The sequence below is a fragment of the Streptomyces sp. NPDC107500 genome (assembly GCF_055582785.1).
In genome coordinates, this window is sequence record NZ_JBVJPF010000012.1 from 1 (window position 1) to 57,671 (window position 57,671).

Sequence of the window (57,671 nt, forward strand, 5' to 3'; positions counted from 1 at the left end):
CACCGGCCGGGCTTCGCCCGGCCGGTGACGCTCCGTCCGCTGCGCTCCCGGAGCAGCGGGGCCTACGGCCCCGCACGGGCGCCCTGCGCTGCGCTCCGGGCCCCCGGCGGTGCTCCGCACCGCACAGGCCGGCCCCGCTGCGCGGTGCGGCCAACGGGCCTACGGCCTGAGCAGCAACAGGAAGGTGGTGGGTGGGGGTAGTGACCCTGCATCAGGTGACACCCCATGTACCGTTGGCAGAACCAGGGCATCCCCTGTGCTTCAAAGTGAAGCACCAGACCAACTCTGGAACCAGACCCCACCCCCGTCCCTACTGCGGAATTCACTTGCGCTCGATGTGGGCCACCCATGTGACGGCTTGTACTTTGCTCGGTACGTCTCCGATCTTCTGAGCGGCATTCCTGTTACACGCCAAAATCTAGCTCCTGCTATTTCGGCGCGCTACAAAAATGATAGACATCACGATAGCGGCCACGAGAGCAATTATTACGACGACTACCAGAAGTTCCACGGTTCCCATATTTCCCACGACGGCAATACCCTTCCATATCTATGACGATTGCGACCTTGATGGGGAGTCGGCAGCCGAGGCTCTACCCTCGAACTACCGGCTCCCCATCAACATCCACCTACGGTCAGTCTGATTTTTCACTGCGTCGACGGAACCACAGAACGATGTACGCCACGAGGGCTAGGCCGAAGAGGATCGAAACCGCGATACGCAGGATCAGCCACGGCTGCCCATCCGGATCCCACACCGCCTCTACCAGATTGAGAAGCAGCGCAATGGCGAATGTAACGGCCAGCACGTTCTTCGCAGTTACGGTCTTCTGTGTGGTTTCCATCAGAGATCTCTCATTCTGTAACCCATGCATATGGGTTGAAGCAGCTGTTTAGATCGCTCGCTTCGTCGCTCCAGCTGTTATCCGTGTCTTCCCACGCCTTATCTACGTAGCAGCCGAGCGGGGCTACGCTGCTTGCACGACCCAAGAACTTGGGCCCCTTGGTCTTCACGAAATCCACCACGCCTGAGTACCAAGCGAGTCCGGCTGGATCGATTCCGTTTACCGGGTCGCCGCCCGCGTAGAGGTAAGCGTTGGTTTCCTGGCCGGAGGGGTCGGGTTGAGTGAAGCGGCCGAGGGTGGGGTCGTAGTAGCGGTGGCCCATCTTGTACAGGCCGGTCGGGTCGGCGTAGGCGCCCGCGTAGCGGTAGGGCTGGGGGACGGACTCCGTGGGTGTGGTGCGTGGGAGGCCGGTGGGGCCGTAGGCGTAGGTGTGGGTGCGCTTGCCGGTGCTGTCGGCGAGGCCGAGGACGTTGCCGGTGGCGTCGGTGAGGTAGTAGTAGGACTTCCCCCCAGTCGTCATGGAGTTCAGCGTGCCCGCCGGTTCGCGGATGAATCCGGTGTCGACGCCGTTTGTGGTCGTGGACGCCAGTCCGAGCGCGGTGTGGTGGAACCAGGTCGAGCCCAGTTTGGTGCGCTCGGCGTTGCTGGTGCCGGCGTGGACCAGGTCGTAGGTCTTGCCGTCGGCGGTGATGCCGGCGAGCTGGCTGTAGTCGGTCCAGGACTCGCCCGTGCGGGGGGTGTTGTCGGCCGCTGACGTCTCGTTGCCGAGCTTGTCGTAGGACCAGCCGGCCGTGGTGCCGTTCTTGGCAGTCAGCTGCGAGGCGTCGTTGTAGGTGTACGTGCTGCCGCCGGGGCAGGTGGTTTTGCTGCCGTCGCGGCTGGTGAGGTTGCCGGCCTTGTCGAAGCAGTACAGCCACGAAGCCTTGGGGGTGCCGGCGGAATCGGCTTCCAGGGCGTAGGAGAGGCGGTCCTGGGAGTCGTAGGTGTACGTAGTCGTGTACTTGGTGGTGTTGTCGGTGCGGGTGCGGATCTTGGTGGTGTCCTTGCCCGCGGTGTTCTTGTAGCTGTAGGTGAGGTCGATGAAGGTCTGGGTGCCCGAGGTGGTCTTGATGTTCTCGGGGCGGCCGTTCTTGTCGATCGTCACCGACTGGGTGGTGCCGCCGGGGTAGACGGTCTTGGTGCGCTTGTCGTTGTTGTTGTAGTCGAAGTCGGTCTTCTTGCCGTCCGGCGCCGTCAGGTAGTCGAGGCGGCCGGCCGTGTCCCAGGTGTAGTCCGTGGTGCCGGTTGGGTCGGTGTAGTAGTCGACGTCACCGCCCGGGGTGTAGGCCAGGACGGTCTGCGCGCCGTTCTGCAGGGTGCGGCGCTTCTCCCGGTTGAGTTTGTCGTACTCCCACGTGGTGATGCCCGAGGCGTCGGTGCGGGTCTTCACGTTGCCGTCGCCGTCGTAGGTGTAGGTGACGGTGGAATTGGTGGAGGAGATCTCGCGGACGCGGTCGCGGTTGTCGTAGGCGTAGACGGTGGTGATGTTCCGACCGTCCTTGACCGTCTCCACCCGGCCCAGCGCGTCGTAGGTGTTGATCGTCTCCCCCAGCGGCGCCGGCGGCTTCACTTTCCACAGGTTGCCCTGGTCGTCGTAGGTGAAGGAGGTGACCTTGCCGCCCGCGTCCTTCGCCGTGCAGCGCTGGCCCTCGAACCCTCCGCACTCGGGGGTGGCCTTGTTGTACGTGTACTCCCTCACCCCGCCCGCGGTGCCGGACGTCGTCACCGACATCGTGTTGCCGTTGGCGTCGTACGTGAAGGAGTCCTTGCGGCCGTCCGCAGTGGTGAAGTCGTTGGGCAGGTCGGTGCCCGCGACCGTCTGGTACGCCGACACGGAGGCCGTCGCGCCGAGCGGCAGCTTCTGGGACAGGGCGTTGTTGCGGCCGTCCCAGCCGTAGGTGGTGGTGTTGCCGCCGGTGCCGTCCGCGCCGGTGCCCATGGCGTCGATCGCCGTCTGGGTGAGACGGTTCTTGTACGTCGAGTGGCGGGCGTGGCCGAGCGGGTCGGTGACCGTGGTGACCTCGCCGTCAGCGTTGTGGACGTACTTCGTCGCGTCGCCGTCCGGGTCCGTGACCGTCGTGGTGCCCGCGTCCGAGGGAGTGGCGGCCGTGTAGTCGTAACGCCAGGTCGGCCCCGTGTGGCCGCCGGACGTCGACTCGGTGGCGCGCTGCATGGACCTGACGCGGTTGTGGCCGTCGTAGGTGAACAGGGTGACCGTGCCTTCGGCGGTGGTCACCTTCGTCACGCGGCGAGAGCCGTCGTACTCGTAGGCGGTGGCCTTGCCGTTCGTGTCGGTGACCTTGGCCAGGTTCCCGGCGCCGTCGAGGTCGAGGACGGCGGTGCGGCCCGTGTGGTCCTTGGCCTGCCACTGATTCGGGTACGTCTTGACCAGGTCGATCCAGCGGCCCGAGCGGGCCTCGGTGAGCTTGAAGCCCTTGTGCTCGCCGCCCTCGTCGTGCTGCTCGACGGTGATCGTGCCCTTGTTCTTGTCCGTCACCTTCAGCAGGGTGCCGTGCTCGCTGTACGTGTCCTTCGAGCCGGACTTGCGGTCGGTCAGGGTGTAGGTGCCGTCCGCGTTCTTCTTGAGGTCCTTGGAGTAGCCGGCCGGGGTGGTGTAGGTGCCGTCGGCCTTGGCGGTGAAGCGGAGCAGGTTGCCGGTGGCGTCGAAGACGTCCACCTCACCGTCGCCCACCTGGAGGTACCGTTCGTACGCCTGCCACCAGCGCTGCGACACCTTCCCCCACGGGGCTTCCAGGGAGTTGTACGTGCGGGCCAGCTGGAGTTTCCGGCCGACGCCCGCGATGTCGAAGTCCGTGGCCGCCAGCATCAGGTTGCCGTCGGAAAGGTTCACCCGCGCCACCAGGGCGTCGTTCAGGCGGGTGTCGACGATCCGGTGCCAGGGCACCTCGCCCTGGCCCTCGGGCAGGTAATCGGTGGATGCCGCGGCAGACCGGGCTCCGGAAGCCTTGGCGGTGTGCCCGCCGGTCGTGCGGGTTTTCTCGTCTGCCGTACGGGCCTGCTGCGCCGCTCGCCAGGCGGCCACCTCGGCCGACGGCTTGGCCTCCGCCTGCGAGGCCGGCGCCTTGGTCGTGCCGGCGGGCGTCGCGGGAGCAGCCACCTTCGTCGGCTTCGTCCACGGGCTCTCCGGTTCCGGCAGCTGCGGCTTGGGCGTCGCCGCCAGGCCGGGTGCCGCCGCGATCACCACGGCAGCCGTGGTGATCGCCGAGACGAGAGCGGTTCTGTGCGTTCTGCGGGCACGCCGAAACGGCGTGCACGTGGCACGCGAGTGCATCAACTTCCCCCACAGGAAGACAGACACGGCAACCCCAACGGTCACCGCGGACTCACAACCTGTCACAAGAAGCACACAAAACAGCCCGCCCTCCCCTCGAAACGCATATGCATTCCGGCCGGAATAAGCCCCACCGCTTCCATGGGTCATACATGCACGAAGGGGCCTGAAGCGGACGCAGATCGGAGCAACGAAGCGGTTCCGTTATCGATCTACGCGGGAAACCTGGCTTGAATCTAACGAAACGACCTTTTCCCGGAAGTAGGCCGTCAACTATGGGCGCTTTCAGGACAGGTTCAGACCTGACTTGATCTTCTCGCCGAGCCCGGCCACCAAGGGTTCGGTAGTTGTCACGTCACGCCACCGAGGCCGGGAAGTTGTCTTAGAGCAATGGTTGAGTCCGAGGCCGTGCTGCGAACCCGGCCTCACCCCATGCACACTTGCCGCGCCCTGCATGCGTGGTCCCCCCAGCCCGCGGCAACCGCCCCTGCTGCAAAGGACCCCCTGACATGAGCGTGCCCGGAAGACGCAGAGCCTGCCCGCACCTCACCCCCGGGTGGTTTCGTCAGTGGAAGCGGGCAACGTTTGTCGACGGTTTCGGGTAGCAGTTGGCGATCAGACAGCTCGGAAATGTCGATGAGAACTGACAACGCTGCGAGCTCTTCCCGGTGTCAGCGGGAAGCGCATACTGTGCGGTGTGGCGACTTACAACCGCATCGGTGCGACCTACGCTGACACCCGGCGACCGGACCCCCGAATCGCCGCCAGGATCCATCAAGCCCTCGATGGTGCCACCACTGTGATCAACGTAGGCGCCGGCACCGGCTCCTACGAACCGTCACACACGGTGTTAGCTGTTGAACCCAGCTCAGTGATGATCGCCCAGCGCCCAGCCGGATCCGCACCGGCCCTGGAAGCATCCGCGGAGTCGATCCCTCTCGCCGACGACTCGGCCGATGCGGCGATGGCCCTCCTGACCGTGCACCACTGGAGCGACCTGGAAGCCGGCATCGGCGAACTCCTCCGCATCGCCCGGCAACGGATCGTCGTCCTCACCTTCGACCCCGACATCAACCACAGGTTCTGGCTGCTGGAGGAGTACTTGCCCGAAGCAGCCGCGTTCGATGACACACGAGCCGTCGCGGTCGACCGTTTGTCCAGGTTGCTGGGAGGCGCGCGCATCGAAACCGTCCCCGTCCCGCACGACTGCACCGACGGATTCCTCGCCGCCTTCTGGCGCCGACCGGAGGCATACCTCGACCCGGAAGTGCGGGCCGGTATCTCGCTGTTAGCTCAGACCAGCGACGAAGTTCTCCAGCCGGGCTTGGCCCGGCTGTCAGACGACCTTTCCTCCGGCCGGTGGCACGAACGCCATGCCGACCTGCTCGATCGCGAAGCCCTCGATGCCGGCTACCGGCTTCTCGTGGCCGACCTGTAGAACCAGGCGAGCTGTCTGACTGCACACTCAGACCTGTGAGAAAGGGCCGGTCACGGCGGAGCGCCAGAGGTGATCAGTTCGCGGCGACGTCCTGCCCTTGGGCCGCCCTGGTGCTGGCGAGCCGGTAGGATTCGGTGCCGGTCTCGATGATGTTTCCGCCGAAGGTGAGACGGTCGACAATGGCCGCGCAGAGCCGCGGATCCGTGAACGTCCTGGTCCAGCCGCCGAATGACTCGTTGGAGGCGATGGCAACGCTGTTCTTCTCCTCGCGTTCGGTGAGCACCTGGAACAGCAGCTCAGCGCCCCTGCGGTCCAGCTCCATGTAGCCGAGTTCGTCTAGGCAGAGGAGATCGACGCGTCCGTAGCGGGCGATGGTCTTGGTCAGGACCTTCTCGTCCGCCGCCTCGACCAACTCGTTGACCAGCTTGGTGGCAAGTGTGTAGCGGACCCGGAAGCCGGCCAGGGCGGCCTCGGTCCCGAGCGCGATCAACAGGTGGGACTTGCCGGTGCCGGAGTCGCCGATCAGGCAGAGCGGCAGGCCCTTCTTGACCCACTCGCAGGTCGCCAGAGTGTGAATGACGGCTGCGTCGACGTTCCCGTTGGCCTCGAAGTCGAAGGCCCTCAGCGACTTCTCCCGCGGGAACTGCGCCGCCTTGATGCGCCGTTCGGAGCGTCGGCGGGCCCGGTCGTCGCACTCGGCCATCAGCAGTTCGGCGAGGAAGCCGCGATAGGACATCTGGTCGCGGGCGGCGGCTTCGGCCAGGTCGGGGAACTGGGCCCGGATAGTGGGCAGCCGGAGCATGCGGCATGCCTGGTCGACGGCGGCGGTCGCGGCCTGTTCGGTCAGCCCGCGGTGGCCTTTGAGTGTCACGGCATCTCTCCCTGGATGGCGGGGCGGTCAGCCGGCTGCCGGGCTCGCAGCAGCTGGTCGTAGGCCGCGACCGAGGGCAGCGGCCGGGTGTCGGGCGGAAGCTGGGCCAGCCGCCGCTCGGTCAGCGAAGTCACGTTCGTCCGTTCCGGCTCCGCAGGGACAACCGGAGCCGCGACCTCGTCAGCTTCGGCAGCCTTCCGGGCCTCCAGGGCGACGGCGTCCGCGGTCAGGGCGCCGGCCCTGAGCGCGGAGGCGAGCCCAGCGACCAGGTGCTCGTGGGGGACGTGGCGGCCCATCAGCAGGACCTCGATCAGGGCCCGAGTGCCGTCCCGCTCGCCGTGGGAAGCCTTCGCCGCCTCCCACCAGGCGTCATGGACGGGCGTGAACTTCCCTGCGGAACGTGCCTGTTCGAGGGCGGTGGCCCCGGGAAACGCTCCGGGCTTGCGAACCAGGGCTTCCAGGTAGTGGTCCAGATCCAGCCGGGCCTTCCCCTTGGCGATCAGCCGTTCATGACGGGCGACCTCCTGCTGGCCGTCGTAGACCACCAGCTCGGACGCGTGCAGTATCGCCCTCACCGTCCGCCCGATCAGCCGCACCGGCACCGAGTAGCGATTGGTGCGGACACTGACCTGGCTGAAGCGGTCCACCCGCAGGCTGAACAGCCGTCCCGTTTCGAAGGGTTCGTCCGGTAACGGCTGCAGCAGCGGCCGTTCGAGAGCGAAGTACTCGCTCACCGGCCGTGGCCGAGAGCCAATCCGGCGCCGTTCGTCGTCCTCGTCCCACTGCTCGATCATTGCGTTGAGCTCGGCGAGGGAGGCGACCTGGGGGACGGGGACCATGTGATTGCGGCGGAACCAGCCGATCTGCCCCTCCACCCCACCCTTCTCATGAGCGCCCTCGATGCCGGGCAGGCAATACGCAGCATCGATGCCGAAGTGCGACCGGAACGCGGTCCACCGCTCGTTCTCCACGCGGGAGCGTGAGCTCAGCACCCGGGAAACCGCAGAGCGGAGGTTGTCGTAGCGGACCTTGCCGGTCGGGACGCCGCCCAGCACGCTGAGAGCGTGGACGTGACCCTCAAGGAACGCCTCCTGGCCGCAGGAGGCGAAGACGCGGTGGACGGCCTTGCCCGAATACGACAAGCGCATCGCGAACACGAAGCAGGTGACCTGCTCACCGGCCAGGCGTACCTTCACGTCACCGAAGTCCACCTCCGCCTCGGCCCCCGGCCGGTGGGACTGCGGAATGAACGCGTGTACCACCCCGCGGCTGGCCTCAACAGCGATCTGGGGCCGCCGGTCGGCGACATAGGCCCGCACCATCGGATAGGTCACCGCCTCCGCCCCATGCTCGTCCAGGAGCCGGTCGAAGATCCGCTTGACCGTGTGACGCTGCTTGCGCGGAGCATCCAGATCCGCTCGGAGCATCGCGTCGATCAACGGCTTATAGGCATCCAAGCGGGTCCCGCGCGGCCGCGGCTTCTTCCGGGGCTCCGGCCAGACCGACTCCAACGCGGCCTTCACCGTGCGAAATCCGACTCCGTACTCACGCATCAAGGCCCGGTACGACATCCCTGTCCGAGCGTCACGGCGGATCGCCGCGTACAAGTCGACCTTGGATTTCGGTGGCGCCATCGCAGCCTCATCCCGCAGAGCACGTCAATGCTCCCACCGAAACCCCTCAAGCGTTGCCAGAACTCACAAACATCGCCCTCCGGCGAAACACGGCGTTCTCGGCCCTGAGCGACAAGTGGTGTCGGATTCCGTCAACAGAACCACCACCAGGTCGGCACCGTCTACAGCGATCTCGACCTGGTGGCCGGCGGACCGGTGTCCGTTACGCCCATCGCATCCCGATGGCGGAGAGCTGCTCGACCGCTGCGGAGTCAGCGTCGCGGCCCGGCTGCGCTGGTTGCCGATCCACGCCCCGAGCTTCAGCTCCCGCGCTGTTCCTCCTGGTCGTCGCCGCCGGTCCGCGGCCTCGCACCAGATAGGTGGCCGCCGTCATCTCCAGGCCGGAGACGACCTTATCCGTTGAGTGACCCATCGCAGTAAGACGGTCAGGCGGGTGATGGAGAAGTAGGGTTGCCCGGACTGACCATCAGCACCAGCGGTCCGCCGGCTCCCATGATGCGAGCGCAGTTGCTACTGCAGCTCGACCTCGACCGACTCTTCTCTCACCCGCTACTTCACCCCTTCGTTCACCAAGGCCGGTGAGTTGCCGGCAGACGGAGCGTGCACCGTAACCCTCAGCAGGGTCGTCGCGGAGAAGACACGGCGCGGCAGCCTGGGCGTTTCCGCTGGTCAGAGCGCTCGTGATGGTGGAGTGTGCGCTTTTTGGCCGTCAGTCGTGCACGCCTGGACCGTGATTTCTCGTCTGCGCGGTCCGGGACGGGACAGCAAGGCTCGCCGAGTCGCCGTGCACAGGGCCTCGGTATCCGATCGTCCTCCAGGGGCTGTTGCTCAGCCGCGCCCGCTTCCTGCCGCGAGGTGGTTCACATAGAGGCAGTGGGGTGGAGTCCTGTGTGGTGGCCGAGGAAGGTCACGATGTCGGTGAGGGCTTGGAGTGCGGTGGCGTTGTCGGTGGGGCCGTGTCCGGCGTCGCTCTGTCGGCGGAGCAGGACCGGCCGGTCGCTGGTGGTGGCGTGTTGCAGTGCGGCGCACATTTTGCGGGGGTGGGCGTCACCGGTGCGTTCGTCGGTGACGGCTCCGGCGAGGAGGACGGCGGGGTAGGGGGTTCCGGGTCGGACGTGGTGGTAGGGGGAGTAGCCGAGGAGCCAGGTGAGCTGCTCGGGGTCGGTGGCGGTGCCGAATTCCTCGGTCCAGGTGTGGCCGATGCCGAAGTGTTCGTAGCGGACCATGTCGCACAGGGGGCCGCTGGCGACGGCGGCGGCGTAGAGGTCGGGCCGCTGGGTGAGGGCCGCGGTGACGACAAGTCCGCCGTGTGATCCGCCGTGGGCGGCGAGCTGGCCGGGGGTGGTGCGGCCGGTGTCGATGAGCCAGGCCGCGGCGGCGTTGAAGTCGTCGATCGCGGTCTTCTTGCGGCCGCGGCGTCCGGCTTCGTGCCACGGGGTGCCGTGGTCGCCGCCTCCGCGCACGGCGGCGATGGCGTAGATGCCGCCGGCTTCCACCCAAGCGCGGGCCAGGGGCGAGTAGGCGGGGCGGACGAAGGCGCCGAAGCCGCCGTAGGCGGTGAGCAGCACCGGCCTGGAGCCGTCGGGCGGGCCGCTCGGCAGCAGGAGTTGGAGTCCGATGCGGGTTCCGTCTTCGGCTTCGTATGTTTCCTGCCGGGTGACCGGATGCGGTTCGTGTGCGGGGGTGGCGGCGGTCGGGGTGGTGGGTGTGCTGCGGAGGGTGTGTGCGCTGAGGTGGTGGACGGTGGGGGGTGTGACGTGGTCGGTGTAGAGGTACCAGGCGTCGGTGCCTCCTTCGGGCCGTGTGCGCAGGTGGCTTGCGGCGCCGGGGCCGGGCAGGTCGATGGTGTGCAGAGTGCGGCCATGGCGGTCGTGCACGGTGAGTTCGGACGTGGGGCCGCGGGAGCTGAGGACGAGCAGGGTGCCGTCGCCGGGTCCGGCGGGCTCCCACCACGCGCAGTCGTCCAGGAGGGTGCCTTCGCGGTGGGGCAGGCGTTCGGGCCAGCCGTCGGGGTCGGCGGGGGCGCCGGGGCCGGGGAAGGTGAGGATCCTGCCGCCGGGCGCGTGGTGGTCGGTGATGAGGTGGAGGGTGCCGTCGGGGGCGAAAACGGGGCGCCACTGGGCGTCGGTGTCGGCTTGGTCGGTGATGTTCGTGAACTGCCAGGCCCGGTCCGGAGCGGGGACGTCGGCCAGGTGGACGTCGTTGCGGGAGCTGGAGCCCTCGGCGGCGGTGACGGCCAGGCGGCGGCCGGCCCGGTCGGTGCTCACGGCGTAGTAGGTCGCGGCCGTCCCGTCGCCGAAGACATGCTCGTCGGTCTCGACGGGCTGTCCGATGCGATGGCGCATGACGCGCATGCCGTATCCGGCGGGAGCGGCGCCGGCGCTGTGGAGTCCGCGTACGTAGTAGAAGTCCTGGCCGCCGGGGCACCAGGCCAGTGAGGGGGAGCGCATCCCGGTGATGGGTCCGTCCAGGATGCTGCCGTCTTCGACGGACATGACCCACAGCTGGGTGATGTCGGAGCCGGCGGTGGACAGCAGGCAAGTCAGACGCTCGCCTTCCCAAGAGGGCCGCCATGCCACGATCCGGGTGCGGCCCGAGGGATCGAGACGGGTGAGGTCCACGAGCGGTCGGGCCGCGTCTTCGCCCTGCTGGACCCACAGGGCCGGTTGCAGGGCTCCCGCGGTGAGGCGTTCGAAGAACCGGTGGGAGCCGCGGGAGAGGGGGGTCTGTGTCCACTGGTGGGGTGTCGCCTCGCGCAGCAGCCGCTCCCACTGCGGCCGTTCATGCCACTGCTCGCGGTGGTGGGCGAACCACTCGTCCTGTCGGCCGGCCCAGTCCTTGACCGCTGGGTCGTCGCCGGCCTCAAGCCACCGGTAGGGGTCGGCGACCGGGTGGCCGTGCAGGTGCTCCACCTCTGCGGATCGTGCGGCTGCGGGGGCTGTGAGTGGTGCGGTCACTCGGGTTCCTTCCACGGGCTTAACGGGGACCGCCCCGGCCCCGAGGAAGCCGGGGCCAGGGCGGGTTCGCGGTCATGTGCCGCCAGCGCCGGTGTTGGCGCTGGGGCAATGCCGGGGTGTCGTCAGTGCTCGTCGCCGACGAACACCGCGGCGCGCCAGCTGGCGACGACGACGTCGTCACCGGCCGGGTTGTACTGGTATCCCTGGGCGGGGTTGTACTGGTAACCACCAGCGGGAAGGAACATGATTTCTCCTCTTGCTCGGCGACCCCATTTCGGGTCGCTCTGACCGCCATGGTGTCCGCGATCACTTTCCGGAAACTCGCGTGGCACCTGCATTCATTCGTTCGAGGGAGCGCCCGAGGGGAGCGAGATTGATGCAGTATTGAACGCCGGGCGCACACCCCTTCTTTCCGGTCACATGTTCATTCTTTTGAATGTTTTCGACTCTCTTTTCCGTTTCAGGGATAGCGTTCACGTCCGAGGGCATCTGCACCGTGCACCGCACACCGCGCGGGAAGCGTCACCGTCCTGGCGGTGGCGGCCGTTGGCATCCACTCAGCACATAATTGCTGGTGAGAGGTTCACCTGACGTCGCGGGCAAGGTGCCGCCGCAGTCTGGCCGCTCGACTGGAGCGGCCATGAGTGAAAGGAAAAAACATGTTCCCTGTTGCCCCTTTTCTGGTGGGTCTTGCCCTGGCTCCGCTGGCGAAGCGACTTGCCAAACCGGTCGTCCGCGGAGCCGTCAAAACGTCCGTGAGCCTGGCCATGGAGGCGAAAAGGGCGGCCCAGGATGTCACCGAGGGAATCAACGACATTTCTGCTGAAGTAACGGCAGAAGTCATCGCCCAGGAAAGCCGGAAGAGCAGTTCTAAAAGCCCGGCGGCTGTGACGCCCGGCGCGGCGAAGAAGCAGACGGCGAGCTGAACGGCATGGCCCCGCGCCGCCCACCCCTCTGCCGGGGCGGCGTGCGGGGCCCCGCCTGGCGCGCACAGGCCGCCCGGACATCCACGGCGCGGCCACCGACGAAAGGACCGGGGTGAGGATGCGGGACGTCCCGCTGGACAAGACAGACCTTGGGCAACGGGATGAAGGCATGCGGCTACGGTCCTGTATCGCGGGGCGGCAGAGCTGGGACGTCCCCGCTTTGGTGAGCCGTCCCCGTCTCGGCAAGCTGCTGACATCCGTGCTGCGCGAGGCGCCGGAGATCACTGCAGTGCATGCGAATCCGGTCACCGGCCGGGTCCTGCTGCACCACGATCCGGCCGTTCTCCCCAATGTCGTCGGCGAGCAGCTCGCCAGGGTCGTGAGCGCTCTGCAGGAGCAAGTGCAGCAGGCACCCACAGCAGGGGGAGACGCCCGGGCCGGCCTGGGTCCGGCCGGCAGCATCGGGCGTCCGGGCCCTTCCCGTACAGCTGCCTCCGGTTCACGTGGTGCTGTCCGTGAGCCGGAGGCCATGGTGCTCGCCGCGTGCGGCGTGGCCGGCGCCGCGGTGCTGGTGGGCGGCACACGACGCCGGCCGGTCGTGGCCCTGGGCGCGGCTGCCACGCTCACCGCAGCCCTGCTCCGGCATGCCTGGCGCCGGTCACGGCCGGCGCCGGTGTCCACACCGCACCAGCAGCCGCAGCAGCAGCCACCGCAACAGCGGCCTGCTCTCCTGCAGGGCCAGCGGCGCCCGGCGATGCGCGCCGGCGCTCTGTCAGCGGCCGGGCAAGCCGCCGACACCGGCCTGCATCTGCTGTTCGGCTGGATGTCCGTGATCGTTTTCAAGGGGGAGAACCAGAGGCTCGCCACGTTCGGTCTGAAGGGCTCCTCCCGTCAGCTGGCCGCGCTCGTCGCTGTGGCGGCCGCCACCCGTGCGGCGGCCTCGGCCCTGTCCTACAAGGCCGATGTCGCCTGGCGAGACCTGGGCCAGGACGTGCAGCACGAGTGGCGCAGCGATCTGTTCCCGCATGTGCAGCGCCTGCCGCTGGACCGGCTGGAGGATGAGCGGGTCGCGCCGCTCTCGCAGGTGCTCACCGACGACATCGACCAGATCGGCCTCTTCGTGGCCACCGCGCCGAACGAGGTCGTCCAGCTCGCCACCTGCGTCGCCATGCTGAGCGCCGGCTATCTGATCTGGGCCCCGCAGCTCGCCTGGATCGCGTTCCTGCCGCTGCCGCTCATCGTGTGGATCTCTCTGCGCCACCAGCAGCGCTCCGCCTCCGTCTACGCGAAGGCCGCTGAGGACCGCACCCGGCTGACCGGTCGGCTGCTGAACTCGCTGCAGGCCAACGCCACCGTCAAGAGCTTCTGCGGCGAGGACCACGAGAGCGACCGCGTGCGTGATCTCAGTCTCGCCCACCGCCGTACCAGCGCCGCCACCGACCGCTACACCGCGCGCTATGCCCAGACAGTCCTGTCGGTGACCGCCGCTTCCTTCCTCGCGAACCAGCTCGGCGGCGGGCGGGCGACCATGGCAGGGCGACTGTCCCCCGACGTCTTCAGCATGCTGAACGTGCTGCCGATGCAGACCATCTTCAAGCTCACCGCCCTGGGCAACACCCTCGACCAGTACCAGCGGACCCTGGGCGCCCTTGAGCGAGTGGGCCGGCTGCGCGCCCTGTCCCCCGAAACATCGGCGCAGGGCCAGCTGCTGACGGGCGAGCAGGCCAGGGGCGAGGTACGGCTGGAGAATGTCACCTTCTCCTACTCCTCGCGTCCCCCCGCGGTACGCGACCTGTCCCTACGGTTCGCTGCCGGCAAAACCACCGCACTTGTGGGCGCGACCGGCGCAGGCAAGTCCACCATCGCCAAATTCCTCACCCGCTTCCACAGCCCCCAGGCAGGCAAGGCCACCATCGGCGGCCAGGATCTCGAACACCTGGACCTCGGCAGGCTCAGGCGGAACGTCGGCTTCGTCGCCCAGGAGGCCTATCTCTTCGACGGCACCATCGCCGACAACATCCGCTACGGCAGCTTCGACGCCGACGACGCCTCCGTCGTCCACGCTGCGCGCCTGGCCCAAGCCCACTCCTTCATCGCAGCACTCCCCCGCCAGTACGACACCCCGGTCGGCGAACGCGGCAGCACCCTGTCCGGAGGACAGCGGCAACGTATCGCCCTAGCCCGCACCTTCCTCAAGAACCCACCCGTGCTCATCCTCGATGAGGCCACCTCCGCCGTCGACAACGAAACCGAGGCAGCCATCCAGCAGGCCCTCGCCCGATTCGCCACCGACAGAACCGTCATCGTCATCGCTCACCGGCTCACCACCGTCCGCCACGCCCACCAAATCCACGTCCTGGACGAAGGCGGCATCCTCGCCGAGAGCGGAACACACGACGACCTGCTGCAAAGCGGCGGCCTCTACGCACGCCTGTGGGCGCTCCAGACCCACGAAACCCCCTGAAGGCCAGCCACTGCCCCGGACCACACCACGAAAAAGTCCGGGCCCGCCCTCGACGACCTGCGAAGGAGCCCTGATGACCACACTCGACACCGAAGCGTCATGCCCCCACCCGGCGCCCGCTGACACAGAGCCGCTCTACACCGCCGAACTGATCCACACCGCAGGCGCCTACCAGCTGACCGTTCGAAATCACACCTGCGGCGAAACCCAGACCCTCCACGTCCCCGCAAAGACCGTCCGGCTGCTGCCACTCGTCCTGGCCAAGCTCGCGCGCGAAATCTGAACACCTCGCAAGGGGACCTTGGTGTTGCCGCCGGAGCACTTGGTGGAGTCACGGCCCGGCGCGTCGTACTGCACGCCCTTGATCTTCAAGACCGAGGAGTACTCGCCGGCTTGGGCCAGAACGGCAGCTGCCAGGCCGAGCGCGGCGACGGCCACCGTGGTCGCGGCAGCGGTCACAGTGCGGTGGATGCGCATGAGGAATCCCCCCTCAGTGGTGCGAATGAAGCGCCCGGAGCCTACCGGACGTGATCACCAAGTGGCGGTGAAGTGGAGAAAGTGTGACCTCTCGCCGCGATGGCGGGCCGCTCTTCCCCAGGTGAGGCGTGCGCCGGAGGAGAAGTGACCGGTGGCCTCGCAGGGGTGAATACGAAGCGGAACGAGAACTGCCGTCCCGAGCACGGGCGTCGTGCCGGCCATGGAAGCGATCAACGATGTGCACGTGTCCGAACTCGGCCTGATCGTGGTCGACGTCGCCGCAGCCGACGACGAAACCGCCTTCGCCTTCCGCACAGCACTGGCCACCCGGTGGGCGACGACGTCCGTGGAACGCACGACACGGGAGGCCGGACGAGCAGGCGTGCGGCTGCGCTGCTACCTCGATCTGCGCCAGCCCCTCACCCCGCTGGACCACCCCGGCGACCCTTCGTAGACAGCCTCTGGGCCAGCACCCGAACATGCAGCCCCACATGTTTTGGGTACCCAAAATTGCAGAACCGTGTATTATGGGTACCCAAAATAGTCGGAGGTCTCATGAGCGCTGCCCTGCCCGGCCGTCCCGCCATCGGCCCGAAGGTCCCCATCAACTTCCCCGCCGACCTCCTGGCGGACATCGAGGCCAGCGCGCGCCTCGCCGGGCTCAGCCGCGCCGCATGGGTCCGGCGCGCTGCCGCGCGCGCCCTGCCCGAGACTTTCGACGGCGTCCTGACGCCCGACGACATGTTCCGGTTCCTGACCACCGCGGCCAAGGGTGCCGAACCCGCTCACGAGATCGACGACGCCACCGTCCGCCGCCTGCTGAGCGCGGCCGACGACGGCACCCTCGTCATCCAGCCGTTCACCACCAAGACGCTGACCTCCCAGACGGCCCGACTGAGCTTCCTTACCCGCACCTTCCTCGCCGACGGCACAACGATCACCCTCTACCAGGTCGCCCACGCAACGACCTACCGGCAGCCCGACGACGACCCTGCCCACCACGGCCAGCACACCCTGTACCTCGACCGGACGGCTGCCCGCGCGTGGCACGAGCAGATGCGCGAGAACCTCTCCCTCCCCGAAGGATCCCGCTCATGACGCGACTCCGCCCCCACCAGCGCGAGGCCGTGGACGCTGTCCTCGCCGCGCTTCAGGTTCCCGCGGCCGGCACCGTCCCCGAGCGCGGGCTGCGCACCCAGGTCGTCATGGCGACCGGCTCGGGCAAAACCCTCGTCGCCGCGCAGAGCGCACGCGAACTCCAGGCCGGACGCGTCCTGGTGCTCGTGCCCTCGCTGGACCTGCTCGCCCAGACGGAGGCCGCATGGCGCGAGGCCGGACGCACCGGCCCGATGATCGGCGTCTCCTCCCTGCGGGGAGAGGGCGTGGGCTTCCCCAGCACCACGGACGTGGGCGAGCTGGTCGACTGGGTGCGGCCGTCCGACACGGTCACCGTCTTCGCCACCTACGCCTCGCTCGGACTCGGCACGCTGGAGCGCGCACACCAGGCCGGCCTTCCGGGGTGGTCGCTGATCGTCGTGGACGAGGCACACCGCGTTTCGGGCCGCAGCGCGAAGCCGTGGGCGGTCGTCCACGACAACCAGCGCATCCCGGCGCTGCGGCGCCTGTACATGACTGCCACACCGCGGCTGTGGCAGCTCGGGGACGAGGATGGCGACCAGGGCGCGCCGGGCGAGCTGGTCGCGAGCATGGACGACGACCCCGACAGTCCCTTCGGCGCCAGGGCGTACACCCTGACCCTGTCGGAGGCGATCGACCGGGGGATCTGCGCGCCGTACCAGGTGGTGTGCGTGGACATCACCGACACCCACCTCCAGGCCGCGCAGCTCCTGGGCGTTCAGGCCCGCTCGGACGAGGTGCGCGGGGCCCGCCTCGCCGCTCTGCAGACCGCGCTGCTCAAGGCGTCGTCCGAGGAAGCCTTCCGGCGCACCCTGGCCTTCCACCACCTGGTGAAGGAGGCCGAGGCGTTCGCGGCCGGCCTGCCCGACGTGGCCGCCAAGCTGCACGCCGAAGACCCCGCGCTGTACCCGCGCACCATCTGGGCGAACTGGCTGTGCGGCGACCACAAGCCTGCCCACCGGCGCCGGATCCTGGACGAGTTCGCGACCGGGACCGCCGCCGACGGCACGGTCGTGGAGAAGGGCTTCCTGGGGTCCGTGAAGGTTCTGGGCGAGGGGGTCGATACCCGGGAATGCGACTCCGTGTACTTCGCAGACGTACGCGGCTCCATGCCCGACCTGGTCCAGGCCGTAGGCCGCGCCCTGCGCATCCAGCCCGACGAGGGCAAGGTGGCCTCCCTCGTCGTACCCGTCCTGCTCGGCCCCGGCGAGACGACCGACAACATGCTCACCAGCCGGGCGTTCGGCGGACTCGCGAAGCTGCTGATGGCACTCCGGGCGCACGACGCCCGCGTGGTGGAGCAACTCGCCGAGCAGCAAGCCCCGAGCGCCCCCGCGGCCGCTCAGGGCCCCCAGCAGGGCCCGGACAGCGAGGGCGAGGCAGACGGCGGGCCGTCGGTGCCCGCGCGGAGCCTGCTGAAGTTCTCCACGCCGCGCGACCCCGCGCAGCTGGCCGCCTTCATCAACCTGCGCGTCCTCAACCCCGAGCACGCACACTGGCGGCGCGGCATCGAGGCCGCCACCCTCTACGCCCGCACGCACGGCAACCTCAGGGTGCCCTTCACCTACCGGGTGCCCTCCGGCGACGACAAGGAGGTGGCGTCCGAGGGGTGGCCGGCCTCGCTCGCCGCGTTTCCGCTCGGGCAGTGGATCGCCGACAGCCGGCGCACCTACGCCCGCGGGGCCATGGACGCCGACCGCGCCCGGCAGCTGGAGAAACTGGGCATGGTCTGGTCGCACTTCGACGTCGCCTGGGAGGAAGGCCTCGCCGCCGCCCGCGGGTGGGCCGCCGAACACGGCCACCTCCTGGCGCCGCTGGACGCCACCTTCCAGGGCTACCGGGTGGGAATCTGGCTGAAGAACGCCCGGGCCGCCGCCCGCAAGGCCGCCGAGATCGAGCAGCGGCGGGCCGAGAGCCTGCCGGTGGAGTCGTCGGCTGGGGCGCTGTCCGAGTTGCGGCGCGAGCAGCTGGACGACATCGACCCATCGTGGTGTCCGGCCTGGCCAGTGGAGTGGCAGCGTGCTTTCCACCTCGTGCGGCTCCACTTGGACGCCGGCCGCCCGCTGCCCATGTCGCCGGGAGACGTCGTGCACCAGGGCGAAGACCTCGGGCGGTGGGTCCGCTCAGTCCGGTTCGGCTGGGACAGCCTCACCACCGTGCAGCAGTGGATGTGCGAACAGGTCCTCGGCATCGAGCCCGCCGGCGAAGACGAGAAGCCGCAACGGCGGCGTACGCAGGCCGACAAGTGGACGCTCAACTATCAGGCAGCCAAGCAGTTCTACGACCGCGAGGGCCACCTCCAGGTCCCACGCAAGCACGTCGAGCGGACCGTCGTCGGCGAGGACCAGGAGGAACGGGAGCACAAGCTCGGAGCGTGGATCGGCAACCAGCGCAGCCGGGCCGCGACACTGGCCCCGGAGCGGGTGGAGCAGCTGTCCGCAATCGGGATGCGGTGGGCGTAGCGGACGCCAATCCGGGCGGGGACACCGCCAGGTTGTGATCGCTGTAGGCCGTGGCGACCTGGTGGTGTCGGTGCCCATTCCCCCTGCTCCTGGTGCTTCCGCCCGGGCGTTGGGTGGCGTAGAAGGGATGTCCGGACAACCGGACGGCCCCACCACGCACCTCGCCGTGCGACAGCATCGTCCAGCGGAACCCGGACAGCGCAACCTCTACCGCAACCCCTTGCGCAACCTTGGCGCAACACCTCCCGCACCCCGGCCACGCGCCCGCTACGCGCCGAACACGGCACGGATTCGGCGGACAGGTCGGGGCGTGTCCGGTGGAGGCGTGCAGGGTGACGCCATCGGCCGGCGGAATCGCGGGCGACGTCCACGGCGACTTCAACCACCAGCTGCGGGTCGACGAGCGTGACGTCCAGTGCCTCGCGGCTGCCCCACGAGGCCGTGAACGTGCAGCCCGTCCACGGATGCCCGCCCGCCGCCGGCAGCAGCACTCCCTGAAGGGAACGCGTCACGGCGCGGGCGAGGGGCGTGGTGCGGCCGGTGTAGCGGAGCGCGCCCGCGCCGTCGTAGCGGCCGAGCAACAGGGTGTGGGGCGCGGTGGGCGGGCCGGTGACCGCGCCGACGATGGCGTCCTCGGTGGCGCGGACCTTGTACTTGCCCCACGCTTTCGCGCCGGGGCGGTAGGGCTCGGTCAGCTTCTTGAAGCAGAGGCCTTCGAGGCCGGCCGTCGTCCACTCCAGCCATGCGCGGGCGGTGGCGAGGTCGGTGGTCGACGGGCACAGCGTGAACAGCGCGGACAGGCCCCGGCCAGCGAACAGGGCTTCCAGGGCCGCGCGGCGCTCGCTGTAGGAGCGTGGCGTGAGGTCGGCGCCCTCCAGGCGCATCAGGTCGAAGACGAAAGCGAGCAGGTTCGTGGATTCCGGGCGTCGAACAGAGAGGAACCCGACGCCGCGTCCGGGAGGGAGCCAGGCGGGCAGGCAGGTTCCTCGGGGCGGCGCCGGTTCGAGCTGAGTCGAGCCGCTTCCGGTGCGCCCAGAACCACGAAACGAAAGAGGGCCGACGACAAGCCGTCGGCCCTCTGATCAGCTACCCCACGAGAGGTCGCTTTCGTCGTGTGGGCTTCTCGGTAGGCCGGTGGCCGTACTGGTCTGCCGGGGGACTTCCGGTCAGGCGAGGTTCTTGGTGAAGAAGTCGTCGAGCTTGTCGAAGGGGATGAGGTCCTTGCGGTCGTACAGGTCGACGTGGTCCGCGCCCGGCACGATCACGAGGTCGACGGTCTCGGGGGCCATCTTCTGGACGTCCTGGGAGTAGTAGAGGGAGTGCGCGTCGGCGCCGGCCACCAGGAGGGCCTTGCGGGGGGCCAGCATGTCAATGTTCGTCATCTGCCGGAAGGCGAAGAACGACATGGGCGTGGTCGCGGTCCACGCGGTGGTGGAGTTGATCGAGCGCGGGTGGTAGCCGCGCTCGGTGCGGTAGTAGTCGAAGAAGCTCTTTGTGACTGGGTCGGCGTCCGCCGGCAAGGTCTTGGGCAGGACGCGGTTCGAAGGGGCGACGTCGCCGTTCTCATCGAAGGGGACCTCGTGGGACGCCCGCGCGAAGGTGCCCTTCTCGGCGTCGATCCAGCGCTGCCGGCTGACGTAGTCCACGACCTTCTGACGCTGCTCACGCGTGTAGAAGTCCTCATGGCCGCGGGACATGCTGCGCGACATGTCGTACATCGAGGCCGTGGCGACCGCCTTGATACGGCTGTCCGCAGCAGCAGCGGTGAGCGCCATACCGCTCAGGCCGCAGACGGCCTGCACGCCGATCCGCTCGCGGTCGACGATCTTTTGCAGGCCGAGGAAGTCGATGGCGGCGCTGAAGTCCTCGGTGTAGATCTCGGGCGAGCCCACGTCGCGCACGGTGCCGCCGCTCTCCCCGGTGAAGGAGGGGTCGAAGGCGAGGGTGACGTAGCCGCGGCGGGCGAACTCGTTGGCGTAGAGCCCCGAGGACTGTTCCTTGACCGCGCCGAACGGGCCGCTCAGCACCAGGGCGGGCAGCCTGCCCCGCGGGTTCTTCGGCACGTAGAGGTCTGCGGCGACCTTGATGCCGTAGCGGTTGTTGAACCGTACAGAGGTCCGCTTGACGTTCTTGTCCAGCGCGAAGGTGTAGCCGCCCCTGGCCTTGTCCTGTCCAGTGGCGCCCGCGGCGCGGCTGCTCTCCTCACCGAAGGCGGGCAGAGCCGTGAAGGACGCGGCGGCGGCAGCGCCGCCACCGGCGATCAGTCCGAGCGCTTTGCGACGTTCCATGGAATGGACCTCATATTCGATCGGTGGAGGGGAGGGCGCGACGGTCGGTGGTGTCGTGACCGAGGCACAGTTCCAGGAGACCGTTTCTGCGCCAGGCGTGACAGGTCGGGTTTGTGGGGGGTACAAGCTCAACCCCCCAACTCCGCAGGGTGGTCCGCCGCAACCGAGGCGAGGCAAGGGCTCCGTCCCACGGCCGAAGCGGTGGGTGACCGGGCAGGTCAATGGCACCTGCACGCTGCGGCGGCGCCTCGCCCGTGACCACGACGACTAGCCGCGGCCGCCCGCGTGTACTGGGCGTCCGCGGCCCTCCGCCTCCCTCTCGGGAAGGTATGCCTGCACCCCACCCACCCGACGTGTCTGGAACGTCGGGTGGGGTGGGGTGCGTGTGTTCCTGGAGCTTGTCGAACGGGACCGGGCTCGGAAGCCCGCCTCTCCGGGCAAGCGGCGCCGGGTCAGGGCTTGACGAGGACCTTGAGGCTCTTGCGGTCGGCCATGTCCTGGTATCCGACCGGGACGCCGTCGAGGTCGGTGGTGGTGTCGAAGACCTTGCCGGGCTCGATGGTGCCGTCGAGGATGTCGGGCATCAGTTCCTCGATGTAGGCGCGCACCGGTGCGGGGCCTCCGGCCAGACGGATGTTGTGGCGGAACAGGCTGCCGAAGCCGATCGGCGCCTCCTCGTACTGTGGGACGCCGACACGGCTGATGACGCCGCCCGGTCGGACGATGCCGGTGGCCTGCTGGTAGGCGGGCATGTTGCCGACGCACTCCAGGACGACGTGAGTGCCGTGGCCACCGGTCAGTTCCCGCACCTGGGCGATGCCTTCGTCGCCGCGGGCGGAGACGACATCGGTGGCGCCGAACTCGCGGCCGAGGTCGGTGCGCGCCTGGTGGCGGCCCATCAGGATGATCTGTTCGGCGCCCAGGCGCTTGGCTGAGAGCACTCCCAGCAGGCCGACCGCGCCGTCACCGATCACGGTCACGCGGGTGCGCTCGTTGACACCGCCCGCCACGGCGGCGTGGTAGCCGGTGCCGAGGACGTCCGAGAGGGTCAGCAGGGACGGGACGAGGGCGGAGTCCGGGGCGACGGGGAGCTTGACGAGGGTGCCGTCGGCGAGGGGGACGCGGACCGCTTCGGCCTGGCCGCCCTCCTCGGCTTCGCCGTCCCAGAAGTTGGCCTGCGGGTGGGCGCAGGAGGTGTGCAGGCCCTCGCGGCAGAATTCGCAGGTGTTGTCGGAGATGGCGAACGGGGCGACGACCAGGTCGCCGCGCTTGACGGTGGTCACCTCCGAGCCGGTGTCCTCGACGACGCCGATGAACTCGTGGCCCATCCGGGCGGGACCGTCCTCGGGCTTCAGTGAGGCGTACGGCCACAGGTCGCTGCCGCAGACGCAGGACGCGGTGATCCGCACCAGCGCGTCGGTGGGGTGCTTGATGACGGAGTCGGGGACGTTCTCGACGCGGACGTCGCCGGCGCCGTACAGGAGGGTTGCGCGCATCAGTGGTGCTCCGTTCCAGATGGTGCGTGAGGGGAGTGGTGTAGATCAGGTGCCTGTGGCGAGCAGGACCTTGCCGATGGTCCGGCGGTCTTCCAGCAGGCGGTGCGCCTCGGCGGCGTTGGCCAGGGCGAGGATCCGGGAGATGCGGGGCGTCAGCCAGCCGTTCTCGATGCCCTCCATCACGGCGCCGGCGCGGTGGAGCATTTCTTCGCGGGTTTCCATGAAATGCCACAGATCGCCGCCGGACAGCGACAGCGAGCGTTCCATGAGGACGTTGGGCGAGATGGGATCGGCGGGGCCACTGGCAGCCCCGAAGATCACGATGTGTCCGCGCAGGGCAGCGGCCTTGAGGTTTCCGGCGAAGGTGGTCGCTGCGACGCCGTCGATGATGAGGTCGGCTCCGTGCCCGTCGGTCAGGCGCAGGGTCTCTTCGGCGAAGTCCTGTTCGGTGTAGAGGATGACGTCGTGGGCGCCTGCTTCGCGGACCCCCGCTGCCTTCTCCTTCGTGGACACCGTTCCGATGACGCGTGCGCCGAGGTGGCGTGCCCACTGCACCAGGAGGAGGCCCACGCCGCCGGCGGCGGCGTGGATGAGGACCACGTCGCCTGCTGACGGCTTGCGGTACTCGTGGATGAGATAGTGGGCGGTCATCCCCTGGAGGGGGAAGGCTGCGCCCTGCTCGTAGGAGACGTCGTCGGGCAGCGGGATCAGGCTGTCGGCGGGCACGACGGTGGCTTCGGCGTAGGCGCCGGTCTGCTGGGCGTAGGCGACGCGGTCGCCAGGCTGGACGTTGCTCACGCCGGGGCCGACGGCCTCCACCACGCCGGCCCCTTCTAGGCCGGGCGTGAAGGGTAGTGGCACCGGCTTCAGGCCGCGGCGCATGTAGATGTCCACGAAGTTGACGCCTGCCACGGCCAGGCGGACCAGGACTTCGCCGTGTCCGGGAGCCTTCAGGCGGACGTCCTGCGCGGTGAGGGTGTCCGGGCCGCCGTAGCTGTCGACGACCATCGCGCGGACATCTGTCGTACGGGGAGAGTCAGACATGGCTACTGTCCTCCTTTTGCGGTGTTCGGTGTGCGGCCGCCGGGGCGGGGTCTGGGTCCCTCGTGAGTGGGCAGGCCCCGTTGTTTCACCGCGGCCGTTGACCGACGAGGGCGGTTGCAGAGGGGGCCTGGTCACCAGGCGGTCCAGCCGGCTTCGACGGGGACGGTGGCTCCGGTCATGAAGGAGGCTTCCTTGCTGATCAGGAAAACGATCACGTCGGCGATCTCCTGCGGCTGTGCATACCGCTTGAGCATCTGTCGGCCGGCGAGCGCCTCGACGGCGTCCTGAGGGGTGGCGAAGCTCTTCTGGTGCTCGGCCGCCATCTGCGTGTCGACCAGTCCCGGGCACAGGATGTTGGCCCGGACATTGTGGGGCGCGTACTCCATGGCCAGTGAGCGGGTCAGGCCCAGGACGGCGGCCTTCGACGCGCAGTAGACGCCGATGTTGGGAAGGGCCGCGAGTGCGCCGATCGAGGACACGTTGACGACGGACCCGCCGCCGGCCTTCACCATCTCCGGGACGACCCGCTTGGCGGTGACCAGACAGGACAGGGTGTTGATGTGCATCACCTTGTCGAAGTCCTCGACTGTGTGCTCCAGCAGCGGTTTGGAGAAGACGATGCCTGCGTTGTTCACCAGGCCGTCCACCTTGCCGTAGGCATCGACGAGTTGGGTCGTCAGCTCGTCGATGGTTTGCTCGGAGACGATGTCGCCGGCCACCGTGATGGCTTCACCCCCGGCTTCCCGCACCAGGGCCGCGCTCTCCTCCAGGGAGGAGGCGTCCAGGTCGGTCAGTCCCACGCGCGATCCCGCTGCGGCCAGCCGCAGCGCCGCCTGGCGGCCCACGCCGCCTCCTGCTCCCGTGACGACCGTGACCGCGTTGTCGAGGCGTGCCATTTCTTTCCTCATTTCCGGTGCAGAGGTGTGTGCTGCGAGTGCTGCCAGAGGGGAGGGACAGCCGGGACCACCCTCACCGCTTCAGCAGTGGTTAGCCGTATTTATTGGTGTTTGCGCTTCTGTGTCACGTGTGGTGCCAGCGTCCGTGGCTGCCTAGCCCATGGCTGCGGCCCGGCGGCGCTGGAGGAGCGCGATGGCGGTGGTGGGGATCAGGGTGAGGGCGGCGATGGCGGTGCCGATCATGGCGGGGCCGGTGGTCCCGAGGGAGGTGTCGAGGGTGAGGCCGGCGATCCAGGAGCCGATGGCGGTGCCGAGGTTGAACGCCGAGACGGTCAGGGCGGAGGCCAGGACGGGGGCCTGGCGTGCGAAGCGGACGGCCAGGGCCATCAGCACCGGGTTGGCGCCGAGGCCGAAGAAGCCCAGCAGGGCGACCAGGATGATGGTGGGCACGGCGTAGCCGGCCAGCAGGGAGATCGCCAGGAGCAGGAACGTGGCTCCCGCGGCGGCCGTGATGGTCACCGTGTGCGGGCGGCGGTCGCCCAGACGGCCTCCGACGAGCGAGCCGGCCAGGGCGCCGAGGCCGAAGCCGGCCAGGACCAGCGGTACGGTTCCGGACGCGATTCCCGACCGCTCGGTCAGCAGGGGGGAGATGTAGGAGTACGCCGCCAGGACACCGCCGGTCGTGGTGGCGCAGGCCGCCAGGACCAGCCACAGGCGGCCGGAGCGCAGAGCGGTCAGCTCGGACCGGATCGACACCGCCTGCTGGTCGCCGTCGTCGTGGGGAACGGTGCGGGCGATCAGGGCGATGGCCGCTGCGGAGAGGGCAGCCAGGGCCCAGAAGGGGCCGCGCCAGCCCATGAGCTGCCCGGCGAGCGCACCCAGCGGCACGCCGACGACGTTCGCGAGCATGGCTCCGGCGCCGACCAGGCCCAGGGCGCGGGAGCTCGCTGCGGGGCCCGCGGCGCGTGCGGCGGCCACATTGGCCACGGCCCAGAACGCGCCGGTGGCGATCGCGGTCAGGAACCGTGCCGCCAGGACCACGGTGAAGTTCGAGCTGAGGGCGACGATGACGTGCCCGGCGGCGAAGACGCCCAGGGCGAGCATCAGCGTCAGCCGCTTGGGCAACCGCAGGGTCAGCATCGCCATCAGCGGGGCGCCGACGATCATCCCGATGGCGAAGACGGTGATCATCAGGCCGGTCCGGGCGACGCTGACCTGGAGGTCGCCGGCGATCTCGGGCAGCAGACCGGCCACGACGAACTCGGTGGTGCCCATCAGGAACGTGCCCAGCGCGAGCACGTAGACGACGAGCGGCAGCCTGGCACGCGGTGCCTGGTGAGGCTGCTCGGCCCGTGCTTCGGCGGGGGCGTGGAGGGTCGCTCCTCGCGTACTCAAGGTTCATCTCCTGGGGTTCGTGATCGAGGTACGCGTCCCAGGAAACTGGCTGGCTCAGGGTTGAGGAAGGTTGCGTTTATAGGGGGTACAAGCTCAACCTCCCTCCGCGCGAGCAGGTGGCTACCGTGGAACGCATGAATGACCAAAGCGACCACCGCACCGAGATCCGGGACTACCTCGCAAGCCGCCGCGCGAAGATCACCCCGGAGCAGGCCGGGCTGCCCACCGGCGCCCGGCGCCGGGTCCCGGGACTGCGGCGTGAGGAGGTCGCCGTCCTCGCAGGCGTCAGCACCGAGTGGTACACCCGCCTCGAGAAGGGCCACATCAGCGGCGTGTCCGAAGACGTCCTCGCCGCGGTCGCCCAGGCACTCCAACTGGACGACGACGAACGCACCTACCTCTTCGACCTGGCCCGCGCCGCCCGGCCCGCACGCCGCACGCCGTCCCGCCGCAAGGACGTCGAAGTCCCGCCCCGCATCCAGTGGCTGCTCGACTCCGTCACGATGTCCGCCGCTTTCGTGCGCAACGGCCGTCTGGACGTCATCGCCCACAACGCGCTCGCCCGGGCTCTGCACGCGCCCATGTTCGACAGCCGCACCACCGACAAACGCGGCCGTGCCAACTTCGCCCGGTACCACTTCCTCGACCCCGGCTCACAGGACTTCTTCGTCGACTGGGACGCCGGCGCCGCCGCCACCGTCGCGCTGCTGCGTGCCGAGGCCGGCCGTGAACCGCATGACCGGGCCCTGCGCGACCTGATCGGCGAGCTGTCCACCGTCAGCGCCGACTTCCGCACCATGTGGGCCGCACACGACGTCCGTATCCGCCACGAGGGCACCAAGCGGCTGGAACACCCCGAGGTCGGCCATCTGGAGCTGACCTACCAGTCTCTGAACCTGCCCGTTTCGCAGCGAGCCACGCACGACCTGAGCCTCTACACCGCCGAACCGAACAGCACCTCCGAAGAGCGCCTCAAGCTCCTCGCCAGCCTGGCAGCCACTCCCATCCAGGCGACAGAGCCCACCGACCGGCTGCACTGAGCGGCTGATCAGGACATCGGTTACAGGCTGTTGAGCCCTCGGCGGGTCCGCGTGCTGGTTCACCTCGTCCACATCGTTCGCCAAACCGGCAGTGACGATCGGACGCGCGTTCACCAAGTTCGCGGGCATTTCCGCCCGGCTCGATGGCGGAGTCCATCCACATGCAGATCGTGGGCGCCGCAGCGGGGCTCGAGGCGCTCATCGTTATTGCCCGTCGAGAAAGCCGCAGTCCGCGTAGTTCAGAGAAGTGACCAGGCCGAAGCTGATAGCGCCGGACCAGATCGTTCGGGGCATGGCAGACCTCCGCGACAACCCCGAGCGCATCCAGCCTACGAGCAGGCCCGGCGGCCCGCATGCGTGCTCCTGTCACCCCGCGCACCCTGGGCTCATGAACCACACCCGGCCCGTCATCATCTACCCGCCCGCCGATGACGGGGGCCGGCGCGTCCGCATCAACGACCACTTCGTCGGCATCGCCTACACCCCCACCGACATCGCCGCCTTCATTCAGGAAGCCGGCCTCCAGTCCTTCGACGAAATGGATGTCGTCCGATCCCAGCTCATCGAGTGGCGGGGCGGCGGGCCTTCACCCGCCCCCTGGACGAAAGCGTGAGAGCCAACCGCCCTCCGCCCTCTGTTCGGGCACGCCCTGGTCGTGCTCCTGGGGCTCATGCCGGGACTGCTCGGCTTGGCGTTCGGCGGCGACGACGCCCTGCTTGCAGTCGTCGCACAGGTGCGGGTGGGTCTCGCGCGGTGTCCCCCACCCGGCGGGCTCGAGGGCCTTCCACCGTTCGTCGGTGAACCGGGTGCCGCAGCCGGCGCACACGGGACGGCGGGCCTCCCGCTCGGCCCGGTGCTGTGCGGCGATGCGGCGCCGCTCCTCCTGGTGCTCCCGCTGACGGGCTGCGTACTCGGCCTGCTTGCGGACATCGTGGGCTTCGCGGCGCGGGTTGCCTATCGCCTCGAGGAGCGTCTGGTTGTGCGGCCGGCCGAAGCGCCGGAAGACCGCTCCGGCCGGGCCGTGCTCCTTCAGGTGCTCCATACTGGTGGCCACGATGGGCAGCTTGCCGTCGTACATGTGGAAACCGCCCTCGTACCAGGTGCCCTTCCAGTGCCGCTCGGTGAGCTCGGCCAGCTGCCGGGTGACGGTGTCGGGGTTGCGCGGGCCGATCCGGTTGAAGACGAGCAGCAGCGGCGGGTGCGGCCAGTCGCCGCGGCGGCCGTCGGGCACCCACCAGCGGGTGCGCCACATCGGCCGCTCCTTGCCGTCGACGTCCTTCACCTTCCGCCGGCCAAACCGCATGTACTTGTCGATCTTCGCGGCGAGGACCTGCGCGGCCTCGAAGCAGTTGTCGATCTCCACGAACAGCAGCGGCACCCCGTCCTCGGGCGCGGTGATGACGATGTCCGCCTGGGCGCCGCCCTTGCCCGGGTTGGCCCAGGTGCCCGTCGCGGGCAGCGCCACCTCGGTCGCATAGGAGGCGATGGTGCCCAGCCCGGCGGGCGCGTCGAAGGCGGCCTGCGCGGCGGCGCGGACATCGGCCGGCTCGTTGGCGAGCTGGGCGAGGTTCGGCTTCGGGCGCAGCAGGGCGAGCACGGCTTCGTTGACCGTCATCGGGTGGGAGGCGCCGGTACGGCCCGCACCGCGGGCCGGGTCGCCCATCTCCCCCACCGGCCGCCCCAACTCCCGGGCGGCGGCCTTCAATCCCATGGGCGTCAGGTTGCGCAGCGTGTCCCCGCCCGGGAGCTGCCCGCCGTTCTCTGCCAGGCCGTGCATGCGCAGATCGGACAGCGCCCCGGTGTGCGAGGCGGTGCGGGCCTGCTTCCGCTTCGACGGGGTCGGCTTGTCGGTGTGCCGGTAGCTCAGGTGCGGGGCTGAGATCTGCTGGATCTGTTCGACCGTCGCGACCTTCAGCACTCCGAGCACCCGCAGCACATCACCGCGGAGGTTGTTCGACGACCCCGCCGGGTTCTCCTCACGCTTGACCGCCATCAGCTGCGCCCCTTCCCCGTCGTCTGGCACGCGCGGCCACCTGCCGAGCGCCGGCCCCGCCCGGCCGCCAAGGGCACCCCGACCCCGAACCCGATGATCTCCTCCTCTACGGACATCACACAGAAGTTCAGGAGTAGATAAGAGGGTTGTGACAACGCGGCGCGAGACCGTATCTGCGTGGTGACCTGGGCTTTCTCCGCCCGGCTCGGTGCCGGGCACCAAAGTGGGTTCCACAGTGGCCTCCCAAGTGCGCACCACAGGAGGCCGGGACGGCTTGCCCGCCGGTGGTCGAGCCCGTGGTCGGGGCGGGCGCGCCGGGCGCCTGCCGGGGGTCGGTGCGTGGTCATCGCAGTGGCTCCTTCGCTTCGGGCCGCCCTGGTGGGCGGGGATCGAGGGAGCAGCGTGCAGGGGGCCCCCTTGTCCGCCGTCTAACCGTGGCCAGGTCAAGGAGAAACGTGGCGATGGGCGGGCGGTAGCAGAGGCGGACAAGGGGGTCAGGGTCGGGATCGTGGTCGGGCCGACCACCCTGGACAAGGGGCCCGGTTTGACCCTTGCAGCCGCGATTCGCCCCGGTGTTGAGACAGGGAGAACTACCTGGTCTCTGTCCACAGGCCCGCACGCCAACCATGCGATGAGCACACCGCGCCCGGGTGGAGGCGGTGCGTTTCTCGATGTCGTCCACTTCCACCCGGTGGGCTCCACTCGGTGGAGGGGATGCCGAGCGCAGGCGTTCACTCCGGCCGGTGGGCTCCACTGGGTGGAGTGGATGCCGGACACCGTCGGCGCGCACCAACCAACCTCATCAGGCGGCGCGGGCCTCGAGTGTCGGGAAGACGTTCTAGGCGGCTGAGCGCTGGTGGCGGGACGGGAGGGCCTGTGCGAGCCACTTGGGGTCAGCACCTGCCGCGACCAGTCGCTCGTACTCCTGGTCGGTGTCACGGCCAGCGCGGGCACGCCGGAAGTGGAGTCCGATCTCGCCGCGACGGCCTCCTCCCGTATCGAGGGTGTACCAGCAGTTGCGCTCTGCTCCCTTGTCGCAGTCGCAGGGCTTGCACACGCAATGCTCGCGAGTGGCTTGGAGCGGCATTCCCCATACCGGGTGGGTCAGGTGCGCAAGGAGCGCCTCATGGTCCATCGGGACGTCGTGTTCGTAGCGGAGCTCGAACTTCCAGCCCAGCCCGTGCGGCCAGTACTTGAGGGAGTACGGCTTGGTCACCGTGTGGAACAGGGCGATGCGGCGCAGCAGGCCGCTGGCGACCCACGCTTGGTCTGCTTGTTCCTCACACCAGGTGGGGTCGGCTGCAAGGTAGGCAGTCTCGAACGGGGTCATCGCGGGCTCGTCCCACAAGGGGATGAGGTGGTGGTCAGAGCATGATGCCCGGTGCCGGGTGAGGATGGTTCCCCACTGCTTGGGGTCCGGCCCGGCGATCGTGACGTGTGCGTGGGTGCCTGCCAGTCCGAGGTGGAGGCCGGCTGCGTCGGTCCCGAGGACCCTCACCCCGGCGATGCCTCCCGGCTCCCGTCCCTCGTCCTCGTCCGGCCCGGTGTACTGGGTAGGCAGCAGAGCCTGGAGGCAGTGCTCTGGCAGCGAGTGCTCAGGACCGAGCTTCGGATCGACATCCAGGACCAAGTGGTCGGTGCTGGGATGAACGCGCGCGACGCCGGCGGGGTGGGCACAGTAGTCGATCGTGCCGCCCAGCCGCTCGAACACGGCGGCCTCCAGGCGGGCTTGGTCATGGTTGGCGGCAGGTACCGGGTCCTGCCCCTGGAGGGCCTGGAGGTGCTGGAGGCCGGTCTGGTGCCCGATGCCGGTGCATCGGGAGCGGTAGCGGGCCTTCTGCGTGAGGAGGTCTCCGTGACTCATCAGCGTTCCTGACTGCGGACCGTCCGGCCCCGGTACGCACAGGTAGTGCGAACAGGTTGCGTGCTGCGGCATGGGGTCGGGGCCTGGCTCCTTCGCATCCGCCATAGGACATCGGGGCGTCTGGCCGGAGAGCGCCCTGCGGATGCTGGCCCACCGTTGAGGGCCGCCCAGCAGTGTGCCGTAGGGAGGGCACGCCGCCGCAGCTGGCTGGCCGCTGCGGCAGCTCCTTCATTCGTCCGGGTGACGGCACCGACAGCTCTCCTTGGTGCACCCGGTGGGTGGGGTCAGCGGCCGGGGCCGGCCTGTGGCCCTTGGCGTGGGTCCGGCTGCTGGGGGTGATGCGTGCGTGGGTCGTCCGGGAGCGTCGGGCACACTGCGTCGGCATCAGCCTGTTCGGCGTAGCGGTTCATGGTGGCGTGGGCGCGGGCGGCTGCCGCGGTGAATGCCTCTTCGAGGTGGCGCAGGCGTTCGGCGGTGAGATCGAGGGCTTCCACGTCAGTGCGGGATTCCTGCCGGGCCCGCAGCGCCGTCAGGTCCAGCGCCGCGCAGCGGTCGGGCTGTTGCTCCTGGTCGTCGTGTTTGGGGTCAGCCGGCTCGGGCGCGAGCAGTTGCTCGGGCATCGCCGCCTGCTGGTGAGCGACGACGTCGTACGCCCGGCCCCGCACGGCGGTGGCTGTGGCGGTGGTGGTGGCGGTCCGCAGCTTCTCCCGCACCACAACGCCGGCGAGGACGGCGCGCTCGTACTGGAGCGGGACGCGGGGGATCTCCCACTCCCCCGCCTCCTGGCCCGGGGGCCGGGGTTCGGCCGGGTCGCCGGGATCGGCTGGAGGTTGCCGGTCCGGGTCGGGCGCCAGGGTCGGAGGCCGGCGACGGGAGGGGAGGTCGGGCAGGGCCCACCGGGCGGTGTAGAGGCGGTAACTGGCCTCCAGGCCGCGTACGGTCTTCGGCTCGGTGATGTCCAGGCAGTGGGTGAAGATGGCGGCGGCCACCACCTGGTCGTCCAGGCCGGGGTCGCGACGCCGGCCGCGCTGGACCAGGGCGAGGTGGCGACGAGCTTCGGCGAGCAGGTGCCGGCGGTGGAAGCGGCCACCGTCGTTCATCACGAACACGGTCGCGGCGACATCGACGGCCGCCAGCGCTATGTCGACCACGGCGGCGGCCCGGGCCCGGATCGCCGCGGCTGCGGCGCGGGCCTGCTCGAGGAGGGAGGTGATGACGTCGGCGGCAACACCGGAGGTGAGGATCGCGCTCGCCTTCCACCACGCGCGCAGCTGCGCGAGCGGCCGGGCTGACTGCTTGGGCGGGCGGGTCTTTCGGGCGGCTATGGCGTTGAGCTTGGCGCGGGCGCGCTCGGAGACCACGGGCAGGAACAGCGGCTCGCCGTCGTCGTCGACGGCGGTGACGTACTCGTGCTCCAGCTCGGTCAGGCAGGCGGCGATCTGGTCACTGCGCCGGGCGGTCCAGCGGATCAGCTCGTGCGGCACCCCGGCGATCTCCATCACAGGCCGGCGCCCCGGCGTGACGATGCGCGGCTCGGTCGCCAGCCCCAGCGCCTCGCAGACCTCCGCGGCCACCAGTTCGTTGTAGAGCGCGGATGCGGCCACGGTGTTCTCGTACAGGGCCGTGGTGTGGATCGAGCCCCACTTCCCGTCCAGGCGCTGCCCCTTCACCGACAGCAGCAGATGGTCATGGAGCAAGGGCCGCCCGGAGCGAGCCTCGTAGTGGCGGAAGCGTGCGGCGACCAGACCGCCGGGCGGCCGGACCCGGTAGATGCCGTCCTTGCCGTACCGGATCACCGCGGCCTCGTCCTCGATCCACTCCAGAACCCGCTCGATCGCGTACTCGTGCGCGGCCTCGATCAGCCGCCGGGTCTCCTCATCCCCGAACGCCCACAGGAGGTAGATCGTCGGCTGCGGCCGGAACACGAAGTCGACACCCGTCACCGTCACCTGGCGTCCGAGGGCGCCGGCCCGATACGCCTTCTTCGGGGAGTCGCCCGCGGTGAGCCGTGCGGTCTCGATCTGGTCCGCGTACGGGTGGCGGCCCCGCTCGCCGAACAGGTTCCGCAGCTGCGCCTCGGTGACCTCCTCACCCACCTTCAGCCCGAGCACGACCAGGCCGCGGCCCATCCAGCGCCCGACCGGGACACCGGCCTGCTCCTGGGCGGCGCGCAACGGCATGCGGGACGGGCGGCGGCCGTCGCCGACAACGGTCTCGCGCAGGTAGTAGCGGTACATCTGACCGGCCCGAATCACCCTGATATCCACTGCCATGCAGACCACGCCACACGGCTCTGAACTGCAAGAAAAGGCCGATCAGCCCGGCGTCCCGCCAGGCGGGAGCAGCGGCCGAACTTTCTTCACCGGGGCCCGCCGGACGGGAAGCGGCCCCTGGCCGGACGCGAATGTCATCGCTCTCCAGCTACGAGGCCTTGCGGTCGCCCACTCGGCTTGCGCATGCCTCGCACCACCAGAACGTCCCAGGTTTGCCGCTCCGGGCTTCAGCCGTTCCAGGCACTGCGACGCTGTTACAAGAGTTGCACGTGGGAGCAGCACCGTAGGCGGGCGGCAGCTTGGTTCGGAAGCTGGCAAGGGCCTTGACCACGAGTGTGCGCTTCTCCCTGTACTCCTCTGGATCTGCGTCGTCAACGGAGGCCACAAAGGCTTCTTGGGCGACAGTGTGGTTCAAAGCACCGAAGACAGTCAGGACCTCATTCAGTACGACGGTCCACTCTGACCCGGCGGCCGCTCCGTCCTCTTCAGTCGGGTCGGGGTCACTGCTCAGGTAGCCGTCGAGCTGTCTGAGCAGGCCATGCACGGCAAGCAGTGATGTCAGAGCAAACTCAGGGCGGTAGATGTCCTGGCGCGTGTGGTGCGCGGTGAGGTTCCGGTTGAACGTCGACTGGTGCTGATGCGGCCCATCGAAGGCGTTCTTCAGGGAGAGCACCAGTAGGTACGGCGCGAGCTTTGTCCCTCCCCCTGCGAACGTCGAGCCAGGGCGGTGCTTGAGGCTGCCTTGGATCAGCTTGTGGGAGGTGTCGCCGGAGCTGCCGAATTGATCTTTGAACCAGCTACTGCCATGAACCCGAAGTGCTGAGTCCAAGATGTTGCCGAGCAATGCTTGGGCGGCTGCATCCTGTCCAGCCTGAATGCATGAAGCCGCTTGTTTGGCGAAATTTATGTATGCGTTCAAATCCGGGTGGATCACCTCACCCAAGCCCGCTATGACGTCTTCTGCGACCTGCGCTCTGTGATCGAGGAGACACTGATGGCGTTCCTTTGACGTCCTGTACTGCAGCAACTCCTGAACGATGCTGGTCCGTGGAGCCCATGTCAGGCAGACGCCGTCCTTGACAGTCACGCGGAAAAGCCAGTCCCAGTGCGTCGGGGGGAGATGCCGCAGATTTTCTGGGATCCACTCGGCCCGGAGGCGAGTGATCTGCTGAAGAAGCGCAAGAGGGTAGGCGTGACGTGCCTGTTCAGCGAGGTTATGCAGAACTCCCGCGAGCGGGTCGGTTCGCATCCTGTCCAGCGCCGCCCTGTACCCCGCCAACGGGTCAGTCCGCAACGCAGCCCGGTACCCCGCAAGCGGATCGACCCGCATCCTGTCCAGCGCCGCCCTGTACCCCGCCAACGGGTCAATGCGAAAGAGCGATGCTGGACGCGCTACGGGACGCGGCACCAGGTGTGAGGAGGTGTCGTCCTCCGCAGGTGTTACTTGGTCGTCCCCCGACTCAGCAGACTCAGCCTCACTGTCACTGGTTTGCTGCTCGTCTGGGTCCTCGTCCTCAGGATCTTGTTCTCGCATTCATTGAGGTTCTCTCATCCGAACGATCAAGACATCCACTTTCCCGACAACGGTCTCGCGCCGGTAGCCGGTGCATCTGACCAGTTCGGACGATCTTTACCACTGTCATGCAGACACGTCACGCGGCGTGAACTGCAAGAAGAGGCCGAACAGCGGCGCGTCCCGCCAGGCAGGAGCAGCGGCCGAGAGGTGCGTCAATGCGGGCAGCGGCCCAGCGCCAGGACGGTGCGGGGCCGCCTGCGTCCCGCCTATCAGTCGCCGAATAGCGCTACGGCTCGCGGGGAGAGGTCGAGGCGGACACGGTGCGGGCGTACAGGGTGACGCCATCGGTGGGCTCCGTCGCGGCGACATCCACTGCCACCTCCACCACCACCGTGTGCTGGACGAGGGTGACGTCCAGCACGTCGCGCGCACGCGGGAAGCGCTCCGCCTGGGTAGGGCGGCACGGCGGCCAGCACGGCGCATAGATCACCCTCATCGACGAGGAGACGCACAGCGCGTTGGCGCAGTGGCCAGAGGACCAGTGATCGCCTCCGGCATCCAGCGCCTCTCCCCCGCTCAGCGGTCATCGGCATGGGGGTTGGCCCTCAAGTGAGGGAGCACGGCGAGGACGCGCTCCCGCAGGGCTGTGGGCAAGTGATCGAACGCCTGAGAGTCGTCTGGGTAGTTGGCGTAGACGGCGTGCAGGAGCACTTCGAGTTCATCGTGCCGTTCGGGCTTGCTCCATCCCGAGCGGGCGGCGATGTGACGGCCGACCTCGTGCCAGATCACTGAGTCATGCGGTTCTTCCCTGCCTAGGAGGCCAGCCAGGTGTTCCTCGACGCTCGGGGTGAAGTACGCCTCTACCTGCCGGTCGTCTCGTACTTGGAGGTAGCGGCGCAGGAAGTAGTCCGTCACTCCTGCGTCACGCAGGTAGGCGGCGATCGTCCCGACGAGCAGGTGCAGGTGTTCCAAGGCGTCGGTGAGCTTGTACAGCGTATTGCGCTGCCACTCTGCGAGGTCGTCTCGGTAGTGGCCTTCGTCGACGGCGAAGTAGAGGTACTTGGCGATGCGGTGCGAGTGGTACCGCACGAGTTCGGTTAGTTCCTCGGGTACAGGCCTCTCATGGAGGTCGGTGGACGCGTCCCCTGGTGTGCCGTCTGCTCCGCCGAGGTCGCCGAGCCGGCTCAGCCTGTCCAGCCGGACCGCTTGCAGCGCGGCCGCGTAGGATTCGCCGGTCTCGCGCTGCCGTCGCCGTGCAGCGTTGGCTCGTGCCTGGTTGTGGGACTCCATGGTTCGTTTTCCGTGCCAGCCCCGTGACCTGACACTGGCTGTTCGCATGACTCAGAGGCGCCAGCAGCGATCACGCGGAGCGTATTTCAGCTGTCATTGCAGAGCTACTACTCACGGGGTAGCAGTTGCTGAGCTGGAGCCTTCACAGAGCGACTCTGCTGTAGGCAACGATCCTCAGGCGGAACAGTCACGGGCGTCTGCGGGCATCTCCGCCGTAGCTTCGGCCCACGGTCTCGTCAGGCCGCTGGGGTGTCCCGGTTCCGGTCGAGCTCAGTCGCTTCCAGCTATGGGGCTCCTCCGCAGGGCGGGCGGTGAAGTGACCTCGGGCAACTTCGGAGGCCAGCCCGATCGGCGAGTTTGGCCGGCTTGCGTCGATGGGCTTCTGCGTGACCAGACGCGTTGACGCCTACTCCCCAAGCAGCCGGCCTCGTGAGCGATGACCAGTCCAGCCAAGGGTGGGAGCTGCGCTTCGCTGCGGCCAGTTGTTGGTGACCGCCGGAGAGCGTGCCGACCCGCGCGGACAACGGCACGTTGCCCTCGGCGATGATCCCCTCAGCCCGTGCCTGGTCCCAGGAGGGGTTGAGTTCGCGCCCCATGCGCAGGGTCTCCTCGACCTTGAAACGCTTGTAGAGGGCCTTGTCCTGACTGAGGAAGGCCGTGCGCCGCCGCGCGGCGGCGCACGCGGGAGCCTCGCCGAACACGCTGATCATCCCGGTGCTCGGGGTGAGCAGGTCCGCGGCCAGCGAGAGCAGGGTGGTCTTGCCCGCGCCGTTCGGTCCGACCAGGGCACACAGCCGTCCGGCGGGCAGCCGGAAGGAGCAGTCCCGCAGCGCCCAGCCGCGGCGGTAGCGCCGGCCCAGCCCGACGGCTTCTAGAGCGTATTCGGTCATGACGTGTGCCTCCCGTGGGCACAGATGCGCGGCAGCGCGGGTGGGGCGCCCTTGAACGGGCCGGGGCGGGTGGTGAAAGTCTTCATGGTCGGCAACGCTAGGGCGCGGGAGAGGCCGGGACTTCGGCCGAAGGGCGGCGGATACAACCCGCCCGGTGACGAAAGATGGGCACTCCGCGGCGCGGGTCATACCAAAGTATGTGTGTGCCTCTCCCGCGTCCGTATGGGGCCGCGACGTCGTCGAAGGTCGCAACCCCGGATTCGGCCGCCCGTACGCGGCCCTCGGGACGAGGGGCGCGTCGCCGCCCGTTCCGGTTCGCCGACAGTGCCGGCGCCGGGCGGTACGGGCGAGGTGGGGCGGGGTGTGTACTTACTGAGTTTTGGGGGTGAATGGTCAGGCCGGTGTGGGTGAGGAAGGACCACGGGAGCTGCGCATGCGTCGGCGCAGGCGATGGACGGCCGGGTGAGGGGACCGGGCATGGCTAGGTGAGACGCGGGCGTCCACGCGGGATGAGCGCGTTCCCCGAGTGCCGTGCAGACAGGGCGTGTTGTCCTGGGCACGGTGTTATCGTAACCGCGTGATCATCGAAGTCGACAGACCGTAGCCGTCTCCAAGGCGGCGTTCTCGCAGGCGCACCCGCACCGTTCCTCCGCGAACCTGACGCGGACCGTGCCGTGCGTGCTGTGACCCCCTGCCGGGCCGTCCGCGTGGTCACCTGTTCCCTCCTCCGCAGGGAGCTCTCTCCTTCCGTCCGCCCCTTCCGTGCGCGAGCCGTGCGGGCAGCGAGGTGTGCGCCGGGCCGTGCCAGCGCGCCCGGGGAGGGTGACCGAACCGTCGCTCCATCGGGCATCACCCCCGCCTTCGCCAGCGATCCCCCCACACACACATCGTGCTCAGGAGGAGACACCAGTGCCGCAGACCACGATCGACGACTTCCCCTTCGAACGAGCCCTCGACTGCCCGTTCGACCCACCGCCGCAGCTCGCGGCCCTGCGCGCTCAGGCCCCGCTGGTGCCGGTACGGACCTGGGACGGCGAGACGCCATGGCTGGTCACCCGCTACCAGGACCAGCGCGCCCTCCTGTCCGACCCTCGCTTCAGCGCCGATTCGAGCAGACCGGGCCTGCCCACGCCGACGGAGGGGTTCGCGGCCCAGGGCCGCCAGGAGGTACGGGCGCTGAGCATACAGGACGGTCCCGAGCACGCACGTCAGCGCCGCATGCTCATCGGGTACTTCACGGTCAGGCAGGTCGCCGCCATGAAGCCGCGGCTGGTGCAGATCATCGACGACCTGCTGGACGGAATGGAGGCCGCCGGACCGCCGGCCGACCTGGTGCAGGCGTTCGCGCTGCCCCTGCCCTCCCTGGTCATCGGCGAACTGCTGGGCGTCCCGGAGCAGGACCAGACCCTCTTCCAGCGCGTCTCCGCCACAATGATCTCCCGGGACAGCACCGCGCCCGACTTCACCGAAGCGAGCGCCGAACTCAGCACCTACCTCGGCGAGCTGATCCGGCGCAAGGACGACGATCCGGGCGACGACCTGCTCAGCTCCCTGGTCGTCACACGTATGCGCACCGGTCAGCTCACACCCGAGCTGCTCGTCGAAACCGCGATCACCCTGCTGGTCGCGGGGCACGAGACCACCACCAACCAGCTCGCCCTCGGCACTCTGGTACTGCTGCGCGACCCCGATCAGCTCGCCGTCGTCCGGGACAGCGACGACCCCGCCCGGGTGGCGTCGGCCGTGGAGGAACTGCTGCGCTACCTGTCCATCACGCAGACCGGACTCGCCCGGGTCGCCACCGAGGACGTCGAGATCGGGGGACGGATCGTCCACGCGGGCGAGGGCGTCATCGTGCCGAACGCCTCAGGCAACCGTGACCCGGCCGTCTTCGACGACCCCGACCGGTTCGACATCCACAGGCCGGACGCACGCGGACACCTCGCCTTCGGTCACGGTCCCCACCAGTGCCTGGGACAGGCCCTGGCCCGCCTTGAACTGCAACTCGCCCATCCGGCCCTGCTGCGCCGCTTCCCCACACTGCGCATCGCCGTTCCGAACGAGGCCATCCCCTTCAAACACGACATGATCACCTACGGCGTGCACGAACTACCCGTCACCTGGTGACCCGTCGCCCCTCCCGCGTCCCCCCACCCGCCGAGTCCCGGCCCACACCCCTGCAAGGAGAGAACCATGCACACCCGCGCCACGCCGGACGCCCGCCCACCAGGCACGGAGCGGGACGCCCCGCCCTCCGTCCCCGTACCGTTCGACCCACACCTGGCAACAGTCCTGGACGGGCTGGGCGACCTGCGCGCCGCCGAGCCGGCTTCGCCCACCCATGTGCCGCGGTGGCGCGCGCACCTCGCCGGCGCCGCTCCCGACCCCACTCGAGCGGAACTGTGTGACGGCGGCCGCTTCGAGGTGACGGAACGAGCGGTGCCGGGACCCTCCGGAGCGCCGAACGTCCCGCTGCTCATTGCCCGCCCTACCGGACTGCCCGAGGGCGCCCCCGTCATCTACCACCTGCACGGCGGCGGCATGATCGGCGGCACCTGCCGCACCGGCCTGCCCGGCATCCTGCGTGAGTGGGCCGCGCCCCTCGGGCTCGTCGTGGTCTCGGCCGAATACCGGCTGGCTCCCGAGCACCCCTACCCGGCAGGCGTCGAGGACTGCTACGCGGGCCTGCTCTGGGTGGCACGGCACGCCGAACGGATCGGCGGCGACCCGGACCGGATCGTGATCGCGGGCGGAAGCGCGGGCGGCGGGCTGAGCGCAGCTGTCGCGCTCATGGCACGAGACCGGGGCGGACCAGGCCTGACGGGCCAGCTGATCATGTGCCCCATGCTCGACGACCGCAACGACTCCCCCTCGGCACGGCAGATGACCGGCCGCGGCGTGTGGGACCGGCGCGCCAACGAGACCGGCTGGGCGTCACTGCTGGGCGACGCCCGCGGCACCGACCGGGTCCCGCCGTACGCCGCCCCGGCCCGCGCCACCGACTTGTCCGGCCTTCCGCCCGCGTACATCGACGTCGGCGCGGCCGAGACCTTCCGCGACGAGGACATCGCCTACGCCACCCGCATCTGGCAGGCCGGGGGAGATGCCGAACTCCACGTATGGTCGGGCGGTTTCCACGGCTTCGACCAGATGGCCCCCGACACCGCCGTGGCCCACGACGCCCGCGAGGCCCGCCTCCGCTGGCTCCGCCGCATCCTGGACCGGTAGCGGCGCCACGCCCCCGCGCACCGCCGGAGCCCTTCCTCGCGGCACTGCGCCCCAGGGCGAGGTGGGGGCTCGGTTGGGTGGACGACGTAGGTACTGCCGTCGACTCGTGCTGCGCCGTCGCGCCATTACGGCGAACCGCCACCCGAACGGGCCCGCTCCTCGGCACACGGTGCCTGAGGCGGTCCGCCCTCGGCGTGACAGCGATCCCACGCGGCGAGCGCGGTCCCGAAGCCGCTGCCGGTGCCGACGTCGAGCAGCTGGTCCCCCGTCGTCGATCCGTGTGTGCCGGAACACGCGCACCACGAGGCTGGGCAGCGTCGCGGACGACGTCGGCCGGCCCGTCGGGTGGTCGTCGGGCTTGGTCGCCCGGGGACCCGTGCGCCGGGGCGGACGGGGCGGTCGGCCGCCCTGGGGAAAGACTCGTGCGAGCAGGATGCGGGCCATGGAGCGGACGGCGACCAGGTGCATCTCCCTCTGACCGGCGTGCGCGCGGTGCGCCCACACGTTCCAGCCGGACCCGGAGTTGCCGGCCTCGTGCCCGGCCAGCACGGCATCCTCCGGCGTGGCGGCGACCCGAGCGCCGAGGAGCCTGGGGCGACGTGTCCGGATGCGCCAGCGCTGTCACGATCGCGCCTCTTCAGCTCCGTGACGGCCCTCGTCATCACGCTGCCCCGCAGGCCGCTGCGGCCCAACCCGCCTCGGCTCGCATACCCGGCTCGGCAGGTTGCTGACTTGTTGTCGCCCCCCTTCGCTCCGTGATCAGCTCCCCGCGCCACAGCGTCGGTGAGCGACACACGAGCCGTCGTCGCGCACCGGGTTCAGGGAAGTGACTCATCCGGGCGATCGGTCTACGAGCCTCAGCCGCCGCGCACGGTCCCGGCCGATCACCCACAGAAGCGCAGGTCAGCGGGATAATTTCAGGCCGCTGGTCCTGGTGGGGTCTCAACCGGCATACTCGATGCATGGCTGGCATCGAGATCGACGACACCACCGCAGACACGCTGCAGGCCCTGGCCGACGCGGCGGGGCTGTCGCTGGACGCGTACCTGGCGCAGGTGGCCGCGGAGAAGCGGCGCGAGCGTGCGCTGGCCGAAGGCGCCGAGGTCTTCCGGCAGGTCACCGGCGATCCCGAGACCCTCGCCGCGTTCGACGCCGAGTACGGCGGCCCCGCCCAGGCTCGTACCGCTCCCCGGGCGGCCTGACCTGTGCCTGCCGAGTACTACGTCGACTACCGATGGTTCCTGGAGCGCCAGGCCGAGCTGCTGGACGACGACCTCGCGGTGAACGACTACTCCGTCTTCGTCGGACTGGCCGCCCGGCACAAGGTCGACCCGCCCCGCCACGACCAGCACCACCCGGATGCATTCTGGCGCGCGGCCGTGATGCTGGAGGAGTGCATCGTGCTCCGGCCGCTGCCCGCGCGCAACGAGCTGTACGGCTTCGGCGTGGCAGTGGCGTACCTGAGAATGCACGGGGAGCGCGTGAACACGAAGTTCGAGGCCTGGCGTGAACTGATCGCCGACATCACCTCGCTGCAGCTCGACTCCTTCACCATCGCCGAGCGGCTGCGCTCCCTGCGGATGCCGACGACCTGATCCGCCCTGCCGCACGAGTGGATCATCGTGCGGGGCATCCTGGACGAGAAGAGCGCCGCTGCACTGGTCTCCGACGTCGTCCTCGTCGACCGCCGCCCCACGGCGCCACCTTCCCAGCACCGGCCGGCCCCAGCACTCGGACAAGATCGTGGCCGCAGCGCAGGACGGCCCGGCCCCATGCACACCCCAACGGCCACCGCGCCGGCACGCGCACCGTATGCGAAGCGGCGGCCGCCGGTCGTCGGCGTCTCGCTGCTCGTGCCCGTCGGAACCGACTGCATGGCCATCGCCAGCCTCGCCGACATGCCGATGCTCCCCGCGGGGCGGCGTGTACGACGGTCAGACACCTGCCGAGGCCAGCCGCCGCGTGCTCACCGACCCCGATGGCTCACTGCAACCCCTTATCACCACCTGCACCTTCGTGGTGGCTTCACCCAGGACACGCCCAGCGGCAAGTGGGGCGCGATGGGCACAACCACCGCCCCCCACACCGAGCGCCGGCAGTAGGCATGCGGCGGGCGTCGAGGAGGTGGCCGTGCCGTCTCCCCGACGCCCCGATCTGAAGGCCACCGGACGCTTGACCTGACGGCACACTCACCGCAGTTGGCCGGTTGATCGCGTCGGCGGAGACAGTCGGTCAGCCGTTGGGGTATTCGATCCAGTAGTGGCTGTCCGCAGCCGTCGTACCGAGTGAAGCGAACTTGCGTCCCGGCCTCAAGTGGCTATTCCGGCTAAAGCCGCTTGGTCGGGTGTATGTCAGCGGCGTGCCCGGTCAGGAAGTCGCGCTGCCGTCAGCGGGCGGATCCGGAGCGCCGTGCGCGCGTGCGGCCTGACGAGGGACCGACGCGTGAAGAAGCAGCAGCACGAGGACTCGTGGGCGGCACCCCGCGGCGTCGGGCTCACGGTCCTCGCGTCGGACCTCGGAGCACGCGGCGGCGAACGGCCGCTCGCAAGCCCACCGGTCAGGCGGCCGACGGATTCAGCATTCTGAAGACGTGGCCACTGACGTCGTCCGGACCGAGGTCCAGGAAGCTCTCCCCAGGACCAGGCGCACCGCCGTCGTCCGGACCGAAGTCCAGGAAACTGCGACCCGGTTCCTGGGCTTCTGCAGACGGGCGGACGGCAGGGGGCGTGCCACCGGGGGTCTTGTTGAGGCCCGCGAGATGGTGGTCGATGAGTTCTTCCAGGTGCTCGGCTGGTGAGAGAGCGAATCGGCCCGCGGGGTTCTGGGCATTGTGTCTGGCTCCCCAGACGGCGTTGTAGGAACCGTTGGCAGCGCCCGCGATCCAGTCGCCGGACAGGCCGTAGACGCTGTCCTGTGCTGCGGCTTCCGCCATTCCTGTCAGGGCCCCGAAGCCCGCGTTGAAGCTCACCACGGTGCCGAACTTCGCCAGTGACTGTGCGGTGTTCGGCAGCTTGCTGAGGAACGGCTTCTTCGTGAGGTTCTTCAGTCCGGCCATCGCCGCGCCGCCCACCAGCCCCATGCCGAATCCCACGGGAGCGCCGACCGCGCCGTTGACGGCGGCCACTTCCAGTTCATGCCCGTCGAGCGAGTGCCGGTGGCCCTCACCGAGTTCGATGATCTGGGCAAGGAGCGCCATCCCGACCATGGCGACCACGGATTCGGCCAGGCGCGTCAGCATGTGCGCGACGGCCTGCCGTACGAAAGCCAGGCACAGCACCCTCGTGGCAACGACGTCCTCGGCGGCCTTGGCCGCTCCGCCAAACATCCACATCGCCGAGTCGATGATGAGCTGCAGGAAGAGCACCACCAGCGCACCGATGATCTCGATGCGCAGCGTCTCGATCTGCAGCGCCTCCTCCTCCAGCGCCTCCGCCGCGGACTCGGCGGCCTCGATGAGGAGCGGCAGCACCGCGTCGGACCCTTCCGCTCCCCGACCGTCGACGAGCCGGGCCAGGAAGGCGTCGACCGCGTCCTCGCCGGCACCGGACAGAGCCTTGGCCGTCAGTGACCGGACGGTTTCCATCCGCTCGACGATGGGCTCGAGCGAGTGGGCCGTCTCCCGCCAAGCCGCCGCTTCAGCCCGCAGCGCCGTCTCGTCACCGGTGGGCCAGCGGTTGCCCGTGGTGATGAGCAGCAGGTTTTGCAGCTCAGGCGGAACGTTGTGTGCGTCTGCCACGCGGAACGGGCCCTCCTCAGATGTGGGTGGTCGAGGTCTGGATCCGGGCGATCGCGCTCAGGGCGTCCTCCTGGGCCTCGTGGAAGCCGGTGTCCATGGCGCTGAGGTTGTCGGCGATGCTCCGCAGTACCGTCGGCAGTCCTCGGACGGCTTGGAAGAGCGCGTCGCGCGGCTCGGCGAAGACAGTGCCGAACGCCTGCCCAAGTGCCGGATCGTCGCCCCAGGGGGCGGGGCCGGAACGATGGACAACGCTCGCCATGCCCTCGGCGAGGACGCCAACGGCCTCGGCCGCTTCCTCGGCTTCCGCGATGGCGCGCGCCAGCGCCTCGAAGTCGACAACGAGGAGGCCACCGCCTGCGGGTCCGCTGCCGGGCAGGTCGGGAACGTGCAGGTCCGGCCGAGGCGCCGACACGGGAACGTTGCGATAGCCATCCGGCGGAGACGGGACCGAGACGCTCCCGTCCGCGGGCGGCGGTGATCCAGACACAATCCCCATCCCCTCAAGTCGCACAGCTCACGGGCGACTTCTGTCACGGCCCGACCAGGACATCACCACCACGAGGCTCCCGGACCCGCCATGACGAACTCCTGATGCGTGCACGCCGACTCCTGACGCGAAAATGACGGCAGCGGAGGGTCAACTGCTCGCGCGCCTCCACGTGCTGGCGGGCCGGGCCGGAACTCCTTCCCAGCGCCTCGAACATCCGGTCGACAGAAATCAGCAACATGATTCGACGGAAAGTCCCCGCGCGACGCCAGCACCGTCCCGTGCCGCAGCCCGAGCGCCGCGTGGAACAGACCGGTCGAGGCGTTCGGCAGCAGGACGGTGTGCGCCGCGTCGGTGCCCGCCAGCCGGGCTGCCGCATCCCGCGCCACTGCCTCCACCCGCATCAGTTCGTCCACGGTGGTGTGAGTCGCCCGCGCCGAGGCAGCCATGGCCCGTGCGGTGGCGTCCACGGCGTCCCGCGACGGCGGTCCGAAGCGGGCGAAGTCCAGATATCCGGCTGGGGCGTCGAAATGCGCGGCGCAGGGCGTGAGCACAAGGTGTCCTTCGGGCCATGCGGTGCGGGCGCACCCTCGGGCACGCACAAGCTCATTGCCGGGATTGCAGGGGGCGCCGGTTCAGGGTGCCGCCCTCGCCCGGCGTGCCTCACAGGGATGCGCGCCTGCCCGGTTGTGACGCAGGTCGGCGGAGACGGCGATGCGGGCGGCACGGGGGACGGAGCCCGCCCAGCGTGTCGAGAAGCGACTGCTTGAGGGCAAGGACCTCTCGGGCTGGTCCGCCTCGAAGGCGGTGCGGCCTCCGGCCTGCCCCCCCCCAGCGGACCCGCGTCACCGGCCGGTACTTCGTCATGACGGCAGGATCCCGGTACAGCCGACCCGGGCTGCGGTCCCGCGCAGGGCCGCGATCCGGGTCGGCCACTGGCTACGGCACCGTGTAGCCCGCGGCGCGGAACAGTTCGTACCACTCGGGGCGGGTCAGCGGAACGTCCGAACCGAGAGCGGCGGCCCTGACACGCTCGGGCGTGGTGGTGCCGAGCACGACCTGCATCCGTGCGGGGTGGCGCGTGATCCAGGCGACCGCGATCGCCTCGGCGGGCACGTCGTACTTCTCGCTCAGGCGGTCGATCACGGCGTTCAGCTCGGGGTGGCGGGGCGAGCCGAGGAACGGGCCGTCGAAGAACCCGGCCTGGAAGGGCGACCACGCCTGAACGGTGATGTCGTGCAGGCGGCAGTAGTCGACGATCCCGTCGTCGCGCACGATGGACTGGTCCAGGCCCTGCATGTTCGCGGCGATGCCCTGCGCGATCATCGGCGCGTGCGTGATCGAGAGCTGGAGCTGGTTCGCGACGATCGGCTGCTTCACGTACTTGCGCAGCAGATCGAGCTGACGCGGCGTCTGGTTGGAGACCCCGAAGGCACGCACCTTGCCCGCCGCCGACAGGTCGTCGAAGGCACGGGCCACTTCCTCGGGCTCGACGAGCGCGTCGGGACGGTGCAGCAGCAGGATGTCGAGGTACTCCGTACCCAGTGCATCGAGCGAACCGTCTACCGACGCCACGATGTGCTCGTAGGAGAAGTCGAAGTACGGGCCGTCCTTGACGATGCCGGCCTTGGTCTGGATGACGAACTGCTCTCGCTCCGAGGAACTCAGTTTCATGGCCTGCGCGAAACGGTGCTCGCAGCCGTGGCTGTCCGAGCCGTACACGTCCGCGTGGTCGAGGAAGGTGATGCCGGCGTCGCGCGCCGTGTGCACGAGCGTGCGCACTTCGTCGTCGCTCATGTCCTGGATGCGCATCAGGCCGAGGACGACGTTGGAGACGGTCATGTCGGTGCCGGGCAGGGTGAAGGTCTTCATGCGGCTCTCTCGCTGTGGCTCGGAGGATCAGGCGGACAGGAACGCGCACCGGTCGATAGGTGGTCACTCTAGGAAGCGTCGATCCAGAAATCCAACAGTTGTCGTTTCTGGGATTCAGAAGCGTGGGAGGTGGATCGAACCGGCACGGGCGGTACGTCGTTCAGCCTCGCGACCGTTCACGCCCACGTCGTCGACCTCGTCGGCGAGGAGATCCCCCTGGTCCTCCTGTACGAACACCCCACGATCGCCTCCCTCGCCGAGACGCTGTCCCGGCGCGCGGGCGATCGGCCGTCGCCGCCCGGGGACGGGCAGGCCACCACGCACGCGGACCAGCGGATCCGCACCGGCTTGCATCGCCTGGACCGCATGCGGCGCGACCGGTCCTGAGCCGCTACTGGCGGGCCGCCGTCGGGCGGCCGTCGAAGGCTCCAGAGCCCTCGCCGCGGAGCCCCTTGCTCCGGCCGGCACGTGCTCGGAGGAAGGGGCCTCGCACCGGGGGTGTGCGGCCGATGATGCGGGCGTTACCGGGAAGCGAAGACCCAGCGGTTGTCGGCCAGGCCGTCGTCGGGAACCCGCGGCAGGGTGACGCCGTACAGCCCCGCGAAGTGGAACACGCTGTGGACGTCCGTGCTCCAGCCGCGCCCCTCCAGGCCCGCGGCGAGGTCCGTACGGGGCTCGGTGTTGAAGAGCTCCAGCAGGTTCATGCCGAGCCGCTCGCGTGCCGCGGCGTAGATGGGGTAGTGCTGCTGCGAGTCCGGGTCGATCCCGATCTTCGTCTCGAAGCCCAGCACACTGCCGGGCGCACTGTGCGCGTCGATGACCGCGAGCAGTTCCTGTTCCACGGCGGGCGTCAGGTAGGGCATCACACCTTCCGAGAGCCAGGCTGTCGGGCGGGTCGGATCGAAGCCGGCGTCGGTCAGGGATCCCATCCAGTGGTGCCGCAGATCGGCGGTGACGGCGACGCGGGTGGCGCGGGGGACGGAGCCCAGTCCGTCGAGGACCGACTGTTTGAGGGCGAGGACCTCGGGCTGGTCCACCTCGAAGACGGTGCAGCCCGCCGGCCAGGCCAGGCGGTAGGCGCGCGTGTCGAGGCCCGCGCCCAGCATGACCACCTGACGGCAGCCGCCGGCCACGGTGTCGAGCACGAAGTCGTCGAAGGCCCGGGTGCGCAGCGCGAAGAAGCGGGCCAGCCTGCCCCACAGTGGATCCGTGTCACCGCCCGGTACTTCGTCATACCGGCGCGGCCAGCCTGCGCAGCCGGGCTCCGTCCGGACGAAGTGCTCCGCGTACCCGTCCCGGGACAGCGCGTCCGGGCGGGACGTCTCGATGGCCCGCGCAGCGGCGACCAGAAAGGCCGTCAGTCCGACGCCCCCAACTTTGGGGGCGGCTGTCGAGCTCGTCTCGGTCATCTCGTTTCTCCCTTGCCGCCTTTTTGCTTCCTTCTGTTTCTCACCGGTGAGACGTTCCGGACGGATCGGACGTTCACGCACACCTGGTTCTTTGAGTGTTCTTTGTCGGTGGTGTGTATGCCGATCGAGGCGCTCCGGCTACGTGTGTGTGGGGGGAACGTCAACGCGGCGGCTGATCAGCGCGGCGCTCGCGCGGCCGTGCGTATGCTGGGGAGTGAGACAACCGGTCGGCTGAACACAGAGAGGGGTTCCTGATGGGCGCAGACCAGGGGAACCGTCCCCTGTGGCTCTTCGGCGACCACTCCTTCCGGAGCGATTTCTACGGCTGACGTCGGCCCGCGACGGGGGCGCAGGTGTGCCCTCGTTCCAGGTTCACGGCACCTGTCGTGCCACACCGTCACCGCTTCAGTCGAGGAACTTCGCCATGACTCAGTTTTCCCCTGCCCACTGCCCGATCGCGCACGACGGCACCCAGTGGGCCGCTCGTCACATGCCGATGCTGGCGGCCACCATGCAGACCCACGCGAAGGCCTTCGCCGGGCGCCGCATCGGCATCTGCCTGCACATCGAGCCCAAGACAGCCGTCCTCGTCGGCGCCCTCGCCCAGGCCGGCGCCGACATCACGCTCACCGGTTCCCCGGGGACGACTCAGGAAGACACCGCGGACGCGCTGCGCGCCTTCGGCGTCACGGTCCACGGTCACCGCACCGACGGCCCCGACCAACACCGCGAGAACATCGCGCGGGTTCTCGACGCGCGGCCCGATCTCATCCTGGACAACGGCGCCGACCTGATCGAGGGCGTTCTGGCCCGTGGCGGTCTGCCGGGTCTGATCGGCGCGACGGAGGAGACCACGACCGGGGGGCTGCGCATCCGCTCCTGGGACAGGCAGCCGGACTTTCCCGTGATCGTCATCAACGACAGCCGTCTGAAGCTCCTGGTCGAGAACGAGTACGGCGTCGGACAGAGCGTCGTACAGGGTTTCATGAACGCCACCAACTACATGATTCCCGGCGCTCACGCCACGGTCGTCGGTTACGGCCCGTGCGGCCGCGGCGTCGCGGACACCCTGGCGCGCCTCGGCGCCCGGGTGGCGGTGGCCGACACCGACCCCTACCGCGCTCTCGAGGCCGTGATGGCCGGCCATCAGGTCGGCGACCTCGTGGACCTGCTGCCCTGGACTCAGCTCCTCTTCCTGGCCACCGGGCAGCCCGCCGTCATCGGGGAGACGGAACTCGGTGAGCTGCGTGACGGCACGATCATCGCCGGAGTCGGGCACCAGCCCTGGGAGATGGATCAGGCCGCGCTGGCAGCGGCGACGGTGTCCGTGCACCGCTCCGGTACCAGCGGGCAGGAACGCACCGTGCACCGGCTGGACGACGGCCGCGAGATCGTGGCCCTCGCGGACACGAAGATGATCAACCTGACCGCGGCGAAGGGCAATCCGATCCAGGCCATGGACCTCGGCCTCACCCTCCAGGCGCGCAGTCTTGCCGCCATCGCCACCGGTGACGATGTGCCGCTCGTGCCCGAGGTGCAGGCCGTTCCGCCGTCGATCGATCGTCAGATCGCCACCGACCTGGTCCACACGTTGAGCCGGATCTGAGTCCGGAGCCGGCCGTCGGGCACATGGGCGGTGCCGTCCCGGACCTATGCGCCCGTCGGTCGGTCGGGTGCACACTTCTTCCTATATGTGTGCGCCGCTGCATCACATGTCACCGGTGCCGAACGGCCAACATGGCTTCTCAGGTGTCCGGCTGGCCGACTTTCACCCTTGCCTCCGCCTCTGCACACGTGTTTACGTGTGTGCAGAAAGAACGGTTGTTCTGCCCGAGGGAAGGTATCCACGATGATCGACAGGCGCGCTCTCCTTCGTACCAGCGGCATCGCGGCGGTCGGCGCGGCCGGCGCCGTCGCCCTTCCGTCGACCGCGGCGGTAGCGGCCCCCGTCGCTGCCCCGGCCCCGTCCGGTTCCGATCCGACCTCCGGTGTCACCCGCACCCTGCTCCAGGAGCACCCGTCGCCCGCCGAGGGCTGGGAGGCCGTGCAGACCCTGGTCCGGATCCCCCGGCACAAGGAGTCGGGCCGGCACAGCCACCCCGGCATCGAGGTGGGCTACATCATCGAGGGCGACGTCCTGATGGAGTTCGACGACCGCCCGCCGCTCCGGCTGAGGACCGGCGACCCGTTCTTCATCCCGAACGGCGCGATCCACAACGCCCGCAACGTCGGCAAGGTGACCACGATGATGCTCTCCACGTATGTCGTGGACGAGACGAAGCCGCTGGTGACCACGTACTGATCGGTGCCCCGGGTTCCTTCCGTACCCTGATGCCATGACGTCGGGTGGTACTGAGAGAACACATCCACGGGACCGGCTGCTGGACACCGCGGCCCGGTTGTTCTACACCCTCGGAATCCACACCGTTGGGGTGGAGCAGCTGGTCAGCGAGTCCGGGGTGACCCGGGCGACCTTCTACCGGCACTTCGCCGGGAAGGAAGGCCTGGTCCTGGCCTATCTGCACCAGCGGGACACGCGGGTGCGACGGGACGTGGCGGCCGTCCGGGCAGCCCACCGGGGACGCGAGGCCCTGCTCGCGTTGACGGCACTGGTCGGCGAGGGCGTGCGGCGGCACGGCTTCCGGGGGTGCGGGTTCCTCAACGCCGCCGCCGAGTACCCCGACCCCGCACACCCGGTCCGCCAGTACGTCGCCGAGCACCGCCTCTGGTACCTCGGCGTCCTGCGCGAGCTCGCCGAGGAGACAGGCCACCCCGAACCCCTGTGTCTGGCACGTATGTTGGCCATGCTCCGGGACGGGGCGATGGCCGGCGGCCACCTGGACGAGGACGGTGACACCGCTCAGACCCTGCGGTCGGCGACGGAGCGGTTGCTGAGTGCGTGAGGGGCCGGGGGTCGCCCGGAGGCCGTCGAAGCCGCGGCGCGGCTGCTGCGGTTCGGGAGCCCTCGCCCCCTCCTGGTCCTGCTTCGGCTGCGGGCACCGGGCAGGACGCTCGCCACGGCCCGTGGCCGAAGGGCAAGGCCAGTGCCGCCGCGCGCAGCGGTGTCCCGTGGGATTCGGTGATCTCCCGCAGACGCCGGGCGCGGTGCAGGAGACCGGCGAACGCGGCCACCGCGGCGGCAACCTGTTCCGCGCCGGCGAGGGCGGACTGCTCCAGCAGCCGGCCGAGCGACCGCTCAAGTTCGCCCCCTCAGGGTGAGAGCACCGACGCCCTTGCTCACCGGCGCCGGGCGCGACTTCGCGGCGGGCCGTGGCACACTCCGGCGTCGTCGTATCTGCCCGCCGGTGCTTGTCACAGCCCACGTTGCGCGGTGCGGAGATCCTCACCGTCAGGGTGGCCTGCTCGAAGGCGGCGGTGACCGCTCCCCCGGCCGACAGCCCGGTGCGGTCGGCCGACTCCGGTTGCCCTGCGGCTACTCGGCGGTCAGGAACTCGCGCTGCGCCAGCGGGCGGTTCACTACACGTATGTCGCCCACGCCGCCATGGAAGACGACGTCGATCGCACCGGCGTACTCGTGCCCGCCCACCAGCCAGGGCAGCCCGAGCGAGCTGAGGCCGTTCGACACCCGCTTCGGGTCGTCGGCGACCGGGGAGCCCTCGACGTACAGCCGGGTGTACCGCCCGTCGTTGACCACCGCGATGTGCCACCACTTCAGCTCCGCCAGGCCGTGGCTCCAGTTGGTGGTCGGATAGGTGGTGTTGAGCGGGTAGTGGTTGAACTGCACCTCGCGGCCGTTGTTCGTAATGTTCAGCTGCGCCAGCGGCTCGTCCGGGTCGGTGTTCTTGCCGTGCTTGCCGGCCGCCCCCGCGGCGCCACGGCGGCTGAGGACCGACGCGTTGCCGTTGCGTCCGGCGTCCCAGTCCAGCGGCATCCGCACGAACGTTTCGATCGTGTACCCGCCCTTGAACGCTTCGGTGTTCAGCGGAGCGCCCGCCGCCGTCGTGAGATACGCGCCGTGGACCGGGCCGCGGCCCCCGGCGAAGGTCAGGCTGCCGTGCCCGGGCTGATCGGGGTGGTGGTCGTCGGACCAGGTCAGCGCGTCGGCGGACGTGCCGGGCACGGCGACCACCGTGAGGTCGTTGCCCTTGCCCGACAGGTCGCGGACCTTCTGCCCCGCCGCGAGCGCGGCCCCCGGCGCCCCCTGACCGTCGAAACGCCAGTACGCCATGGTCCCCTTCACCAGCAGCCGGCCGGCGGGCCGCGCGGGGCGCACCGGGACCGGGATGAAACCGGAGAACCGCTTCTCGAAGTCGACGGGGATCGAGAAGTTGTCGACCGGCCCGGTGATCCGGGCGTGCTCGGCCGCGAGCGCGCTGCGCGACTTCGGGTCCTGGGCCAGGATCCACGGGTTGACGGTCTCGACGTCGATCGTGTTGCGGGCCAGGTCGAAGTGGTAGAGCCGGATCATGGCCCCGCCGCCGAAGAAGCGGTTCTGGTAGTTGGTGATGTGCAGGTGCACGTCATTGCCGTGGGCGTTCTTCCTGGTCGTGCGCGCCGACGGCCAGTAATGGCCGTTGAGCGTCAGGAAGATCTGGTCGTTGTCCGCGATCAGTCTGTCCCAGATCGCCTGCCCGTGGTCCGAGAGCGCCGCGTTGTTCTCCGGGTCACCGGACTCGTAGGGGAAAACGTTGTCATCGTAGTTCGAGTAGACGATGTCGTGCGCCGTGAGGATCACCGGCATCTCGGGGTGGGCCTTGATCACCTCGTTCGCCCACGTGAAACCCTGCTCGGTGGTCCGCCAGTCCAGCGCCAGCACCAGCCAGGACCGTCCGGCCGCCTTGAAGACGTGCGCGGTGTTGTACCCGGTCCGGTCCGCCCCTGCGAAGGTCTTCGAGTGCCTGAAGCGCCGCGGCCCAAGAGTCCGCAGATACGGGGTGTCGCCCCGGGTGTCGTCGCCGCTGACGTCATGGTTGCCGGCCACCACGCTGTACGCGGCGCCCTTCGAGTCCAGGAGGTCGAAGGCCCGGTCCACCTGCTCGAACGACGACTCGTCCGCGTCCTGCGTCAGATCCCCGAGGTGGGACATGAACACGATGTTCTGATCGGCGACACCGCTGTTGCGGACTATGTAGCGGAACGACTCCTCCTGCGGAGTCCGGTTGACGCTGTCCTGGCTCCCCCAGTAGAGGTACTGCGTGTCCGGCATCACGGCGAAGGTGAACTGGAGCGAGGTGTGGTCCGGATTCCACCTCAGATCGTCCCCCGCTCCCGACGCCTCCGCGGCGTACGCGGGAATCGCGCCGAGCCCCAGCGTCCCGCCCCCCACGGCCGCCGCACCGGCACCCGCGCCCGCGAGCGCCGCGTTGCGCAGAAAGCCGCGCCGATCCTGAACACACATGTCAGAGCCCTTCCGGGTGTCGGTTCCAAACGCCGACGACCTTACGGAGAAGGACTCCGACCTGGGCGGACTTGAGATGTCGAACAGAGATCGAGTACCTGTCCGCCGAGGGACACGTACGGCGCCGCTGTCGACACTCGGCTCCCTGGCCGCCGCCTCCGGACGGCACCTCACCTCAGGCCGCGGGTCCGGTCACACCGCCGGCCGCCCAGCCCGCCGGGGTCGTCGGCAGGCTCTCCTGCCCCGCGTGCACCCGTGGCCCGGCGGTGGCGAGCGTACTCGCCCCGTACCAGCTCCATGACCGCCCCGCCCCGCCCGCTCAGGAGCGGGGCGGGACGGCTGCCCCGGGTGCGTCCGTGGTCGGCCGCGCTCGGGCCGACGGGCTCCACTGAGCGGCGGGCGAGCCGGGTTGGTCAACGCCTCTCCTCGCGGGCCGCGTTGTTGCCGACGGCGACGGCCGACACGGCGCCCACCGAGAGCACCGCGGCGAAGGCGACCATCGCCGGTCCGAGACCGACCAGCCGGCTCGCCACGCTGAACAGCACGGCCGGCAGGCCCATGCCCAGGTATCCGGCCACGAAGAACATGGCGAGCACCCCTGCCCGGGATTCCGCCCTCGCGACCGCGGTGGCCCGCACCACCCCGCTCTTGAACAGCAGACCCGCCCCCGCCCCCGCGACCGTCACCGCGAGCAGGAACACCCACAGGGCCGGCCGATACAGGGATGCCGTCACCAGCAGTAGTCCGGCCGGCAGCAGGGCGGCGCCCAGCAGGGACATGGGACGCGGCGCCAGCCTGCGCAGCAGCAGTTGGGCCAGCGCCGACGCGCCGAACATCAGGAACGCCGCGACACCGGCCACCAGGTGCGAGGTGATGCCGAGCCTGGCCACGAGGATGACCGCCCCGAGGGAGGAGATCAGCCCGAACAGCGCGAAGGAGAAGACGGCCAGCGCGGCGGACGCGCCGAACACCGTCCCGGTGCCGGGCCGCAGCGCGAATCGCGGCGGCGGATCTCCGGCGTCGCCCGTGCGCTCCACCGTCTCCGGGGTGACCAGGACCGTCACCAGGCAGAGGGCCGACGTCACCGCGAAGCCCGACTGGACCACGGTGAGCGGGTGCCCGACCCATTGCGCGACCCCACCGGCGACCAGGGGGCCCAGGGCGAGCCCGCCGAGGTTGGCGAGCGAGGCGACGACGCCGGGCAGTGCGGCGTCCGGCCGGTCCGGGTGGCGGCTGTGGTGCAGGTCGTGCAGATACGCCGTGGCCGTGGAGGCCATCAGCCCGATACCGGCTCCGGCGAGGAACCGGCCCACCAGCAGCCCCTCCAGTGACGTCCACTCGATGAGCACCAGCGCCGCGACCGTTGCCACCGCCAGGGCGGGCACCACGATCCGCCGACGCCCGAGCCGGTCCGACAGGTGCCCGAGGCCGAGGAAGCCGGCCACCGCGCCCAGCACGAGCACCGCGAAGGCGACGGTGACGGTCGTGGCGCCGAAGCCGTCCCGCTGCGCGTACAGCGGCCACAGCGGAGTCGGCGCGGTGCCGAAGGCCATCAGCACCGTGAAGGCGACGGCCACGGACCAGAATCCGCGGGTGTGGGCGGTCCGGTGGCGGTCCGCGTTCCGCCGGGGAGGCTCGGACGCGGGCGGGCGGACGTCGAGGCGGGTGCGGCCGGACGCCGCGGCAAGGTGTGACATGCCTCAAGCGTCGTACCGCTCGGGCTGGGCGTCCAACGTATCCTCGTGATACGCGGCATCTCCGTGGGTGATAGACACGTGTCTGTGGAACTGCATCATTTGCGCTACTTCGTGGCCGTGGCGGAAGAGGAGAGCTTCACCCGGGCCGCCCGGCGTCTGCACGTGGTCCAGTCGGCCGTTTCGACGGCTGTGCGCGCCCTGGAACGCGAGCTGGGGGCCGAACTGCTGGAGCGCACCCCGCGGGGCGTCCTTCTCACCGAGGCCGGGATGGCGCTGCTGCCCAAGGCCACGGCCACCCTCGACGCGGCGCAGGAGGCGTACGACACGGTGCTCGGTCTGCGTGGCCGGCTCCAGGGAACGCTCCGGGTGGGCGGGGTCGCCGCCGCCGGCCTGCTCGACATTCCCGCCCTGCTGGGCCGCTACCACGCGCTGCACCCCGACGTCACCCTCCGCCTGCACGCCTCGCCCACGGGCTCGGCCGGACTGGTGCGCGACCTGCTGACGGGTGAACTCGACCTCGCCTTCTCGTCCCTGCCGGGCAGCCGCCCCGCCGGACTTGACGTGCGGGAGCTGGCCACCGTACCGATGGTGCTGATCGTGCCCGCCGCGCATCGCCTGGCCGGCGCCGGTTCCGTGGCGCTGAACGCCCTGGTGGACGAGCCCTTCGTCGACTCACCCGTCGGTTACGGCAACCGCGACCTGGTGGACCGTGCCTTCACCGCCGCGGGACTGGAGCGCCGGGTGCTCCTGGAAGCCACCGAGATCGCCACCACCACCTCGTTCGTCCGGCACGGTCTGGGCGTCGCCTTCCTGCCCTCGTTCGTGGCCGGTCGGGCCCCAGAGGGACTGGCCGTTCTCCCGGTGCGGGACGCCCCCCTGCACTGGTCGCTGTACCTGGCCACCGCGGACCGGCGCCGTCCGCGGGCGACGGTGTCGGCCCTGCTGCGGCTCGTCGATACGGAACTCCCCCGCTTTCTCGTCGCGCCGGTCTCGGCGCCGCGGTGCGATGTGCCGTCAGGCTCGTGAACTCCGGTGCGCCATCGCCCCGGAGTCGGGGGCGTCGGACTGACGGCCTTTCCGGTCACCGATGTGTGGGCCATCGAGTCGTCTCATCCCGGCGAGCTGGGCCAGGACGGGTACGCGGAGCACTTCCTCCGTGCGGAGTCCGGCTGTGTCGACTGGCCACGCCGGTACGACGAAGTACCGGGCGGTGACGCGGATCCGCTGTGGGCAGGACCGCTTCTTCGCGCTGCGCACCCGGGTCCTCGACGACTTCGTGCTCGACACGGTGACCGGCAGCTGCCGACAGGTCATCATGCTGAGCGCGGGCCTCGACGCGCACAGTGCGCCCAGCAGTGTGCTGGGCTTCGAGGCGAAGATGGGGACAGACCCTGGCTCGCACCAGCGCTACCCCATCTACGCCGCGGCACGCGAGCGCCTAACATGACCTGCCACGGCTGTTCAACGCCGAACCCCGTCCCGACCCCGCCGCCGGGCTGGAGGAGCCTTGCTGGAGCACGGACGTCCACAGCGTGCTCCACTCCGCGGAACCGGTGGGTCTTCGCATCCCGGTAGCGCCCGCGGGCACGTGGTCGGGTTCCGCCCGCGGCCGTTCGGCACTCCGAGGCAGGGCCGCTTCTCCTTCATGTGGGACGAGCTGGCCGTCGGGGTGCGCCGAGCACTGACCCTGCAGCCGGAGGTACCGGTCATGCTGTGCGACGCGCGCCTGCGCACGTCGGTCAAGGACGTACTGGTGAAGGCCGTGGACCACGTCCTGCTGTCGTCCCGAGGGAGGCATCCGGCTTCCCCACGGGGCCCCTTCAGGACCTGCACCAAAGTCGTCTGCCCTGATGAACTGGATTAAGAAACGGGCATCCGCCGCGGCGGTACCGCCGCACGCGGGCCGGCCACACGTACGAGACGGAGGGCAGGGCTAGGAGGTTGCGGGGATGTTCCAGGGACCACAGGCGTCGCCGCCGATGTAGTTAGGTCCGCAGACTCTGAAGGTGACGACCTTCTTGGACAGGGCCGTCGAGGACGAACCACCCGCCGGGTTGTAGAGCTTGCGCATGGTCCCCTCACCCTGCAGGTAGTAGTCCAAGTGGCCGCCCTGCTTGTTCGACCCGACCCAGATCCAGCTGGTCAGCCCTGGGGCGGAATAGGTGTTGTCGACCGTTCCTTGGTACCAGGCGCCGAATCCCACGATCTCGACGGTGGCCGTGCAAGTGGCGGCGCATGCGGACGGGCTGCTGCTTGCGGCCGAGGCGGGGGCGGCAAGACCCAGTCCCGCCACCGTCACTCCGGTGGCGAGAATTCCCGCCCGCCGAGCCAGGGTCCTCGAAATCATCACTCTTCCTCCTCTGTGAGGGCGTGTCGGGAACACACGAGAACGCCGTAAAGCAACGTCAGAGCCACAGGACGAGCTCACTACGAAGCCCTGAACCGATGTGCCCAGGTAGCCCGCTACCCGCCCCATGGCGATCGTCCACCCGTTCGGGAGATTTGACGCAAAATGTAACAGGGTTTGGGTGATACGTGAAGCGATGGCGAGGTTGTGAGTAGGTGTGAGTTCGGGCAGGGTGGTGTGCGGTGCCCGGCGGGCTGCAGAGAAGTCGGTCTTCCCCGACCCATGTGTCTGCGGCTACGTATGAGCCACCTCAAACCTGTCAACGGTGAGGGTCAGGCACAGAAGGCAGCAGAGGAGGGCTCCGACCCGCACATCGCGGAGATCAACGCGGACAAGGACTCCAGGCCGTCGCCGGCAACGGCTGGCACTCCGACGGCGCCGCCGACGCCGAGCCCTTCCTCGGTGTGACAGCGCTCACACGACGTGTTTCTCCTCGCACAGGTAAGAAGCGGCTCGCCGCGCGCATTGCTGGGTGTGAACGCGAGACGAGAGGAGGGCGCGTGACGCCTGCCGAGCGCTTCCGCAGTGTCTACGAAGAGCAGTACCCGCGTGTCCTCGCCTATGCCACGAGCCTGGTCGGACGGCAGGTGGGAGAGGACATCACCAGCGAGACTTTCACCGTCGCCTGGCGGCGTCTGAGCGACATGCCCCACCCCCCGCTGCCCTGGCTGCTGGGGGTGGCCCGCAACCTGGTGCGCGAACTGCGCCGCCGGGACGCCCGCCGGTACCTGACCGCCGCCGAGGAGGCCCAGCGCCTCACCAGCGGCGACAGGGCCCACGTCGGTGATGTCGCGACGGTGGTCACCGACCGGCACGCCGCGCTGCAGGCCCTCGCGAGCCTGCCGGAGGCCGACCGGGAACTGCTCACCCTGATCGCCTGGCACGGCCTGAGCGCCCGCGAGGCCGCCCGGGTCCTGAACTGCACCGGCCCGACGCTGACGGTGCGTCT

General features: G+C 69.4%; 47 protein-coding genes and 4 pseudogenes (1 of these 51 running past the window's edge). 22 read left to right on the forward strand and 29 right to left on the reverse strand.

What is annotated here, in order from left to right; genetic code table 11:
• Positions 1–322 precede the first annotated feature (322 nt).
• The 3 genes from ACZ67M_RS36665 to ACZ67M_RS36675 form a co-directional block, all read right to left on the reverse strand.
• Positions 323–415, reverse strand: coding sequence for a DUF7178 family protein (locus tag ACZ67M_RS36665; RefSeq protein WP_469854196.1), 93 nt, complete (start codon positions 413–415; stop codon positions 323–325).
• Positions 416–635: 220 nt separating this feature from the next.
• Complete coding sequence (locus ACZ67M_RS36670) at positions 636–845, reverse strand: hypothetical protein (RefSeq protein WP_469854197.1); 210 nt, start codon at positions 843–845, stop codon at positions 636–638.
• A gap of 10 nt (positions 846–855) precedes the next feature.
• Entirely contained in the window at positions 856–4,089 is a 3,234-nt protein-coding gene (locus ACZ67M_RS36675; RefSeq protein ID WP_469854198.1) for an RHS repeat-associated core domain-containing protein, read from the reverse strand.
• A 784-nt stretch (positions 4,090–4,873) separates the two neighbouring features.
• On the opposite strand from ACZ67M_RS36675, the gene ACZ67M_RS36680 reads away from it, so the two are divergent.
• Positions 4,874–5,614 (forward strand): methyltransferase domain-containing protein, encoded by a 741-nt coding sequence (locus ACZ67M_RS36680; RefSeq protein WP_161326194.1) that lies wholly within the window; start codon positions 4,874–4,876, stop codon positions 5,612–5,614.
• 73 nt (positions 5,615–5,687) lie between these two features.
• Here the strand turns inward: ACZ67M_RS36680 and istB are convergent, their stop codons facing one another.
• From istB to ACZ67M_RS36700, 4 genes are all read right to left on the reverse strand, one after another.
• On the reverse strand, positions 5,688–6,485 hold the full coding sequence (gene istB, locus ACZ67M_RS36685) for an IS21-like element helper ATPase IstB (protein WP_161326193.1): 798 nt from the start codon (positions 6,483–6,485) through the stop codon (positions 5,688–5,690).
• Positions 6,482–8,119, reverse strand: a complete 1,638-nt coding sequence (istA, locus tag ACZ67M_RS36690) for an IS21 family transposase (RefSeq protein ID WP_469854199.1) — start codon at positions 8,117–8,119, stop codon at positions 6,482–6,484. Before istA ends, istB begins: the two co-directional genes overlap by 4 nt.
• 860 nt (positions 8,120–8,979) lie before the next feature.
• On the reverse strand, positions 8,980–11,076 hold the full coding sequence (locus ACZ67M_RS36695; protein ID WP_469854200.1) for a prolyl oligopeptidase family serine peptidase: 2,097 nt from the start codon (positions 11,074–11,076) through the stop codon (positions 8,980–8,982).
• 122 nt (positions 11,077–11,198) lie between these two features.
• A complete protein-coding gene (locus ACZ67M_RS36700) occupies positions 11,199–11,321 on the reverse strand; it encodes a hypothetical protein (RefSeq protein WP_469854201.1) in 123 nt (40 codons plus the stop codon).
• A 414-nt stretch (positions 11,322–11,735) separates the two neighbouring features.
• On the opposite strand from ACZ67M_RS36700, the gene ACZ67M_RS36705 reads away from it, so the two are divergent.
• From ACZ67M_RS36705 to ACZ67M_RS36715, 3 genes are all read left to right on the forward strand, one after another.
• The gene (locus ACZ67M_RS36705; protein ID WP_469854202.1) at positions 11,736–12,002 is read left to right on the forward strand and encodes a DUF5132 domain-containing protein; all 267 of its coding nucleotides are present in this window, start codon (positions 11,736–11,738) and stop codon (positions 12,000–12,002) included.
• Between the two features lie 118 nt (positions 12,003–12,120).
• Positions 12,121–14,466: an ATP-binding cassette domain-containing protein gene (locus ACZ67M_RS36710; protein ID WP_469854203.1), complete on the forward strand. Its 2,346-nt coding sequence runs from the start codon at positions 12,121–12,123 to the stop codon at positions 14,464–14,466.
• 73 nt (positions 14,467–14,539) lie between these two features.
• A complete protein-coding gene (locus tag ACZ67M_RS36715; RefSeq protein WP_469854305.1) occupies positions 14,540–14,749 on the forward strand; it encodes a hypothetical protein in 210 nt (69 codons plus the stop codon).
• 17 nt (positions 14,750–14,766) lie between these two features.
• Here the strand turns inward: ACZ67M_RS36715 and ACZ67M_RS36720 are convergent.
• Positions 14,767–14,943 (reverse strand): annotated as a pseudogene (locus tag ACZ67M_RS36720) (lamin tail domain-containing protein); the annotation flags it as partial.
• 220 nt (positions 14,944–15,163) lie between these two features.
• Between ACZ67M_RS36720 and ACZ67M_RS36725 the strand changes: the two are divergent.
• From ACZ67M_RS36725 to ACZ67M_RS36735, 3 genes are all read left to right on the forward strand, one after another.
• Complete coding sequence (locus tag ACZ67M_RS36725) at positions 15,164–15,397, forward strand: DUF6207 family protein (protein ID WP_469854204.1); 234 nt, start codon at positions 15,164–15,166, stop codon at positions 15,395–15,397.
• Between the two features lie 101 nt (positions 15,398–15,498).
• The gene (locus ACZ67M_RS36730) at positions 15,499–16,041 is read left to right on the forward strand and encodes a hypothetical protein (RefSeq protein ID WP_469854205.1); all 543 of its coding nucleotides are present in this window, start codon (positions 15,499–15,501) and stop codon (positions 16,039–16,041) included.
• Positions 16,038–18,542, forward strand: a complete 2,505-nt coding sequence (locus ACZ67M_RS36735) for a helicase associated domain-containing protein (protein WP_469854206.1) — start codon at positions 16,038–16,040, stop codon at positions 18,540–18,542. The genes ACZ67M_RS36730 and ACZ67M_RS36735 overlap by 4 nt, the downstream gene beginning before the upstream one ends.
• Positions 18,543–19,201: 659 nt before the next feature.
• Here ACZ67M_RS36735 and ACZ67M_RS36740 read toward each other — a convergent pair.
• From ACZ67M_RS36740 to ACZ67M_RS36765, 6 genes and pseudogenes are all read right to left on the reverse strand, one after another.
• Positions 19,202–19,519 (reverse strand): annotated as a pseudogene (locus ACZ67M_RS36740) (ATP-dependent DNA ligase); the annotation flags it as partial.
• Positions 19,520–19,708: 189 nt separating this feature from the next.
• On the reverse strand, positions 19,709–20,830 hold the full coding sequence (locus tag ACZ67M_RS36745; RefSeq protein ID WP_469854207.1) for an alpha/beta hydrolase: 1,122 nt from the start codon (positions 20,828–20,830) through the stop codon (positions 19,709–19,711).
• A gap of 452 nt (positions 20,831–21,282) precedes the next feature.
• The gene (locus ACZ67M_RS36750; protein WP_469854208.1) at positions 21,283–22,326 is read right to left on the reverse strand and encodes a zinc-dependent alcohol dehydrogenase family protein; all 1,044 of its coding nucleotides are present in this window, start codon (positions 22,324–22,326) and stop codon (positions 21,283–21,285) included.
• 45 nt (positions 22,327–22,371) lie between these two features.
• Positions 22,372–23,370 (reverse strand): quinone oxidoreductase family protein, encoded by a 999-nt coding sequence (locus ACZ67M_RS36755; RefSeq protein WP_469854209.1) that lies wholly within the window; start codon positions 23,368–23,370, stop codon positions 22,372–22,374.
• A gap of 131 nt (positions 23,371–23,501) precedes the next feature.
• The gene (locus tag ACZ67M_RS36760) at positions 23,502–24,266 is read right to left on the reverse strand and encodes an SDR family NAD(P)-dependent oxidoreductase (protein ID WP_469854210.1); all 765 of its coding nucleotides are present in this window, start codon (positions 24,264–24,266) and stop codon (positions 23,502–23,504) included.
• A gap of 153 nt (positions 24,267–24,419) precedes the next feature.
• Complete coding sequence (locus ACZ67M_RS36765; protein WP_469854211.1) at positions 24,420–25,661, reverse strand: MFS transporter; 1,242 nt, start codon at positions 25,659–25,661, stop codon at positions 24,420–24,422.
• Positions 25,662–25,795: 134 nt separating this feature from the next.
• Here ACZ67M_RS36765 and ACZ67M_RS36770 point away from each other — a divergent pair, with 134 nt between their 5' ends.
• The 3 genes and pseudogenes from ACZ67M_RS36770 (at position 25,796) to ACZ67M_RS36780 (ending at position 27,314) form a co-directional block, all read left to right on the forward strand.
• Positions 25,796–26,701: a helix-turn-helix transcriptional regulator gene (locus ACZ67M_RS36770; protein WP_469854212.1), complete on the forward strand. Its 906-nt coding sequence runs from the start codon at positions 25,796–25,798 to the stop codon at positions 26,699–26,701.
• A 43-nt stretch (positions 26,702–26,744) separates the two neighbouring features.
• Positions 26,745–26,952 (forward strand): annotated as a pseudogene (locus ACZ67M_RS36775) (aquaporin family protein); the annotation flags it as partial.
• A gap of 137 nt (positions 26,953–27,089) precedes the next feature.
• Positions 27,090–27,314, forward strand: coding sequence for a hypothetical protein (locus tag ACZ67M_RS36780; protein ID WP_469854213.1), 225 nt, complete (start codon positions 27,090–27,092; stop codon positions 27,312–27,314).
• Here the strand turns inward: ACZ67M_RS36780 and ACZ67M_RS36785 are convergent.
• From ACZ67M_RS36785 to ACZ67M_RS36815, 7 genes and pseudogenes are all read right to left on the reverse strand, one after another.
• A complete protein-coding gene (locus ACZ67M_RS36785) occupies positions 27,288–28,724 on the reverse strand; it encodes a replication-relaxation family protein (RefSeq protein WP_469854214.1) in 1,437 nt (478 codons plus the stop codon). The two genes, ACZ67M_RS36780 and ACZ67M_RS36785, sit on opposite strands and share 27 nt — an antisense overlap.
• Before the next feature lie 808 nt (positions 28,725–29,532).
• Positions 29,533–30,558, reverse strand: a complete 1,026-nt coding sequence (locus ACZ67M_RS36790) for a hypothetical protein (RefSeq protein WP_469854215.1) — start codon at positions 30,556–30,558, stop codon at positions 29,533–29,535.
• Between the two features lie 284 nt (positions 30,559–30,842).
• The gene (gene mobF, locus ACZ67M_RS36795) at positions 30,843–32,831 is read right to left on the reverse strand and encodes a MobF family relaxase (protein ID WP_469854216.1); all 1,989 of its coding nucleotides are present in this window, start codon (positions 32,829–32,831) and stop codon (positions 30,843–30,845) included.
• 148 nt (positions 32,832–32,979) lie between these two features.
• Complete coding sequence (locus ACZ67M_RS36800; RefSeq protein ID WP_469854217.1) at positions 32,980–33,918, reverse strand: hypothetical protein; 939 nt, start codon at positions 33,916–33,918, stop codon at positions 32,980–32,982.
• A gap of 715 nt (positions 33,919–34,633) precedes the next feature.
• Positions 34,634–34,843 (reverse strand): hypothetical protein, encoded by a 210-nt coding sequence (locus ACZ67M_RS36805; protein WP_469854218.1) that lies wholly within the window; start codon positions 34,841–34,843, stop codon positions 34,634–34,636.
• 80 nt (positions 34,844–34,923) lie between these two features.
• Positions 34,924–35,637, reverse strand: coding sequence for a hypothetical protein (locus tag ACZ67M_RS36810; protein WP_469854219.1), 714 nt, complete (start codon positions 35,635–35,637; stop codon positions 34,924–34,926).
• Between the two features lie 473 nt (positions 35,638–36,110).
• Positions 36,111–36,527: pseudogene (locus tag ACZ67M_RS36815) on the reverse strand (ATP-binding cassette domain-containing protein); the annotation flags it as partial.
• Positions 36,528–37,436: 909 nt separating this feature from the next.
• On the opposite strand from ACZ67M_RS36815, the gene ACZ67M_RS36820 reads away from it, so the two are divergent.
• The 4 genes from ACZ67M_RS36820 (at position 37,437) to ACZ67M_RS36835 (ending at position 41,350) form a co-directional block, all read left to right on the forward strand.
• Entirely contained in the window at positions 37,437–38,654 is a 1,218-nt protein-coding gene (locus ACZ67M_RS36820) for a cytochrome P450 (protein ID WP_469854220.1), read from the forward strand.
• A 66-nt stretch (positions 38,655–38,720) separates the two neighbouring features.
• A complete protein-coding gene (locus tag ACZ67M_RS36825; RefSeq protein ID WP_469854221.1) occupies positions 38,721–39,755 on the forward strand; it encodes an alpha/beta hydrolase in 1,035 nt (344 codons plus the stop codon).
• A gap of 962 nt (positions 39,756–40,717) precedes the next feature.
• Positions 40,718–40,957, forward strand: coding sequence for an antitoxin MazE7 (locus ACZ67M_RS36830; RefSeq protein WP_469854222.1), 240 nt, complete (start codon positions 40,718–40,720; stop codon positions 40,955–40,957).
• Positions 40,958–40,960: 3 nt separating this feature from the next.
• Positions 40,961–41,350, forward strand: a complete 390-nt coding sequence (locus ACZ67M_RS36835) for a toxin Doc (protein WP_469854223.1) — start codon at positions 40,961–40,963, stop codon at positions 41,348–41,350.
• A 962-nt stretch (positions 41,351–42,312) separates the two neighbouring features.
• Here ACZ67M_RS36835 and ACZ67M_RS36840 read toward each other — a convergent pair.
• The 4 genes from ACZ67M_RS36840 to ACZ67M_RS36855 form a co-directional block, all read right to left on the reverse strand.
• Complete coding sequence (locus tag ACZ67M_RS36840) at positions 42,313–43,491, reverse strand: WXG100-like domain-containing protein (RefSeq protein ID WP_469854224.1); 1,179 nt, start codon at positions 43,489–43,491, stop codon at positions 42,313–42,315.
• 16 nt (positions 43,492–43,507) lie between these two features.
• Entirely contained in the window at positions 43,508–43,903 is a 396-nt protein-coding gene (locus tag ACZ67M_RS36845) for a hypothetical protein (protein ID WP_469854225.1), read from the reverse strand.
• A gap of 137 nt (positions 43,904–44,040) precedes the next feature.
• Positions 44,041–44,532, reverse strand: a complete 492-nt coding sequence (locus tag ACZ67M_RS36850; protein ID WP_469854226.1) for a hypothetical protein — start codon at positions 44,530–44,532, stop codon at positions 44,041–44,043.
• A 385-nt stretch (positions 44,533–44,917) separates the two neighbouring features.
• Entirely contained in the window at positions 44,918–45,850 is a 933-nt protein-coding gene (locus ACZ67M_RS36855; protein WP_469854227.1) for an aldo/keto reductase, read from the reverse strand.
• Positions 45,851–45,979: 129 nt separating this feature from the next.
• On the opposite strand from ACZ67M_RS36855, the gene ACZ67M_RS36860 reads away from it, so the two are divergent.
• On the forward strand, positions 45,980–46,237 hold the full coding sequence (locus tag ACZ67M_RS36860) for a phosphopantetheine-binding protein (protein ID WP_469854228.1): 258 nt from the start codon (positions 45,980–45,982) through the stop codon (positions 46,235–46,237).
• A 134-nt stretch (positions 46,238–46,371) separates the two neighbouring features.
• Here ACZ67M_RS36860 and ACZ67M_RS36865 read toward each other — a convergent pair whose 3' ends face one another.
• Positions 46,372–47,259: a class I SAM-dependent methyltransferase gene (locus ACZ67M_RS36865; RefSeq protein WP_469854229.1), complete on the reverse strand. Its 888-nt coding sequence runs from the start codon at positions 47,257–47,259 to the stop codon at positions 46,372–46,374.
• A gap of 424 nt (positions 47,260–47,683) precedes the next feature.
• On the opposite strand from ACZ67M_RS36865, the gene ACZ67M_RS36870 reads away from it, so the two are divergent.
• The 4 genes from ACZ67M_RS36870 to ACZ67M_RS36885 all read left to right on the forward strand — a co-directional run bounded on the left by ACZ67M_RS36870 (position 47,684) and on the right by ACZ67M_RS36885 (position 50,478).
• On the forward strand, positions 47,684–48,865 hold the full coding sequence (locus ACZ67M_RS36870) for an adenosylhomocysteinase (RefSeq protein ID WP_469854230.1): 1,182 nt from the start codon (positions 47,684–47,686) through the stop codon (positions 48,863–48,865).
• Positions 48,866–49,108: 243 nt separating this feature from the next.
• Complete coding sequence (locus ACZ67M_RS36875; RefSeq protein WP_469854231.1) at positions 49,109–49,561, forward strand: cupin domain-containing protein; 453 nt, start codon at positions 49,109–49,111, stop codon at positions 49,559–49,561.
• Between the two features lie 34 nt (positions 49,562–49,595).
• On the forward strand, positions 49,596–50,162 hold the full coding sequence (locus tag ACZ67M_RS36880) for a TetR/AcrR family transcriptional regulator (RefSeq protein ID WP_469854232.1): 567 nt from the start codon (positions 49,596–49,598) through the stop codon (positions 50,160–50,162).
• A 166-nt stretch (positions 50,163–50,328) separates the two neighbouring features.
• Positions 50,329–50,478: a hypothetical protein gene (locus tag ACZ67M_RS36885; protein WP_469854233.1), complete on the forward strand. Its 150-nt coding sequence runs from the start codon at positions 50,329–50,331 to the stop codon at positions 50,476–50,478.
• Between the two features lie 214 nt (positions 50,479–50,692).
• Here the strand turns inward: ACZ67M_RS36885 and ACZ67M_RS36890 are convergent, their stop codons facing one another.
• On the reverse strand, positions 50,693–52,618 hold the full coding sequence (locus tag ACZ67M_RS36890; RefSeq protein ID WP_469854234.1) for a LamG-like jellyroll fold domain-containing protein: 1,926 nt from the start codon (positions 52,616–52,618) through the stop codon (positions 50,693–50,695).
• Positions 52,619–53,031: 413 nt separating this feature from the next.
• Positions 53,032–54,315, reverse strand: a complete 1,284-nt coding sequence (locus ACZ67M_RS36895; protein WP_469854235.1) for an MFS transporter — start codon at positions 54,313–54,315, stop codon at positions 53,032–53,034.
• An 84-nt stretch (positions 54,316–54,399) separates the two neighbouring features.
• Between ACZ67M_RS36895 and ACZ67M_RS36900 the strand changes: the two genes are divergently transcribed.
• Positions 54,400–55,341, forward strand: coding sequence for a LysR family transcriptional regulator (locus ACZ67M_RS36900; RefSeq protein WP_469854236.1), 942 nt, complete (start codon positions 54,400–54,402; stop codon positions 55,339–55,341).
• 145 nt (positions 55,342–55,486) lie between these two features.
• A complete protein-coding gene (locus tag ACZ67M_RS36905) occupies positions 55,487–55,762 on the forward strand; it encodes a class I SAM-dependent methyltransferase (RefSeq protein ID WP_469854237.1) in 276 nt (91 codons plus the stop codon).
• Between the two features lie 486 nt (positions 55,763–56,248).
• Here ACZ67M_RS36905 and ACZ67M_RS36910 read toward each other — a convergent pair whose 3' ends face one another.
• Positions 56,249–56,662, reverse strand: coding sequence for a hypothetical protein (locus ACZ67M_RS36910; protein ID WP_469854238.1), 414 nt, complete (start codon positions 56,660–56,662; stop codon positions 56,249–56,251).
• A 560-nt stretch (positions 56,663–57,222) separates the two neighbouring features.
• Between ACZ67M_RS36910 and ACZ67M_RS36915 the strand changes: the two genes are divergently transcribed.
• Positions 57,223–57,671, forward strand: partial view of an RNA polymerase sigma factor gene (locus ACZ67M_RS36915; RefSeq protein WP_469854239.1) — the 5' portion only. 115 nt of this gene lie beyond the right edge of the window; the window shows 449 of its 564 coding nt (coding positions 1–449); it begins with the start codon at positions 57,223–57,225; its stop codon lies off the right edge, out of view.

Excerpts from the sequence above, each read along its gene's own strand:
- ACZ67M_RS36750 (WP_469854208.1), bottom strand. The coding sequence starts at position 22,326 with ATGCGCGCAACCCTCCTGTACGGCGCCGGCGACGTCCGCGTCGAGAAC.
- ACZ67M_RS36670 (WP_469854197.1), bottom strand. The coding sequence starts at position 845 with ATGGAAACCACACAGAAGACCGTAACTGCGAAGAACGTGCTGGCCGTT.
- ACZ67M_RS36700 (WP_469854201.1), bottom strand. The coding sequence starts at position 11,321 with ATGTTCCTTCCCGCTGGTGGTTACCAGTACAACCCCGCCCAGGGATAC.
- ACZ67M_RS36810 (WP_469854219.1), bottom strand. The coding sequence starts at position 35,637 with ATGGAGTCCCACAACCAGGCACGAGCCAACGCTGCACGGCGACGGCAG.
- ACZ67M_RS36725 (WP_469854204.1), top strand. The coding sequence starts at position 15,164 with ATGGAAGCGATCAACGATGTGCACGTGTCCGAACTCGGCCTGATCGTG.
- ACZ67M_RS36880 (WP_469854232.1), top strand. The coding sequence starts at position 49,596 with ATGACGTCGGGTGGTACTGAGAGAACACATCCACGGGACCGGCTGCTG.
- ACZ67M_RS36715 (WP_469854305.1), top strand. The coding sequence starts at position 14,540 with ATGACCACACTCGACACCGAAGCGTCATGCCCCCACCCGGCGCCCGCT.
- ACZ67M_RS36730 (WP_469854205.1), top strand. The coding sequence starts at position 15,499 with ATGAGCGCTGCCCTGCCCGGCCGTCCCGCCATCGGCCCGAAGGTCCCC.
- ACZ67M_RS36735 (WP_469854206.1), top strand. The coding sequence starts at position 16,038 with ATGACGCGACTCCGCCCCCACCAGCGCGAGGCCGTGGACGCTGTCCTC.
- ACZ67M_RS36890 (WP_469854234.1), bottom strand. The coding sequence starts at position 52,618 with ATGTGTGTTCAGGATCGGCGCGGCTTTCTGCGCAACGCGGCGCTCGCG.
- ACZ67M_RS36875 (WP_469854231.1), top strand. The coding sequence starts at position 49,109 with ATGATCGACAGGCGCGCTCTCCTTCGTACCAGCGGCATCGCGGCGGTC.
- ACZ67M_RS36855 (WP_469854227.1), bottom strand. The coding sequence starts at position 45,850 with ATGAAGACCTTCACCCTGCCCGGCACCGACATGACCGTCTCCAACGTC.
- ACZ67M_RS36910 (WP_469854238.1), bottom strand. The coding sequence starts at position 56,662 with ATGATTTCGAGGACCCTGGCTCGGCGGGCGGGAATTCTCGCCACCGGA.
- ACZ67M_RS36865 (WP_469854229.1), bottom strand. The coding sequence starts at position 47,259 with ATGACCGAGACGAGCTCGACAGCCGCCCCCAAAGTTGGGGGCGTCGGA.
- ACZ67M_RS36710 (WP_469854203.1), top strand. The coding sequence starts at position 12,121 with ATGCGGGACGTCCCGCTGGACAAGACAGACCTTGGGCAACGGGATGAA.
- ACZ67M_RS36745 (WP_469854207.1), bottom strand. The coding sequence starts at position 20,830 with ATGGAACGTCGCAAAGCGCTCGGACTGATCGCCGGTGGCGGCGCTGCC.
- ACZ67M_RS36770 (WP_469854212.1), top strand. The coding sequence starts at position 25,796 with ATGAATGACCAAAGCGACCACCGCACCGAGATCCGGGACTACCTCGCA.
- ACZ67M_RS36870 (WP_469854230.1), top strand. The coding sequence starts at position 47,684 with ATGACTCAGTTTTCCCCTGCCCACTGCCCGATCGCGCACGACGGCACC.
- istA (WP_469854199.1), bottom strand. The coding sequence starts at position 8,119 with ATGGCGCCACCGAAATCCAAGGTCGACTTGTACGCGGCGATCCGCCGT.
- mobF (WP_469854216.1), bottom strand. The coding sequence starts at position 32,831 with ATGGCAGTGGATATCAGGGTGATTCGGGCCGGTCAGATGTACCGCTAC.
- ACZ67M_RS36755 (WP_469854209.1), bottom strand. The coding sequence starts at position 23,370 with ATGTCTGACTCTCCCCGTACGACAGATGTCCGCGCGATGGTCGTCGAC.
- ACZ67M_RS36830 (WP_469854222.1), top strand. The coding sequence starts at position 40,718 with ATGGCTGGCATCGAGATCGACGACACCACCGCAGACACGCTGCAGGCC.
- ACZ67M_RS36825 (WP_469854221.1), top strand. The coding sequence starts at position 38,721 with ATGCACACCCGCGCCACGCCGGACGCCCGCCCACCAGGCACGGAGCGG.
- ACZ67M_RS36895 (WP_469854235.1), bottom strand. The coding sequence starts at position 54,315 with ATGTCACACCTTGCCGCGGCGTCCGGCCGCACCCGCCTCGACGTCCGC.
- ACZ67M_RS36805 (WP_469854218.1), bottom strand. The coding sequence starts at position 34,843 with ATGAGGGTGATCTATGCGCCGTGCTGGCCGCCGTGCCGCCCTACCCAG.
- ACZ67M_RS36780 (WP_469854213.1), top strand. The coding sequence starts at position 27,090 with ATGAACCACACCCGGCCCGTCATCATCTACCCGCCCGCCGATGACGGG.
- ACZ67M_RS36790 (WP_469854215.1), bottom strand. The coding sequence starts at position 30,558 with ATGAGTCACGGAGACCTCCTCACGCAGAAGGCCCGCTACCGCTCCCGA.
- ACZ67M_RS36760 (WP_469854210.1), bottom strand. The coding sequence starts at position 24,266 with ATGGCACGCCTCGACAACGCGGTCACGGTCGTCACGGGAGCAGGAGGC.
- ACZ67M_RS36705 (WP_469854202.1), top strand. The coding sequence starts at position 11,736 with ATGTTCCCTGTTGCCCCTTTTCTGGTGGGTCTTGCCCTGGCTCCGCTG.